Annotated in this window: 54 protein-coding genes, 1 tRNA gene and 4 pseudogenes (1 of these 59 only partly in view); 18 read left to right on the forward strand and 41 right to left on the reverse strand. The window is 35.2% G+C overall.

Features of this window, described 5'->3' with window-relative positions; all coding sequences use genetic code 11:
* Positions 1-153: 153 nt before the first annotated feature.
* Both GKR88_17735 and GKR88_17740 read right to left on the reverse strand, forming a co-directional pair.
* Positions 154-432, reverse strand: a complete 279-nt coding sequence (locus GKR88_17735) for a hypothetical protein (GenBank protein QMU65936.1) — start codon at positions 430-432, stop codon at positions 154-156.
* A 24-nt stretch (positions 433-456) separates the two neighbouring features.
* Positions 457-597 carry a hypothetical protein gene (locus tag GKR88_17740; protein QMU65937.1) on the reverse strand — a complete coding sequence of 47 codons (141 nt, stop codon included), beginning with the start codon at positions 595-597 and terminating at the stop codon, positions 457-459.
* A 609-nt stretch (positions 598-1,206) separates the two neighbouring features.
* Here GKR88_17740 and GKR88_17745 point away from each other — a divergent pair.
* Both GKR88_17745 and GKR88_17750 read left to right on the forward strand, forming a co-directional pair.
* Positions 1,207-1,578, forward strand: a complete 372-nt coding sequence (locus GKR88_17745; GenBank protein QMU65938.1) for a transposase — start codon at positions 1,207-1,209, stop codon at positions 1,576-1,578.
* Entirely contained in the window at positions 1,578-2,435 is an 858-nt protein-coding gene (locus tag GKR88_17750) for an IS3 family transposase (GenBank protein QMU65939.1), read from the forward strand. Before GKR88_17745 ends, GKR88_17750 begins: the two co-directional genes overlap by 1 nt.
* A 301-nt stretch (positions 2,436-2,736) precedes the next feature.
* Here GKR88_17750 and GKR88_17755 read toward each other — a convergent pair whose 3' ends face one another.
* Positions 2,737-3,552 (reverse strand): DUF2911 domain-containing protein, encoded by an 816-nt coding sequence (locus GKR88_17755; protein ID QMU65940.1) that lies wholly within the window; start codon positions 3,550-3,552, stop codon positions 2,737-2,739.
* 120 nt (positions 3,553-3,672) lie between these two features.
* Entirely contained in the window at positions 3,673-4,347 is a 675-nt protein-coding gene (locus tag GKR88_17760; GenBank protein QMU65941.1) for a DUF2911 domain-containing protein, read from the reverse strand.
* Between the two features lie 69 nt (positions 4,348-4,416).
* On the opposite strand from GKR88_17760, the gene GKR88_17765 reads away from it, so the two are divergent.
* Together GKR88_17765 and GKR88_17770 are read left to right on the forward strand one after the other, a co-directional pair.
* Positions 4,417-4,770, forward strand: a complete 354-nt coding sequence (locus tag GKR88_17765; protein QMU65942.1) for a transposase — start codon at positions 4,417-4,419, stop codon at positions 4,768-4,770.
* 19 nt (positions 4,771-4,789) lie between these two features.
* A complete protein-coding gene (locus GKR88_17770) occupies positions 4,790-5,743 on the forward strand; it encodes a DDE transposase (protein ID QMU65943.1) in 954 nt (317 codons plus the stop codon).
* On the opposite strand, the gene GKR88_17775 is transcribed toward GKR88_17770, so the two are convergent.
* The 23 genes and pseudogenes from GKR88_17775 to GKR88_17885 form a co-directional block, all read right to left on the reverse strand.
* Complete coding sequence (locus tag GKR88_17775) at positions 5,716-6,009, reverse strand: DUF2911 domain-containing protein (GenBank protein ID QMU65944.1); 294 nt, start codon at positions 6,007-6,009, stop codon at positions 5,716-5,718. The two genes, GKR88_17770 and GKR88_17775, sit on opposite strands and share 28 nt — an antisense overlap.
* 350 nt (positions 6,010-6,359) lie before the next feature.
* Positions 6,360-6,563 (reverse strand): hypothetical protein, encoded by a 204-nt coding sequence (locus tag GKR88_17780; GenBank protein QMU65945.1) that lies wholly within the window; start codon positions 6,561-6,563, stop codon positions 6,360-6,362.
* Positions 6,475-7,221, reverse strand: a complete 747-nt coding sequence (locus GKR88_17785; GenBank protein QMU65946.1) for a SidA/IucD/PvdA family monooxygenase — start codon at positions 7,219-7,221, stop codon at positions 6,475-6,477. The genes GKR88_17780 and GKR88_17785 overlap by 89 nt, the downstream gene beginning before the upstream one ends.
* Positions 7,222-7,359: 138 nt before the next feature.
* On the reverse strand, positions 7,360-7,590 hold the full coding sequence (locus GKR88_17790; GenBank protein ID QMU65947.1) for a hypothetical protein: 231 nt from the start codon (positions 7,588-7,590) through the stop codon (positions 7,360-7,362).
* A gap of 36 nt (positions 7,591-7,626) precedes the next feature.
* On the reverse strand, positions 7,627-8,583 hold the full coding sequence (locus GKR88_17795) for an NAD-dependent epimerase/dehydratase family protein (protein ID QMU65948.1): 957 nt from the start codon (positions 8,581-8,583) through the stop codon (positions 7,627-7,629).
* The gene (locus tag GKR88_17800; GenBank protein ID QMU65949.1) at positions 8,571-15,497 is read right to left on the reverse strand and encodes an SDR family NAD(P)-dependent oxidoreductase; all 6,927 of its coding nucleotides are present in this window, start codon (positions 15,495-15,497) and stop codon (positions 8,571-8,573) included. The genes GKR88_17795 and GKR88_17800 overlap by 13 nt, the downstream gene beginning before the upstream one ends.
* 6 nt (positions 15,498-15,503) lie before the next feature.
* Positions 15,504-17,534, reverse strand: coding sequence for an asparagine synthase (glutamine-hydrolyzing) (asnB, locus tag GKR88_17805; GenBank protein QMU65950.1), 2,031 nt, complete (start codon positions 17,532-17,534; stop codon positions 15,504-15,506).
* A 39-nt stretch (positions 17,535-17,573) separates the two neighbouring features.
* Positions 17,574-18,602 carry a hypothetical protein gene (locus GKR88_17810; protein QMU65951.1) on the reverse strand — a complete coding sequence of 343 codons (1,029 nt, stop codon included), beginning with the start codon at positions 18,600-18,602 and terminating at the stop codon, positions 17,574-17,576.
* A 5-nt stretch (positions 18,603-18,607) separates the two neighbouring features.
* Positions 18,608-18,883 (reverse strand): acyl carrier protein, encoded by a 276-nt coding sequence (locus tag GKR88_17815; GenBank protein ID QMU65952.1) that lies wholly within the window; start codon positions 18,881-18,883, stop codon positions 18,608-18,610.
* Positions 18,884-19,464: 581 nt separating this feature from the next.
* Entirely contained in the window at positions 19,465-19,908 is a 444-nt protein-coding gene (locus GKR88_17820; protein QMU65953.1) for a hypothetical protein, read from the reverse strand.
* Between the two features lie 76 nt (positions 19,909-19,984).
* Positions 19,985-20,596 (reverse strand): IS630 family transposase, encoded by a 612-nt coding sequence (locus GKR88_17825; protein QMU65954.1) that lies wholly within the window; start codon positions 20,594-20,596, stop codon positions 19,985-19,987.
* Positions 20,550-21,017: a helix-turn-helix domain-containing protein gene (locus tag GKR88_17830; GenBank protein ID QMU65955.1), complete on the reverse strand. Its 468-nt coding sequence runs from the start codon at positions 21,015-21,017 to the stop codon at positions 20,550-20,552. The genes GKR88_17825 and GKR88_17830 overlap by 47 nt, the downstream gene beginning before the upstream one ends.
* Before the next feature lie 609 nt (positions 21,018-21,626).
* A tRNA-Pro gene (locus tag GKR88_17835) sits at positions 21,627-21,701 on the reverse strand.
* A gap of 47 nt (positions 21,702-21,748) precedes the next feature.
* On the reverse strand, positions 21,749-23,050 hold the full coding sequence (locus tag GKR88_17840; protein ID QMU65956.1) for a deoxyribodipyrimidine photo-lyase: 1,302 nt from the start codon (positions 23,048-23,050) through the stop codon (positions 21,749-21,751).
* A 3-nt stretch (positions 23,051-23,053) separates the two neighbouring features.
* Positions 23,054-23,518, reverse strand: coding sequence for a cell division inhibitor (locus GKR88_17845; protein ID QMU65957.1), 465 nt, complete (start codon positions 23,516-23,518; stop codon positions 23,054-23,056).
* A 1-nt stretch (position 23,519) separates the two neighbouring features.
* Positions 23,520-23,979 (reverse strand): annotated as a pseudogene (locus GKR88_17850) (tryptophan-rich sensory protein).
* The gene (locus GKR88_17855) at positions 23,979-24,149 is read right to left on the reverse strand and encodes a Lacal_2735 family protein (protein ID QMU65958.1); all 171 of its coding nucleotides are present in this window, start codon (positions 24,147-24,149) and stop codon (positions 23,979-23,981) included. Before GKR88_17855 ends, GKR88_17850 begins: the two are co-directional and overlap by 1 nt.
* A 3-nt stretch (positions 24,150-24,152) precedes the next feature.
* On the reverse strand, positions 24,153-24,626 hold the full coding sequence (locus GKR88_17860) for a glutathione peroxidase (protein ID QMU65959.1): 474 nt from the start codon (positions 24,624-24,626) through the stop codon (positions 24,153-24,155).
* Positions 24,627-24,779: 153 nt separating this feature from the next.
* Positions 24,780-25,466, reverse strand: a complete 687-nt coding sequence (locus GKR88_17865) for an SDR family oxidoreductase (GenBank protein QMU65960.1) — start codon at positions 25,464-25,466, stop codon at positions 24,780-24,782.
* Positions 25,467-25,470: 4 nt separating this feature from the next.
* On the reverse strand, positions 25,471-25,695 hold the full coding sequence (locus GKR88_17870; protein QMU65961.1) for a hypothetical protein: 225 nt from the start codon (positions 25,693-25,695) through the stop codon (positions 25,471-25,473).
* Positions 25,696-25,979: 284 nt separating this feature from the next.
* Complete coding sequence (locus GKR88_17875; GenBank protein QMU65962.1) at positions 25,980-26,123, reverse strand: hypothetical protein; 144 nt, start codon at positions 26,121-26,123, stop codon at positions 25,980-25,982.
* A gap of 307 nt (positions 26,124-26,430) precedes the next feature.
* Positions 26,431-27,747: an AarF/ABC1/UbiB kinase family protein gene (locus tag GKR88_17880; protein ID QMU65963.1), complete on the reverse strand. Its 1,317-nt coding sequence runs from the start codon at positions 27,745-27,747 to the stop codon at positions 26,431-26,433.
* A gap of 5 nt (positions 27,748-27,752) precedes the next feature.
* Positions 27,753-28,409 carry a TetR/AcrR family transcriptional regulator gene (locus tag GKR88_17885; GenBank protein QMU65964.1) on the reverse strand — a complete coding sequence of 219 codons (657 nt, stop codon included), beginning with the start codon at positions 28,407-28,409 and terminating at the stop codon, positions 27,753-27,755.
* A 206-nt stretch (positions 28,410-28,615) separates the two neighbouring features.
* Between GKR88_17885 and GKR88_17890 the strand changes: the two are divergent.
* Positions 28,616-29,796 (forward strand): annotated as a pseudogene (locus GKR88_17890) (IS3 family transposase).
* On the opposite strand, the gene GKR88_17895 reads toward GKR88_17890, so the two are convergent.
* Positions 29,785-30,063: a hypothetical protein gene (locus GKR88_17895; protein ID QMU65965.1), complete on the reverse strand. Its 279-nt coding sequence runs from the start codon at positions 30,061-30,063 to the stop codon at positions 29,785-29,787. The pseudogene GKR88_17890 and the gene GKR88_17895 sit on opposite strands and share 12 nt — an antisense overlap.
* Before the next feature lie 378 nt (positions 30,064-30,441).
* Between GKR88_17895 and GKR88_17900 the strand changes: the two genes are divergently transcribed.
* A complete protein-coding gene (locus tag GKR88_17900) occupies positions 30,442-31,050 on the forward strand; it encodes an alpha/beta hydrolase (protein ID QMU65966.1) in 609 nt (202 codons plus the stop codon).
* A 212-nt stretch (positions 31,051-31,262) separates the two neighbouring features.
* The gene (gene trxB, locus GKR88_17905) at positions 31,263-32,210 is read left to right on the forward strand and encodes a thioredoxin-disulfide reductase (GenBank protein ID QMU65967.1); all 948 of its coding nucleotides are present in this window, start codon (positions 31,263-31,265) and stop codon (positions 32,208-32,210) included.
* 137 nt (positions 32,211-32,347) lie between these two features.
* On the opposite strand, the gene GKR88_17910 is transcribed toward trxB, so the two are convergent.
* The 9 genes and pseudogenes from GKR88_17910 to gldB form a co-directional block, all read right to left on the reverse strand.
* Positions 32,348-34,150, reverse strand: coding sequence for an acyl-CoA dehydrogenase (locus tag GKR88_17910; protein QMU65968.1), 1,803 nt, complete (start codon positions 34,148-34,150; stop codon positions 32,348-32,350).
* Positions 34,151-34,219: 69 nt separating this feature from the next.
* Positions 34,220-34,567, reverse strand: a pseudogene (locus GKR88_17915) (four helix bundle protein).
* A gap of 67 nt (positions 34,568-34,634) precedes the next feature.
* The gene (locus tag GKR88_17920; protein QMU65969.1) at positions 34,635-35,828 is read right to left on the reverse strand and encodes an acetyl-CoA C-acyltransferase; all 1,194 of its coding nucleotides are present in this window, start codon (positions 35,826-35,828) and stop codon (positions 34,635-34,637) included.
* 40 nt (positions 35,829-35,868) lie between these two features.
* Entirely contained in the window at positions 35,869-36,225 is a 357-nt protein-coding gene (locus GKR88_17925) for a four helix bundle protein (GenBank protein ID QMU66771.1), read from the reverse strand.
* 111 nt (positions 36,226-36,336) lie between these two features.
* Positions 36,337-38,742 (reverse strand): 3-hydroxyacyl-CoA dehydrogenase, encoded by a 2,406-nt coding sequence (locus tag GKR88_17930; GenBank protein QMU65970.1) that lies wholly within the window; start codon positions 38,740-38,742, stop codon positions 36,337-36,339.
* A gap of 15 nt (positions 38,743-38,757) precedes the next feature.
* The gene (locus GKR88_17935; GenBank protein QMU65971.1) at positions 38,758-39,222 is read right to left on the reverse strand and encodes a MarR family transcriptional regulator; all 465 of its coding nucleotides are present in this window, start codon (positions 39,220-39,222) and stop codon (positions 38,758-38,760) included.
* Between the two features lie 233 nt (positions 39,223-39,455).
* Complete coding sequence (locus GKR88_17940; GenBank protein QMU65972.1) at positions 39,456-39,842, reverse strand: hypothetical protein; 387 nt, start codon at positions 39,840-39,842, stop codon at positions 39,456-39,458.
* 87 nt (positions 39,843-39,929) lie between these two features.
* Positions 39,930-40,268, reverse strand: coding sequence for a gliding motility protein GldC (gene gldC / locus GKR88_17945; GenBank protein ID QMU65973.1), 339 nt, complete (start codon positions 40,266-40,268; stop codon positions 39,930-39,932).
* Complete coding sequence (gene gldB / locus GKR88_17950) at positions 40,268-41,224, reverse strand: gliding motility lipoprotein GldB (GenBank protein ID QMU66772.1); 957 nt, start codon at positions 41,222-41,224, stop codon at positions 40,268-40,270. The genes gldC and gldB overlap by 1 nt, the downstream gene beginning before the upstream one ends.
* Positions 41,225-41,284: 60 nt before the next feature.
* Here gldB and nadE point away from each other — a divergent pair, with 60 nt between their 5' ends.
* A complete protein-coding gene (nadE, locus tag GKR88_17955; protein ID QMU65974.1) occupies positions 41,285-42,073 on the forward strand; it encodes an NAD(+) synthase in 789 nt (262 codons plus the stop codon).
* A 432-nt stretch (positions 42,074-42,505) separates the two neighbouring features.
* Positions 42,506-43,735 carry a tyrosine-type recombinase/integrase gene (locus GKR88_17960; GenBank protein ID QMU65975.1) on the forward strand — a complete coding sequence of 410 codons (1,230 nt, stop codon included), beginning with the start codon at positions 42,506-42,508 and terminating at the stop codon, positions 43,733-43,735.
* A 94-nt stretch (positions 43,736-43,829) separates the two neighbouring features.
* On the opposite strand, the gene GKR88_17965 is transcribed toward GKR88_17960, so the two are convergent.
* Both GKR88_17965 and GKR88_17970 read right to left on the reverse strand, forming a co-directional pair.
* Positions 43,830-44,258 carry a hypothetical protein gene (locus GKR88_17965; GenBank protein QMU65976.1) on the reverse strand — a complete coding sequence of 143 codons (429 nt, stop codon included), beginning with the start codon at positions 44,256-44,258 and terminating at the stop codon, positions 43,830-43,832.
* 41 nt (positions 44,259-44,299) lie between these two features.
* Positions 44,300-45,088 carry a DNA adenine methylase gene (locus GKR88_17970; protein QMU65977.1) on the reverse strand — a complete coding sequence of 263 codons (789 nt, stop codon included), beginning with the start codon at positions 45,086-45,088 and terminating at the stop codon, positions 44,300-44,302.
* A gap of 430 nt (positions 45,089-45,518) precedes the next feature.
* Between GKR88_17970 and GKR88_17975 the strand changes: the two genes are divergently transcribed.
* The 3 genes from GKR88_17975 to GKR88_17985 all read left to right on the forward strand — a co-directional run bounded on the left by GKR88_17975 (position 45,519) and on the right by GKR88_17985 (position 49,230).
* Positions 45,519-46,514, forward strand: coding sequence for a transposase (locus GKR88_17975; protein QMU65978.1), 996 nt, complete (start codon positions 45,519-45,521; stop codon positions 46,512-46,514).
* 491 nt (positions 46,515-47,005) lie between these two features.
* Complete coding sequence (locus tag GKR88_17980; protein QMU65979.1) at positions 47,006-48,646, forward strand: hypothetical protein; 1,641 nt, start codon at positions 47,006-47,008, stop codon at positions 48,644-48,646.
* A 26-nt stretch (positions 48,647-48,672) separates the two neighbouring features.
* A complete protein-coding gene (locus GKR88_17985) occupies positions 48,673-49,230 on the forward strand; it encodes a hypothetical protein (GenBank protein QMU65980.1) in 558 nt (185 codons plus the stop codon).
* 201 nt (positions 49,231-49,431) lie between these two features.
* Here the strand turns inward: GKR88_17985 and GKR88_17990 are convergent, their stop codons facing one another.
* Entirely contained in the window at positions 49,432-50,160 is a 729-nt protein-coding gene (locus GKR88_17990; GenBank protein ID QMU65981.1) for a DNA adenine methylase, read from the reverse strand.
* A 429-nt stretch (positions 50,161-50,589) separates the two neighbouring features.
* Between GKR88_17990 and GKR88_17995 the strand changes: the two are divergent.
* The 5 genes and pseudogenes from GKR88_17995 to GKR88_18015 all read left to right on the forward strand — a co-directional run bounded on the left by GKR88_17995 (position 50,590) and on the right by GKR88_18015 (position 56,055).
* Positions 50,590-51,583, forward strand: a pseudogene (locus GKR88_17995) (transposase).
* 491 nt (positions 51,584-52,074) lie between these two features.
* Positions 52,075-53,676, forward strand: a complete 1,602-nt coding sequence (locus GKR88_18000; GenBank protein ID QMU65982.1) for a hypothetical protein — start codon at positions 52,075-52,077, stop codon at positions 53,674-53,676.
* Between the two features lie 160 nt (positions 53,677-53,836).
* On the forward strand, positions 53,837-54,247 hold the full coding sequence (locus GKR88_18005) for a hypothetical protein (protein ID QMU65983.1): 411 nt from the start codon (positions 53,837-53,839) through the stop codon (positions 54,245-54,247).
* 51 nt (positions 54,248-54,298) lie between these two features.
* A complete protein-coding gene (locus GKR88_18010; GenBank protein QMU65984.1) occupies positions 54,299-54,706 on the forward strand; it encodes a hypothetical protein in 408 nt (135 codons plus the stop codon).
* Positions 54,707-55,167: 461 nt separating this feature from the next.
* Positions 55,168-56,055 carry a tyrosine-type recombinase/integrase gene (locus GKR88_18015; GenBank protein ID QMU65985.1) on the forward strand — a complete coding sequence of 296 codons (888 nt, stop codon included), beginning with the start codon at positions 55,168-55,170 and terminating at the stop codon, positions 56,053-56,055.
* Here the strand turns inward: GKR88_18015 and GKR88_18020 are convergent.
* Positions 56,047-56,940: a tyrosine-type recombinase/integrase gene (locus GKR88_18020; GenBank protein QMU65986.1), complete on the reverse strand. Its 894-nt coding sequence runs from the start codon at positions 56,938-56,940 to the stop codon at positions 56,047-56,049. The genes GKR88_18015 and GKR88_18020 overlap by 9 nt on opposite strands.
* A gap of 503 nt (positions 56,941-57,443) precedes the next feature.
* On the opposite strand from GKR88_18020, the gene GKR88_18025 reads away from it, so the two are divergent.
* Positions 57,444-57,671: the 5' portion of a hypothetical protein gene (locus tag GKR88_18025; GenBank protein ID QMU65987.1), read on the forward strand. The gene runs 195 nt beyond the window's last position; only the first 228 of its 423 coding nucleotides appear in the window; its start codon is at positions 57,444-57,446; the stop codon falls past the right edge of the window.

Here is a 57,671-nt window from a genome sequence, read left to right on the forward strand (position 1 = left end):
AGTAAACAGGAGAATAAATAAGGCAAGTAATAGATATACTAAACTATCCATTGAATTCATTTAAAAAAAAGAATAGCGCAAATAAAAGAGCATGTCTAAAACTTTATTTTTTAAACATGTTCTTGGATTTAGTTCTCATAAAAACCCCTGTTATTAATTTGAAAAGCGTTTTGGCTTTTCGCATATTAATATGCCTATTCCTCCTTCTTCAATAGAACTCCAACGCCTTGTTCCCGGTTTTGAAATGATCAGATCCCCTTTGTCTTGGAAGATTACCTGTTTGTCGGTACAGGTTTTAGTTACTTTTCCGGATAACATGACGATATGCTCATAACCGGTATATAAGTGTTCAAGCAATTCTCCGCCTGCCTCTACTTTGAACAAATGAGCAGAAACTTCACCCTTATTTTCATACAAGAGGTGCATGCTCACACCTTTGGATCCGGGATAAGGAGTCTATTCCACCTGATCAGGATTTTGTACCAAATTAAACAGATCTTTTACTTCAATACTGTTTTCAGTTTCTGTTCCCCGGATAATGCTGTTTGCACTTTCAAGGATACTGTTTTCCGCTTCAATAATTTCCATGTTTTCCATAATAGATTAGATTTATGTGGGTTAATAATTAATAATACTCATAACTAGAGTGCAGTGCTTCACTCAATCTGGAGTTAAACAACAATTTTAAAGGCAGCTACCTACTAACTATTGTTACACCAGAATGGCAGGCTTTAACTTTTACCATAACAATTTTATCTCTTTTTGATCCGGATTTTTACCAAACCAGACGAACCTAAACCCAGTACTGTTTCCTGAATTTATAATACTTCCATTAAAACATGAATATTTTGGGGGTCAGTGACCTTCAAATATAGTCATTTTTTTTGAGATCCGGACTTTTATTCGTTTAAATTTTAAAAATTATTTGTTCATACTTTGTTATTTTTCTTATAAATGCTGCCATGCCTTTCAAAAAGCGTACCCATTTGGACTCATTTCAATTTATTTCCGGTTAAAAATCACTAGTGTCCGAAACTTTTGAAACAAGACCGTTTCTTTGTTAGTATGTAAATGAGCTCATTTGAAAATTTGATAATGGATTCATTTTTCATTTAAAACTTAACATTTCTTGTACATTGTATATAATAACCCGTTGTGCATTTTGATGACCCGTCCTGAAATATGTATACAAAAAACAACAAGTATATGTATAAAAATGATGGATATGTAAGACGTTATAGTGAGAGTTTTAAACTCAAAGTATTAGCAGAACTTACCAAAGGAAACCATTCCAAAAGACAAATTGCCTTAACTTACGGCATACAATCTAGTACGATAAACGTATGGATTAAAAAATATGACCGTAAAGATTTAATGAACACCCGTGTAACCGTGCAAACAGACGACGAATTATCCCGTATTAAAGCCCTTCAAAAAGAGCTAAAACAACTCAAAGATCTTCTTATTAAAAAGGATCTAGATAAACTTGTGAATGATAGTTATCTTGAAGTAGCTGCTGAAAATCTTGGCTATAAAAATGTTGAAGAATTAAAAAAAAACTTAAACATAAAGCCTTAATGAAAATAGCACCGATTAATAGAAAAAAAAGAAGGTACGCCATCGCTACTATTTGTAATGCTTTCGAGTTAAAAAGAGATGCTTATTACAAATATCAAAAAAGGTTTGTTCTTAAAAAACAAATAGAACAAAATGTAATAATGCTTGTTAAAAAAAGCAGGAAAACATTACCCAGAGAAGGTACTAGAAAGCTAATGAAATCCTTACATAATGATTTTAGGAAACAGAATATAAATATAGGTAGAGACCAGTTATTTAGAATCTTAAAAGAAAATAATTTGTTAATTAGAAGGAAAAAATATTCTTCTAAAACAACCAACTCTTACCATCGTTTTTATAAATATAAAAATATCATAAAAGACCTGATCATTAATAGACCTAACCAAGTTTGGGCTTCGGATATTACCTATATAAGAACTATAAATGGATTTTGTTATTTAGCACTTATTACTGATATGTATTCAAGAAAAATAGTAGGCTATGATATTAGTGATAGTTTAGAACTTAAAGGCTGTGTTAGAGCTTTAAATAAAGCTATTTATCAAACTAAAAATACCGAAGAAATCATACATCATTCTGATAGAGGAATACAATATTGTAGCAATGTTTATACTCAAATTTTGAAAAGAAAAAAGATACAAATCAGTATGACCCAAGAAAATCATTGCTACGAAAACGCAATGGCCGAAAGAGTTAACGGAATTTTAAAAGATGAATTCTTCCTCGACCAAACATTTACAAATATCAATCACGCCAAAAAAGCAACAAAAAATGCAATCAAATTATATAATAATAAAAGATTACATTTATCTTTAGATTATAAAACACCTAATTACGTGCACAAAAATGTAGCATAAATTTTAATAATTAACTGTAGCCCTATTTTAGGACGAGACATGAACTAAAAAGTAAATTTAAACGTCAGTTCGAGTGATTTTGAGCTGCGAAAAATCGTATCGAGAACATATTTAAAGCAAAAATCCTATTCTCGATACAAATTTTTCTCATTTTCAATCGAAAAATTTACTCGAATTGACGAATTTTATCAAAATGCACAACGGGTTATAATACTTTGTATTCACTACTAAAAACCTAGCGATCTTACCTCAAACTTTCTGATGCCAATAATTGATTAAATAAAAAGTCATAATAAGTTCGTTATATAGCTCCCCATTCTTTTAGTGAAGCCATATTCAGGTTAATAAACTCTTCATCCTTGGCAACTTTAGCATCTTCTAAAGATCTTCTTGCTACTTCTACAGCCTTCTCTTTCATTCCTATTTTGGCATAGATGATTGATTGTTGCCTTAACTGCCGGAATGAAGGCCTTTCCATCATAGACATCGCTTTTTCCATCCATTCACCGGCTTGTTTAATGTCTTTATTGTTCCGGCTATAATACACGGCAGCAAAATAATAATCCATGGCTTTTGGATTTTCAGCCAAAGTATTTTTGATATTTGGGATCACAATATCATCGGTCGGAACCTCAAATTTAATACCTGCATAGGTATTGTCCCATAACAACCCCAAAACGGCACTGGAATCAGTAATATCATCTATTGCTATAGTAAAAGTGTCAATCTTCATAGGTAAAACCTGAGGAGTTATTTTTAGTTGAGCAGCAATTTTTGCATAATGCCATACGTTAGGAGCTCCCCAGTTTTCGGTATCGGAATAAAAGATCATTTCCCAGGATTTTTCATCAGGAATGGCAAATAGTGCATAGGTGCCTTTTTTCAGAAAGTGCCCGTCAAAAGAAATGTCCGTACTAAAAGTTATTTTGGTATTCGCATTGGCAGCTGTTCTCCAAATTTTTCCGTACGGAACTAAATTTCCAAAAATAGCTCTCCCTTTGCTCCTGGGTCTGAAATACTCTACAGAAATATCCGTTAGCCCTACTTTTTGTTTTAAGATACTTTTTGGGCTGGGTAATGGAATAACTACCTGCGCTTCAGCAGTATTTTTTTTCATAATTAGGTGGGTTTAAAATTTTGTTAAAAAGATATGAATAATTGATTATAAGCAACTAAAAACTCAATAATTGCGAATTTAAAACTCGGAATAATATTTTTTAGATAACATATTTTATAATTATAAAGCCCCCCATTCTTTTAAGGAGGCTGTATTCAGGTTAATATATTCTTCTTTCCTAAAAATTTTAGCATCTTTTAAAGATCTTCTTGCCATTTCCACAGCCTTCTTTGTATTTCCCATTTTGGCATAGATAAGTGATAGTACCCTAAATTGCGGAAATAATGGCCTTTTCATCATAGACATTGCTTTTTCCATCCATTCATGCGCTTGCTTCATGTCTTTATTATTTTGGCTATAATACATTGCAGCATTGTAATAATCTGCCATTTTTGGATTTTTTGCCAGTATATTCTTGATATTTGGTATCACAATGTCATCGGTCGGAACCTCAAATTTAATACCTGCATAGGTATTTTCCCATAACAATCCCAAAACGGCACTGTCATTAGTAATACCATCTATTGTGATGGTAAAAGTCTCGATCTTCATAGGTAAAGCCTGAGGAGTTATTTTTAGTTGAGTAACTACTTTTGATTCATCCCATTTTTTAGGAAGCCCCCAGTTTTCAGTATAGGAATAAAAGATCATTTCCCAGGATTTTTCGTCGGGAATGGCATATAGCGCATAGGTTCCTTTTGGATCAGTCACAAAAGTTGTGTGTGAGTTCAGATGAAGATTAATTGTTAATTGAAGATTGAATGAAGTGTGTCTTTGCGAGTGAAACGAAGCAATTAGGGATCAGGGTCAAAAGTTTTGTGTGGATTGAATTAAAGTTTTGATCTTTGTAAAAAAAAACAGAGATTGGAATTATCCTTAGACCTTTTAAAATTCATCTTACCTGAGATGCTCGTAGAACATTTTGATTTGGTAAGACACACTCATCGAAATGAGGAACTTCATTTGTATTTTGAAGAGCGTAATGTTGTTCCTAAAGAAGTCATAAATCCTAATGTAATTGCTCATGGTTTCCACAAAGAGATTACTATTGAAGACTTTCCTTTGCGTGGAAACACTGTGTATCTTCACGTAAGGCGACGTAGATGGTTAGATAAAGAGACTAGGCAAATCATTCAAAGAGATTGGAATCTAGTAGCTCAGGGAACTCGCATGACAGGTGAGTTTGCTGCTTTTTTAAAAGAGATTAGTCGATACTGAGAAGAGTGATTGCAAAACCATTGCAAGAATCTATGGCGTGAATGGGAAGAAGTTCCAAAGGCAGTATCGAGATTATTTGAGTGAGTTTAAACAGTGGAAGGAAAAGTCTCATGCCAAAGAGTGGTTGATCTTCCCTGAGAATATAGGAACTCGATTATCTATCGACGAAGTAGCCTTATCAAAAGGAGAACTCTACACCATCGTTACCAATAAAAAAGCTAAAGGAAAGAAAGGAAGTATTGTGGCGATCATAGCTACTACCAAAGCAGAACCTATTATCAAACACCTATTTAAAATCTCATCTGCGAAAAGAAACAAGGTCAGAGAAATTACCCTAGATATGGCGAACTCCATGAAGCTGATTGCCAAACGGTGTTTCCCCAAAGCCATACAAGTAACCGATAGATTCCATGTACAGAAACTAGCTCTAGAAGCACTTCAAGAAATTAGGATCAAACATCGATGGGAAGCCATAGATACAGAAAATGAACGGATCAAACTTGCCAAAACCAATAACAAAGAATATTACCCTGAAATATTAGAAAATGGAGATACCATAAAGCAACTCTTGGCTAGAAGCAGATACTTACTCTACAAAGCACCAAGTAATTGGACAGAAGATCAAAGAGTAAGAGCTAACATCCTCTTTAAAAGATATCCTGATATCAAAACAGCTTTTAAGCTCGTACAAGGACTTAGAAATATCTTCAACACAGCAAACTCAATACAAGTCGCTTATACAAAACTAGCGCATTGGTATAAAGATGTAGAACAAACAGCATACAAGGCTTTTAATACCATAGCAAACTCTATCAGGCTTAACTATAGATCAATATTGAATTACTTCATTAATAGAAGTACTAATGCAGCGGCAGAATCTTTCAATGCCAAAATCAAAGCCTTTAGATTACAATTTAGAGGGGTCAAAAACACAGAATTCTTCCTCTATAGATTAACTACAATTTTTGCATAAACACAACAATTAGTCTTGATCCTTCCTTTTTTCAGAAAGTGCCCGTCAAAAGAAACGTCCGTACTAAAGGTAATTTTAGTATTTAAATCGCCACCTGTTCTCCATATTTTTCCGTACGGAACTACATTTCCGAAAATAACTCTCCCTTTGCTCCCGGGTCTGGAATAGTTTACGGAAACATCCGTTACCCCTACTTTTTGTTGCAAAATACTTCTTGAGCTGGCTGGTGGAATCATTACCCGTGCGCTATCAATATATTTGTTCATAATTATTAGGTAGTTTTTAATTTTAAGTGAGGAATGGCATTAAATATTTTATAGTTTAACAACTCATTTTTTTGAATTTTACTCACGAACCTATTCCTTAGCAATTTTATCTCTTTTTGATCCGGATTTTTACCAAACCAGACGAACCCAAACCCAGTATTGTTTCCTGAATTTATAATACTTCCATTAAAATATGAGTATTTTGAGGGTCAGTCACCTTCAAATATAGTCATTTTTTTGAGATTCGGACTTTTATTCGTTTAAATTTTAAAAATTATTTGTTCATACTTTGTTATTTTTCTTATAAATGCTGCCATGCCTTTCAAAAAGTGTACCCATTTGAACTCATTTCAATTTATTTCCGGTAAAAACGGAAATTCCAGCTTAAAACCCGTACACCATACAATGGTGTCGATCTCCTCCTCAACACCGTCATTAAAGATCACTTTGTTGCTCTCAAATTTTTTAATCCCGGAAACATTGGTTTGCAATTTCCCATCTACCATAGCAGCAAAAGGGTGGTCGTTTTTGGTGATCACCTGATCCGATACCATGCCGGCTTCCAGAGACTATTTTGCCATTAAATGTATGGCCGGGGTTTTCGAGATTGAAAAAATTATTGTATATCTTACTGTGGTATTTTTCATCGGCGTAGTGAGACATGGTGTTCGATGCTCTGATAGTATACATATCAATGGTTTTGGAGCCGTAAGGATGCCTGACCGCAACCGTACATTTTTCCGCCAAGTCGGCTATTTCGGTAGTCAGGTCGACAGAAGTTTCTCCCATTCCCACACACAGTACCTTACAACTTATAAAAAGTTCGCTGTTCTTATATTCTCGGGAGCGATAAACACTGCCCTTAAACTTATCAATACCCGGAATATCGGGTATATAAGGTTTCTGGAAGGATCCTCTACTGACGACCACGTGGTCAAAAAGCAACTCCTTTTTGGTATCTCCACTCTTAGTATGCACCTGCCATTTTTTATCCTTCTTAACCACTTTTTCAACTTCGGTATTGAGTTGGATATCAGTGCCCAGGTCAAATTTCTCTATGTATCGTTCCAAATAGCGGAAATAATCATTCCAGGTCCAGAAGTGCAGCTTTTCTTCTTTGGGCATAAAATCGGAATAGGCCATAAAATGGTTCGAAACCGTTAACAGACAGGAGTCATAGGTGCCTCTTGAGGCAAATACGCCCCCGATGATTTCTCCTTTCTCAAAACATTGTACATCATGACCTTCATCTTTTTAACTGTTTGACGGCCGTTATCCCGGAAGGGCCGGCCCCTATTACACATACTTTTTTCATGATTTATTGGTTTTATAAAAAATTCATATCATATTTTATTTAGTCTTACTGTATTTCTTTCGTGGTTTATCAATAAAACCTTGTTTAATTAATACATCAAAATAGGTTTTCATTAAATGACTATTGACCGGGGGGCATGCAATATCTTCTTTGGTAAGAATTTCACGGGTTAGCTGACTATCTACATAAGGCAGCCATGCTTTTGTATATAGTTCCGGAACAGTCAGTTGCTCTTTACCATGACGCGCTGAAAAAAACGGAAGCAAATAATGCAGGGGATCATCCGGTATTTGCTGTACCTGTTACATCTTGTCGAGCCAATCCGCATAGGGAATGAGTTTTACATCATAATTGAGAGACCGTAACCATTGTACCACCTCAACCCAATCCCAAGGTTTTGGATTCGTTAGATGAAACACGTTTCCGTAACTTTCAGGTCGTACAGACAGATTAATAATGGCCTTGCTGACATAATCGACCGGGGAAAGATCAAATACTGCATCCAAATCATACATATACCCTGTTTGAATGGCTGCCTTGAGGAGTCGGCAGATAAAATCATTCGTATTCCAAGCACCGGTTTCACTGTGGCCGGAGATATACGGCGGGCGGTAGATGCTGATGGAAACACTGCGTTTCCCGGCTTCCAAAACCAATTGCTCTGATACCCATTTACTCTGAGCATATACCAACTCCATACCTTCGACATGATCTAGCGAAGTATTCTCATCAATGGTTTTTTGAGCATAATAGGAAGAAGAGACTACAACGATGGAAGAGACATAATGAACCGGTTTTAGTTTGGCAGTCACAGCAAGGCGCAAAATATCCCGTGTACTGTCTACATTAACAGCCTTCAGTCCTTTATATGGGTAGATGTAGTTCAGGTGAGCTCCATTGTGGTAAATAACATCCATTTTTTCAGCAAGTTGTTGAAACTCACTATCAGATAAATTCAATTGAGGCTTGGAGAGATCGCCTAACAATACACTGATTCGTTTTTTATAATTTTCCTGCCATACACCGTATTTTTTCAAGTTATTGTAAAGGCGTTCCTCGCCTGCTTTCAGGTCAGCAGCACGGACAAGACAGTGTACATCGCTTTTAGTCTGTTTCAGTAGTTCTTCAATCAAAAAAGCCCCTAAAAAGCCTGTTCCTCCGGTGAGCAAAACATTAGGTGATGGAGGGAGTTCTTTAAAAACAAGCTGGTCGGGATCGATAGCCTCATCCAATATCGCTTCTGCTTTTAATTCGGCAATCCTGCTAACTCTCTTTCATTCTCAACCGCTGCCTTTCCATTAGTAAGCACTTTGTGGGTAGATCCACTATTATTTTTATAAAAGTCAAGTAGTATATCTAGATATTCTTTATATAGGAAATTCCCTATTTCATCAATCGTCGGATAATCAAAAAACAAGGAAGGTGTGATCTCCAGTTGATATTTTTTATTGATAGCATTGGACAATTCAACAAAACTTATCGAATTAAAACCATAGTCAATAAGATTCTCGGATAGATCAATTTCTTTTGCATCTATTTTTAGAATGCCTGCAGAGATCGCCAGTATATCTTTCTGCAATTTTTCTAATACCATGCCTTCATCAGTTATGTTTAACAGCTCTGAGTTTTGAGCTAAAGATGTGAAAGGCTGATCAGTATTGACAGAGCTTTTATCTAACCCGGTTTCAGAATACATGATGGGCCTAGCTGCAACATCAATCGTTTTGGATTCCATAATATCTATCCAATACCTCTGTTTGGCAAAAGGATATGTGGGTACGGCAATGCGTTGAGGCTTTTGATCTATATGAAGTAATTTCCAATCTATCTCTATTCCAACCGTCCAAAGTTGTGCTATTCTGGCAAGTTCTTTTTTATCCATTACTATTTTTAGAAAGGCTTCTCCTGCCTCTCCTTCGATTAGTAATGCAGATGCTGTCTTATTTTTTTTGGTATTGCCCAGATAAAGACCATCTGTACTTTTTTGGTTTTCTATATATCCGTTCAACTTTTCTTTTAATTCATAAATGTCTTTTGCAAGTAGTGCTAATCTTTCAGGCATGGATTCACGGCCTACTTGTAGCGTATAGGTCAGATCCGCTAATTGAATTTTTGGATTTTTATCAATAAAATCTAAAATCTGTTCAGCATACGCTTTCAACCGTTCTTCATTTTGAGCTGACAAAACCACTATTTGTTCAGAAGACACACTATTAGCAGTGTTGTATTGCATTTCATATTCTTCCAGAACTACGTGGGCATTAGCACCACCGAACCCAAAAGAACTTACACCTGCTCTACGTGGTATTTTGTTTCCTGAATGATCAGTTAAAGCTTCCCACTGCTTATTTTCAGAAACAACATAGAAAGGACTACCCTCTAATTGAACGTATGGGTTTAACGTTTCAAAATGTAAATTACCAGGAAGCATTTTATGTTTCATGGAAAGTAACACCTTAAAGATACCAGCTATTCCGGCAGCCGATTCTAGGTGACCAATGTGAGTTTTTACCGAACCTATTCCGCAATGTGGTACTTCGGGTAAAGATTTTCTAGATTGCTCGTATAATTTGGTAAAGGCATTTTTAAGCCCATTAATTTCTATTGGGTCGCCAAGACTGGTACCAGTACCATGCGCTTCTATATAGCCGATAGTAGCAGGATCAAAACCTGTCTTTTGATAGGCATCAACCAATAGCTCTGCTTGGGCATTGGGATTAGGTGCTGTTAATGAATTGGCTCGACCACCATGATTTTCGGCAGTACTTTTTATCACGGCATGGATGATATCGCCATCATTTTGTGCTTTCTCCAGAGGTTTTAACCAGACAGCACCAACTCCCTCACCTCTCACATAACCATCAGCCCTTTCATCAAATGTTTTACAACGTCCGTCTTTGCTTAGCATACCTGCTTTACTGAAAGAAATGGTTAAGGAGGGAGTCAACGTCAGGTTAACACCTCCAGCAATCGCCGTATCGCAAGTACCACTACTGATAGCCTCTACGGCCCGGTGGACGGCGATTAAAGAACTTGAGCATGCGGTATCAATCGGTTCACTCGGACCATGTAAGTTGAGTAGATAGGAAACACGGTTTGCTGTAATAGAGTGTGCCCAGCCCGTTGAATTAAAAGCCTCTATTTCATAGCGATGTTTCTTAACCAACTCGTCATAATCATGTGTGCTTATTCCAACAAATACACCTGTTTTGGTACCGGATAGGTCAGAAGCTTTGTACCCTGCATTTTCAATTGTTTTCCAAACGGTTTCCAAGAATAACCTCTGCTGAGGATCCATCAACTCTGCTTCTCTGGGAGAAATCCCAAAGAACAAGGAATCAAACTTATCCACATCAGGAATAAAGCCTCCCCATTTGGCTTCGGTTTTATTGATCCCTTGTGAAGAACCATAATACATCTTCCAATTCCAGCGATTAATAGGAACTTCGCTAATTAGATCATCTCCAGATTCCAAATGCTGCCAGAAATCTTCCAGATTTTTAGATTGCGGCATTATGCCACTCATACCTATAATAGCAATATCTGTATGGGTATTATTTGAAGTCGTAGCTATTGGTGTTGAGCTAGGAATGCTTTGCTGAGTGGTTGGCAGTGGAATAAAACGACTTTTGAGTTTTATTTCAGTTTCTTCAACCAGAGTAGAAACTTCTTCTCGTATTATTGTGGTATCTTCTGATGTTGCTGAAGTTGTTTCAATATTGCTACCATAATAATTGGCTAATTGATTTTCATGTTCGAGGCATAAAAAATCAGAGAACTCACTTATTGATGGGTATTCGAAAAATATCGTTGGTGTTAATTCAAGTTCGTATTGATTGTTAAGTTTGTTGGCCAATTGAGTAAAATCCATGGAGTCAAAACCATACTCGCTTATATCATCATTAAGATCAATATCCTCAACATCAATTTTGAGAATTTCACTAATCATAGTTAGTATATCCGGTTGAAATTTCTTTACCAATTGATCTGTCTGAGGAATATCGGAAGAGGGTATTTTTGCTGTAGGCTTTGACACTTTAACCTCAAATCCCATCCATTTTTTAAGCTTTGAATAATTGCCCGAAATCATGATAAATTGATTCTTATCATGCTTTAAAGCCTGGTTGAAAACCTTCCATCCCAGATCATTTGAAATGGCTCGCATTCCCGTAGTGCCAGCAAGTATTTTTTCTGTTTCTTCATCAATTTGCATCCCGCCACTTTCCCATAAGGGCCAGTTGATGGAAATTATTTTCCCGAAGCGTTTTTTATTTATACACAATATTTCACGTTTTTCGGCAAAATGATCCATGAAGGCGTTGGCGTAGGCATAATCACATTGACCTGTGTTTCCGAATGACGCAGCAATGGAGGAGAAGAATACCATAAAATCAAGAGGCTCATTTTTGGTGAATTCATCCAACCAAACAGCACCATACAATTTAGGTGCTAAAACTGAGGTAATTTCTTCAGTCTTTTTCTTGAAAAACAGCGCATCTTTGATGACTCCAGCAGCATGAATGATTCCATTGATTTTTCCAAAATCAGCTTTAGTATTGGCAATAAGGTCTTTTACATCGCTGGCTTTGGAAATATCCGTTTGTCGATAGATTATTTTAGCATCGGATTGATTGAGTTGTTTTATTGTATTGGCTTTTTCATGACTGAGTTTGGAACGTCCTGTTAAAACCAATCTGGCATTGTACTGTTTTGCCAAATATTTGGCAAAAATTAACCCTAAGCCTCCAGCTCCCCCAGTGATGATATATACGCCCTCTGTTTTTAACTCGGTTATTTTAGAGCTCTGTTGTGTACCGTCAAATTCCTGTAGTTGTTTAACGAAGCGCTGGTTACTTTGATACTTGATTTCTGTACCACCATTGAGCAGGGATTCTTTTACTGCAATATCGGTTTGTCTTTCTGAATCAGATACAGTAATTATTTTAAATTTTAACTTGGAAAATTCTAAATGGATAGATTTTGTAAACGCACTTAAAGCAGCATATTGAGGTTGTATTTCCCCAAAGTCCAAATACAGATAAAGAAACTGAATTGGTTTTAAAGGTCTTTGATCAAAAAAAGCCTGACTGAGATAAAAAACGGAAAAAAGGCTTTGGGAAAGCTGCATATTCAATGCTACTTTTTTAGCGCTATATGCATCCTGAGACCATAAGTGAATTACGCGATCAGGAAGTTGATTGTAATGTGTTTTTATATCAACCAATAACTTTACATAGTGATTTGATTTATCTGGGTGGATGATATACGTTTGAGAATCTACTTTTTTATAACTTTTCCCAGGAGTAACCAAAATAAAGGTCTCATCCAATTTCTCCTTAAAAGAATCATAGCTGCTATTGTCTTTATCAAACAATAAGGTTAGATCGAAAGGTTCTTTTTTATTACTTATACTTTCATCTAATTCTGATTTTTTCCATATGTGTTTACAATAGAGATTTTCCTGTTTGGCTTTGTCGGATTTCAAAGTTCGAATCGCAAAATCGGATAGGCGAACCTTTTCTATACCTTTATCATCAAGAATAGAGATATTGAATTTTTTGACAAGAGAGTCAACCTCATTGATACGACGAACATACACATAGCACTTGTCGGGCAGTGACCCCAGTAGCTCCACTTCGCTCAGAGAAAAAGGAAGAGAAGGATCGGGAGAATTACTTTGGTCAAGTCCTACTACGGTTTGTAAGGCACCGTCCATAATGGAAGGGTGTAAAGTAAAATCTTCGAAACAGTCATTCAAAGTCTGAGGCAATTCCAGTACAGATAAAGCCTCTTTTTCACTGTAGTACAAATCCCGGATGGTTTGAAAAGTTGGGCCATAGCTAAGACCATTATCCTGAAATTTACGATAGCATTTTTGCGCATCCCAGTAGTTTGGACAACGATTTTTAAGGACTTCAATATCAATGAAATTTATATTTTCGGTAACTTTATTTGAGAACAGCAGTTTTCCCTGCGTATGGACTCTCCGTTCCTGATCTTCTTTGAGTGTACTTACTTCAAATTCAACTTGATCTTGTTGTGCAGGATAGAGACTAATATGAACTGGCGTATTGGGTTCGGTAATGGGAATTGCCCATACAATATGACTTAGTTTGGTGATCGGCTGTTCTGTTGCCAGTTCACCAGCAGCACGAGCCATTTCCAAATAAGCGACCCCAGGTAATGTTTTTAGGTCTGCAACAACATGATCGGTCAGGTAAAACTCTTCTCCTGTAAATACAGTAGTGAATTTTTGTTCACTCAACGTTGAGGTATTGCTCCCTATCAAAGGATGAATTTTTTTCTTTGCCGATCCATTAAGAGTATCCTGTTTATGTTGTAACCAATGACGTTTTTTTACAAAAGGGTAGGTAGGCAAAGCGATACGTTTTGGTTTTTGTTTTGAATAGAGAAGTTCCCAGTTCGGCTTCTGACCTTTGATCCATAATTTTGCCAAATTATGAAGATCACGCTTTTTAATAGCCTCTTTTACGAGTGCTTTTTGGCTATCTGGCAATTCGGATTTGTTATTTTTAAACTTGCCATAATAGACAGTTTCTGTCTCTTCCTCATTGAGGTATCGGGTTAGCTTTTCTTTCAGATCATTGAGGTTTTGTGTTACAATTGCAAGTCTTTCAGCCATAGATTCGCGGCCTGTTTGTAAGGTATAGGCGATATCCTGCAATTGTGTTTCAGGTTGTCTCTCCAGAAAATCAAGTAGTTGCCTAACGACTATTTTTAGCTGGTCTTTCCCTTTGGTAGATAGTAAAATAAGTAACTGTTGATCGCTTTCAGGTATGGGATGTGATAGTTTCGGCACATATTCTTCTAAAGCTATATGTGCATTGGCGCCTCCATAACCAAAAGAACTCACACCTGCTCTGCGTGGAATTTCTTTTCCTGAATCATCCATAAAAGTGTTCCAGTTTTGAGTTTTGGTAACGATAGAGAATGGTGTGTCGTTCAACTCTATGTATCTGTTGATTTCCTTTATATGCAGATTCCCTGGCAGTATCTTATGCTTCATAGCAAGAAGTACCTTAAACACACCTGCTATTCCGGCTGCTGATTCTAAATGACCAATGTTTGACTTTACGGAGCCTAATTTGCAATGCGGTTCTTTCGGATCGTCATAATCCCATTTTTCATAGAGCTGTTGAAACGTTCTCTTAAGTCCATTAATTTCGATGGGATCTCCTACACGAGTACCGGTGCCATGTGTTTCAATATAACTGATCGTTTTGGGGTCAATACCAGATTTTTCCCAGGCACTTACTAATAGTCTGGCATGTGCATTGGGATTAGGTGTGGTAAGGAAATTGGTTTGCCCGTCGTGATTGACAGCACTGCCTTTGATAACAGCATAAATATGATCATTATCCTTAACGGCTCCTTCAAGAGATTTTAGTAAAAGTACGGCTACACCTTCAGATCGAACATAACCATTACCACTTTCATCAAAAGTTTTACACCGACCATCAGAAGATAGAAAGGGTGCTAGAGTACAATATCGCTTTGGTGTAAGGCAAAGGTTCACCCCACCAGAAACAGCCATATCACAGCCGTCAACTTCAATAGATTTAACGGCCTGATGCAAGGCGACCAATGAGCTGGAGCAGGCAGTATCTATGGCAATACTAGGACCATTAAAATCAAAAAAATGTGAAATACGATTAGAGATCACTGAAAAATCACCTCCAGTTGAAGCATGAACGGATAATTCGTCATGTTCCATTAAGAGGGTTTTGTAGTCGTTGTTGCAGACGCCTATAAAAACACCAATGTTTTTACCTGCCAGATCGGATTGCTTGTATCCGGCATCTTCAATGGCACGCCATGTCTCTTCCATGACCAAACGCTGTTGGGGATCCATGAGAGCAGCTTCTTTTGGAGAGTTACGAAAAAAAGCGGCATCATACTTGTCGATGTCGGTTAAAAAACCTCCCCATTTGGAATTGGTTTTATTTTTCTCTGTACGATGATCTCCAAAATAATCTTTCCAATTCCAACGTTCTTTGGGAATTTCGGTAATAACATCTATTTGATCAATTAGGTTCTCCCACAGTTCAGTACTATTCTTTGATCCAGGAAAGCGACCAGACATCCCTATGATAGCGACTCCTGAACTATTATAGTTACCTGATTTTTTTTGATTTGTTGACTTTTTTTGCATACTTCTCTAAAATTGTCTTTCACTAAGTATTTGGTGGTCTAATTCTTTTGGTTTGCCAAGATTTCTTCCATCAATGACCCGTAGATATTTTCCATACCTGTTTTCTTTTGTAATGGTATTTGATACAATAAATAAACGATGGAGCGATATAGTTGATAATAACAGTATGAAAGCTTGATCTTCGCGTGGACTGATGTTTTCATTGGATGTGTTTAACAATTTTTTTACAAACTGACCGACTCTTTTTTCATCAAAAATTCCACAATTTAATATGCTCTCAGAAGAGAGTAAATCATTCATAAAGTCAGAATAACGGCGATCTAAAAACACAGCACTGTCTGGTGCCCTATATGGTTGTTTGTGACGGTTGATGATACTTTCTGGTAGTTGATTGCGAAAAATTTCTTTCAAAATATATTTTTCCTGGCCCTTTTCTGATAAGCGAAACTTATGGGGTAATCTCCAAGCTGTTTCTACTACATTTTTATCGAGAAACGGACAGCGACTTTCTAAGCTATGGGCAGAAGACATTCTATCCCCTTGTGAAGACAAAAGGTAACCCCCTAAGAGTGTCCAAAATTCTAGTACCTGTGCTTTGGTTAAAGGGTGTTTGTTATTGAGATCAGGATAGACAGATAGCATGGTATCAGCTAAAGTGTTATTTATATGATTTGACATGCCATTGATATCCAGCAATTTTTGGGAAAAGCCCCCGTTGGAAAAACGAGGTTCATGAGAAAATAATGGTGGTGTTTGTTCTTTTGTGAATCTGCGATAAAAATTTACCAGAGTCAACCTGCGCTCTTCGTTGAAATGATCCAGATAAGGATACAATCCGGAGGTGTGTTTCAGGATTTCATGATCACTAAGACCTTTGCTCATTTGATGGCGTAATAAGGTCTCTTTAAAAATATTGTAACCTAAAAAACTTTCATCGGCTCCCTCTCCAGTCAATACTACTTTAATTCCATTTTTGTTGACCAACTCAGACAATAGTAACATAGGCACAGGTGCTGTTCTGAACAGTGCTGTTTCCGCATGCCAGATGGCTTTTTCAAAATTTGAAACAATATCTTTATTGTGAATGCGAATGCTATGGTGCTGTGTTCCCAAATATGTTGCCAGTTCTTGTTGATAACTGGTTTCATCATAGGTCGAATCTGCGAATTCAATAGAAAAAGTGTGTAAAGGTTTTGTAGTTGCTTGTTTGGCGAGTAATGTGGTAATTGAGGAATCGATACCTCCACTCAAATAGGCCCCCACTTCAACATCGCTACGCAAACGGATTTGCACACTTCTTTTCAGGCTCTTATACACTATTTTTTTTGCTTCTTCAAAATTTTCGGTTGACCGGCTGTCATTAATCGGTAAATAATAATAAGGTGAGATTTTTAGTGAACCATTATAATAGACTCCGTAATGCCCCGGAGGCAATGATCTGACGCCTTGAAAGCAACTTTTGTCGTAGGGAAGAGCCCAATGCTGAAACAAGTGACTAATGGCATCGGTGTCAAAATCTCGTTTAATGAAAGGTAACCTGAAAAGAGATTTAATTTCAGATGTACAATAAATACCATTTTCATCATTCAGATAAAATAACGGGCGTTCACCAAAAGGATCTCTGGCAAAGGTAAGGCATTTTTCATAACTGTCATAAAACAAAAAACTGAACTGCCCGTTTAAGTGAGATAGGCAGTTAATTCCCCATTTTATTAAAGCATTTAAAAGTACCTCTGTATCCGAATTTGTCCTGAAAGTACATCCTTGGCGTAATAGCTTGTCACGTAATTCAATATAATTGAAAATTTCTCCGTTGTATACCAGCCAATATCTTTTATTCTCATCACTCATGGGCTGAAGGCCATGGTCTATATCAATAATGGCCAAGCGTGCTGAGCCTAATCCTGCAATATGATCAAAAAAAATTCCACCTTGATCGGGGCCGCGGTGATGTATTGCAGAGATCATGGAAGTAAGCCACTCAACAAATTGAGAAGAGTTTCTTTTTGGAGCCAAAAAACCTGCGATACCGCACATTGTATTTAGAGGGTTAGGGGTCAAACTATTTTATCTTAATCAATCAAATGATACCGATACTTCTTTTTTATCTATCTCAAGCTTTTGCATAATATTGCTAAACTGCTCCATTTCAGGCGATTCGTCAACTTTAATCAATCCCTCTTCTCTGCTCATCAATCCTTTTCGGACTTGGTCCGCTATATCCCATGTATAAGGGTGAAATTTGTGCTTGTTCAAATGCCAGTAGACACCAAAGTCATTCAGTAAGCAATTGCTTGAGTTTTTACCAGTATCTTTAGGCATCGTCCAACCAAACGTACTGATCTTTTTTATGATCTCCTTTTCTTTGTAGCGAATAGAAATAAGCGGGTTGATAACATACAATGGTGTTTGGTTTTCTGAAAGTTCTGCTGCTTTTACCGAAAAGAAACGTTCTGCATCTTTCCCCAGTCTTTTTAAGTATTGATTGGGCATATTAACATGGTTTCTAATATCAATTTCCATGATGGCAGTACCAGCTGGAACCTGACCGCCAATATAACCTCCTGCAATCAAATGGCATTTATGTTGCAGTGCTGTCTTAATCATATGCTTATTGATTAGATTTATACAGGAATTACAAACCGAACTTGCTCTTTTAATACTTGCTTTTACATGCAATTCACCGCTCAAGCTTTTCTTGTATAAATCTTTCATAAACTCAAAAGCGGGCTTAAAAAAAACATGGTCAACATTTAGCCGATCTGTTAAAATCCGGCAATTTTCTAAGGCTTTTTCCGAGAGAAAACCATTATCAATGGTAACAGCAAGACAATTCAGTCCATAATGCTCAGACAATAGCCAGAGTGTGTAACTTGAGTCTTTACCACCGCTAAAGGCGACTATACAATCGTATTCGGATTTGGGAAGATCTGCTATTTTTTTAAACAACTCTTCCATCTCTTCCCTTATTTTTGACACACTATGGTTGGGTGGCTCGAAAAGGCAGTGATTACAAATACCGTCTTTATTGAAGCTAATGTTCGGAAAGGTACTCGGGAGAACACATTTTTTGCATCTAATTATTTTAGTAAATTTCTGTACCATGAAGATTATTTTTCAATTAATGATATCATACCTGTAATACTGGATAGGGAAGGCGATATTAATTCCTCACTACTAAATTTTTTTGAGAAATTACGTTCTATGAATGTAATTAACTCTACCAAACCAAATGAATCTATAATGCCTGTTTCGAAAAGATTGGTTTCATCATCAAGACCCTCTTCCTCAAAAGAGACAAGGAAGTTCTCTTCAATAAAAGACCTTAGAGAGGCAGAAATAGCTTTTCCATTGTAATGTGTCGTATTTTTTGTGATATTTTCCATTATTGATTAGTTAATTTTCAACTTTTACCATTTCTCTTTCAATTGTATTTATTTTCATTTTTCAAACCTATTTGCCACAGATAAAAGTATTGTATTTACATTAACTACAGTTTCATTGACCAAGTGTGAAACACATTATTGACCTAGAAAATCAAAATAAGCAATGACCTGAATTAATTAAATAAAATAGCGACCCTCATTATAGGAAATCAAAAGTGTATCCTATGTTCCATCTCGTAGTGGGAATACGGTTGGAATTCTTGCTACTCCAATAGTTTTTCGGAGTATCGTTAATTGCTTCTGAAATGTTTTGCAGGGAGAATTTCACCATTATAACTTTATTTTTAAAGGAGTTGACTTACTTATGATTTTTAGCGGTAATAGGATATGAAAATAATTGTTATAAATTTCATTAAAATTTCTTGACTGATCAAAAGAAATCATTGAATGGTACTTATATATCATTCAATGGTTTTAAATGATGATTTAATGATATATTCATTTCGGCATTGATCAACCTAAAATTGAAATATTTCTACTTATAACAATGAATTAAAAGACTTTAGATAAGTTCAATTAGATTAGCTTGACAAAACAAGATTAGCGAAGTGCTTTTTGTATTTTCTTGCGAATACAAGGGTAAAACCATCAATAGTTAATTGGTTTTTATTGAGACAAAATTTTTCCAGGTGATAAAGATTTATCAAATGACTCCTGTGTATTCTTATGAAATATTGAGGTAATTGTTCCAATAACCTACTTAGTGTAATTTTATAAAGGTATTTTTTTGATTGGGTATAAAACTCACAATAGTTGCTTTCCATCTTAACAAAGATGATGTCTTTATAATTCACTTTGTGGTAGCAGTCATTCTTTTTCAGAAAGATCGCATCCTTAAGTAAAAGTAACTGCCAAGATGTTGTCTCAATAGCTGTCTCAGCTCTGCTTGGAAGGGTTGGTGATTTTTTGGACTGATTGATTTTTTTTAAGATTGATAAAATAGCAGCAAATTCATCCATGCTCAATTGAATACTAATTTGATTTTCATTGGTTTCTATATATTAGGGTTTAAGAGGTTATTATCAAATATAGTTATACCTATTAGACTTTAAAATTACTCAAAAAAGTTTGAGTGTATAACTCATAACTTGTTATTGATTTGATAAGTTTTGGTGTTAATTGTTTGACCATCTGTGTAATTTTCTCCTGTAAGGTTTCAACATCTTTGAATAGTTTCATTACCACTTTACTTTTCATCCATTGCCATATTTTTTCAGCAGGGTTTAACTCAGGTGCGTATGGCGGTATTCTTATGAGTTTTATGTTGTCTGGGATTGTAATGTTTTGACAAGCATGGAATCCAGCATTGTCCATAATAACGATTTTGAGTTCTCTAGGGTTTTGTTTACTAAAATCTTCAAGAAAGTTTTCAAAAATGTCATTAGATACTAACGGGGTTTCCCAATAGAAACTATCTCCTGTAATGGGAGAGAAACATCCCCATAGCCATAACCATTGATAACTGTGTTGATATTGCCCTATAGGTTTAATTCCTTTGGAGACTAATACTCTTTTCTGTTTGGTCATCAATCCAAAACGAGATTCGTCTTGAAAGTAAAGATTGAAACTATCATACTTATCTTTATTTAGACTGTCTCTAATCTCACTAAGTCGATGGGGTAGTTTTTTTAAAGGCTTCCACAGCCTGCTCATCTTTTTTGTGATGTGATTTCCTTGCTACTTTCAAAACACTATGGTGGTGTACACGACAGTGCTTATAGAGTGTGGCATAGTTAATATTGGATTGGTAATGCTCCTGTACCCAGTCAAGCAGTTCTGTATAACTAGTAATCTGTGCCAGTGGGTCTGAAAGTTTCTCTGCCAATGCTTCTTTTGTACCCTGTTCTATTAAAGGAGTATTGTTACCCCCTTTATTACTGGACAATAATAACTCTAAGCCTCCATCTCTATATACCTTTATCCAGGTATAAATAGTTTTACGACAGTGCTTAAGCTTTGGAACCATATCTTTGCTGTAAATCACTTTTTTCTGATGTATCAAAAGCAACATTTTGATACGGCTTCTTTTGGTAATACTTGTTTGCTTGGGTAAGAGTTTTTTTAGTGTACTCAAACTCTATACTATGTCTATATCTATTTGCTTTGCCATGACAACAAGATATAACTTTATTGAGTAAGATCAAAGTTAAAACAGTATTATTCTAATAGCTATTGCAAATAAAATGGGGGATTTTGAAAATTAATTTGGCTTTGATTTTTGATTTTACATACTTGTTTTTATTATAGAGATTGAAAATAGAGGAATCCTTTCTTGTCTTTTCATTTTTTAGCAAGTTTGTGTACCAATTACCAAAGATTCCTTAAAATGAAAGTCACAAATATGACAAAACAAGATGGAAAAAACTAATCAAGTATAGAAAATAGTTTGGATTCTCTAAAGAATAAAGAAGGCTCTCTATCAAACATAATGAATGAACTTACGGATTACATCATAATTATAGTCACTGTTTTTTGTTGAGTCATTAGAGGGCTAAAAAAAATTTTAATTCCAACCGGTGTGTAGTCCACAAAAGCTGAATTTTTTGTGTTTTGAATTATGGATATTTTTTTCTTCTGAAAATGAATCCAGTTGCAAAAAAGGTTAAACATCCGTGCCACAAATTTGACACACTTATTTTTTGAAGTCTTCCGAACACCTTATAAACAAAGGATTTAAAAGTTGTCGGGATGAGAGGATTCGAACCTCCGATCTCTGGTCCCCCAGACCAGCACTTTAACCGGACTAAGCTACATCCCGATTTTGCACAGCAAATATAGATGTACATTTATAAATCTGCAAAAATTTTAGTCTAAAGCTTTTTTATATGTTCTGATAAACCTTTCTCTTGCCTGTTTATGGTCAACGATTTGAGCAGGATATGTCAGCTCCTGAAAATCCGGCACCCATTTTTTTATGTATGCGAATTGTGCATCAAACTTTTGGATTTGGGTAGTCGGATTAAAAATTCTAAAATACGGAGCGGCATCTACGCCGCAGCCGGCAACCCACTGCCAATTGCCTACATTGCTTGCCATTTCATAGTCGTGTAGTTTTTCTGCAAAATAGGCTTCGCCCCAACGCCAGTCTATCAACAAATGCTTGCATAAAAAGCTGCCTGCAACCATTCTAACCCGGTTATGCATAAATCCTGTTTGATTTAATTGCCGCATTCCGGCATCTACTAAGGGATAGCCGGTTTTTCCCTCACACCATTTTTTAAATTCTTCCTCATTATTTCGCCATTCAATACGTTCGTATTTTTGTTTAAAACATTTTTTTGATGTATGCGGGAAATGCCATAATATTTGCATGAAAAACTCTCTCCAAATCAATTCTTTTAAAAATACATCGTGGTATTGCTTTGCTCCTTTTGCAGTTATTTTTCGGATACTTACCGTGCCAAATCGCAGGTGTGGCCCCAGTCTTGAAGTTTGATCCAGAGCAGGATAATTTCTGGTAGCTTCATATTCGTCAATGAGCAGCGTATCAATATGAGCATCTTTTACTTTTATTTTGGACGGGTAAAACCCCATATCCTTGATACTTACTGAGGGGATTTTTTGATTTTTTAAAAATTGACCGATTAAATTTTCCGAAGGATAAAACCCGGTTTTTTGTAATTCGTATTTTTCCAGCCATTTTTTTGAATAGGGTGTGTATACAACATACGGTGTATGATCCGGTTTCAGGATTTCCTCTTTTTCAAAAATCACCTGATCTTTAAAACTGTGAAAGGAGATACTTTTTAATTGCAGGTATTCTTTTATTTTCTGATCTCTCTGTAAGGCATAAGGCTCATAATCGTGATTTGTATATACGGATGCTATTTCAAATTCTTTCAACAAACTTTGAAAAATCTCCAAAGGTTTGCCAAAATAGGTAGCGATTCCTGTTTGATATTTTTCTAATTTTTTGTTTAATTTTTTTAACTCATCATATATAAAGCTTACTCTGGCATCATTTTCAGGTAATTTTTCCAGGATATGTATGTCAAAAATAAAAATGGGGAGTACCGGTACTTTTGAATGTAAGGCATGAAATAGCCCTGTATTATCCGCTAGTCTCAGATCTCTTCTAAACCAAAAAACAGAAATCTTTTTCACGATAGATTATTTATATTCTCCAAATAAAGCTATGAGTTTTTGCTGCCTGTATGCAAAGATTTCTTCCAGCTTTGGTTTTATTAAAAAAGGATGAAATATTTGGCCGAATATTCCAAAAGGAAGTTTATAATCAACAATATCTTCCATTTCAACGCCGCCTTTTATCGCTCTGATAAAATGCTTATGGTGCCACAAAGAATAGGGGCCAAAACGTTGCTCATCAACAAAATACTTTTTATCCGTAACCTGTGTTATTTCTGTAACCCATGTTGTTTTAATACCGAAGACAGGAGTTACGGTATATTGAATGATCTGTCCGGCGAACATGGGTCTGTCTGCTCCGGAGAGCACCTCAAAATTCATATCATCCGGAGTAATGATTTTTAGATTTGCCGGGTTTGATAAAAATTCCCATGCTTCATCCGCAGAAACAGGCAGGTTTTGTTTTTTATGGAGTGTATATATTTTCATATTAATTATGAATAAGAATATACATATTTAACGATGTAGCTATGCATAGCCATATGATATAGGGTAGCAGCAAAAAAGTATAATTATGAACTTTCTTCTTGAAAAAAAAAAAAGAAAATCAACGAAGTTAGAAGTACAAGAATAATTAATCCGATTAAAACCTGGTGTTGATTGAAAAAAATATAATTCCAACTCACATTTAAGATAACCTGTATGATAAACAAGAAAAGTAGGTTTTTTGAATAATGCTTTTTAAATAATTCGGCCAGATAGATTGAAAAACAAATCATTATAGTTGTCCATGCCACCCCAAAAACCCATCCCGGCGGTGTCCAGGGAGCTTTATTTAATCCCTGATACCACGATGTCATCGGGCCATTATTCATTAACCAACTACCAACAGCTAATCCACCGAAGTTGATGAATAGAAATACTATCAAATATTTTATTTTTGTCTTCATTAACCTTTTTTCAGTACATCAATTTTATTGAGAATATGTTGTGCTTCTCCATATTTTTGGTCACTGGCACGTCTGTTTACAGACTGTAAATGATAAGCTTCTTTGGTTAGCTTCTGGTATTTTTTCCGTAGTTTTTCCAGTTCGGTTTTCTTTTTAAATAACCCAAACATAATCTATTGTAAATATTTTTTGATTTTTGAACTTGTAGGCGATGTTATGGAATAAAAATAATCGATTAACCGACCATTTTCATTTACTAAATATTTTTGAAAATTCCATTTTACAGAAGAATTCTTTTTCCCGTTATGTATTTTCTTTGTGAGCCAAGTATATAAAGAATGCTGATTTTTCCCTTTGACGTCAATTTTTTCGGTAATCAAAAAAGAAACCCCATAGTTTATTTTACAGAACTTTTGGATTTCTTCGGAAGTTCCCGGTTCTTGTTTCCCAAATTGATTGCATGGTATTCCTATTACTACTAAAATATTTTGATACGTTTCATATAATTCTTGTAAAGCTTTATACTGAGGTGTAAATCCACATTCGGAGGCTACATTTACAAATAAGATTTTTTTGCCTTTAAAATCCGAAAAATGTATCGTTTCGCCTTGTAGCGATTTTATTGATATGTTGTAAATAGAATCCATATTTTAGGTGTTATATCCGTAGTAATACAGTTTAAAGTTGAAAAGTTAGAAAGCTGAAAAGAGTAAAAGTCATTTGAGAATGCTCAACTTTCAAACTGTGTTTTTTAAGGAAAGTAAAAGTTAAAATAGTATGAATCATACGCTAGTTACTTTTTATATTTTAAAACTAACGATACCACAATCCATTTCAAAAATTTGACCTGACATGGAACCGGCTTTTTCCGATAGTAAAAAAGTTGCCATATCTGCCACTTCTTCGGGATGTAAGAATTTTTTTAACGGATGTCGTTGTTGAATGGTCTCAATCGCTTTGTCATTTCTTAAGATTTTGGCAGCCATAGTTGTATCTGTAATCGTAGGAGCTATGGCATTTATTCTAATAGTAGGAGCCAGTTCTGCTCCTAACGATTTTACAAGGCCTTCAACTCCGGATTTTGATGTAGCAATACTTGCGTGAAAAGGCATCCCTAATTTTGAAGCTACTGTGCTAAATAGCAAAATAGAAGGATGTTTTCCTTTTTTTAAAACCGGAAGATATTTTTGAATTGCTTTAACGGCTCCAAGTACATTAATTTCAAAATCGTTTCTAAAATCGTCAATGCTTAAACGGGAAATAGGTTTTAGATTGATATTGCCCGGACAGTAAATTAATTTATCTGCGGAGGTTACATCGGGCAAGATATCCTCCAGTACATCACAGAAATAATGCGTTGCATTAACATGACTTACATCAGGAAAGGTTCTACTAATACTGATAACTTTTTGGTCATTTTCCAGCAACTTTTTTAAAATAGCGTTGCCTATCCCTTTACTGCCACCAACAATAATAGTTTCGCTCATTTTATTATGCTGCCGTGGGTCTGCCTTTTAGCCTTTTTTCTATTTTTTGCTTGATAACTGTCAACCTTTTCATAATATCCATAAGATTCGCATCTTTTGTTTCTTTATATATCTCATTGATAGATAATATTAAGCCTTTCACTTCTCTGGATGCTAAAATACGATCGCTTGTAGTTACAAATTTGTGTTTTCTGTTTTCAAACTCCAGGGCTTTTTCAACGATATCCATAAATTGATTATTTGTAAATGTTACTTATATTTTCAGAACTACCTAGTTATAATCTATATAAAGATACTATAACCTGTATAGGTCTGAATTTTGGAAGATACGTATAAATATTTAGTCTTTATAATTAAAAATGTATTTTTTGTAATTAAACTACATATCTTACTCACCTCAAAGATAAAAAATGTTTAAACAAATAAAAAATAAGTTAAACAAAAATTAACAAAATATTATCATTTTTTTATAATTTAATTTCACAGATTGATAAAGAACTCATTTAAACTTTTTCAATTTGCTAAAAAATTACTGTTTTCCGCTCTGTTTTTGTCTTTTTTTCCTTCCGTAGTGCTGCTATGCAACTCAAAAAATCCTTCAACAGCCCTAAAAACTTCTAATTTTCGCTTAAATCCAAAAAGTTTAAATGAGTTCAAAGTTATTGAATGTTTGTTTAGGTACTTACGAAGAATCATTAGAACATTTTTTTCAATCCTTTGAATCCTTCAATCTTTGAATCCATTGAATATAAAAAACCAAAAACCTCCAATATGCAGTTAAAAAAGATTATTAGGAGGCTTTTGCAAAATAGTGATATATTCCGTATTGAAATTGATTTGGCTTCAAATTTCTTCCTTCTCGAAAATTTTAAATCCTCAAAACCAATGAGTTATTCCGTTTGAAAATTTTCTTCGGGTGTCAAACTTTTTTACCAAATCAATTTTGCGAAGGTCTCATTAGGTGTCATAACGGAAGATTAATAAAATTATGAACTTTTATATTTTTTGCTTTTAGGTCAAACATCAGGTTATATAAACCAAAAAAAGTTCTGTTCATATAGATAAAATGCTTTGAGCCTCTATTTCCATTCATTTTTCGTAATTCGGTATTTTTACCGTATCGTTCGCCAAGGTCTGCAATTTTATTAAAAAAAGTAGCATCGGAGAAGTCAAAAACGGCTGTATTAAAAGGTTGCGTAAATAAACTTAACAGTTCATGGAACATCTCTGTAAAAAATGAAATTTCTTCGGGAGAGTCGTCTGCTCTTAAAATTTCCAGCTCGTATAACTTTTTGGTAAAGAATTCGGTATCTGTTAAGTTATCCTTTGAGGCCAGTTCAAAATAGGGGGTATAAAAATGATTGGGAATTGCTTTCATACAACCAAAATCGAGGGCAATTAGCGTTTTTTCTTTAGATACCAGAAAATTACCCGGATGCGGATCAGCATGAACTTTTCTTATATGGTGAATTTGATACATATAGAAATCCCAGAGTGCTTGTCCTAATTTGTTTGATAATTCCTGGTCTTTGTTATGCTTGGTAAATTCGGAAAGGTGTTCACCTTTCATCCAATCCATTGTAATGATTCTATCTGATGATAATTCCGGATAATAATTTGGAAATATAAGATTAGGTATGTGTTTGCATTTGTCTGCGATTTCCTGACTTTGCTGAACTTCCAATATATAGTTGGTTTCTTCCGTTAATTTGTTTTCAATCTCTTTAAAGTATTTTTCGGAACCTTTTCCTCTGATATTAAACATTTTTGTGGCGATGGGTTTTACCAAAGCCAGATCTGACGCAATGCTTTCTGCCACTCCCGGGTATTGGATTTTAACGGCTAATTTCTTCCCGTATTTTTCCGCAGCATGCACCTGCCCTATGCTGGCAGCATTCACAGATGTTGCATTGAATTTATCATAGATGTCATCAGGATGTTTTCCAAAATATTTTTTAAATGTTTTGATAACCAGAGCAGGAGATAACGGAGGGACAGAAAATTGTGCCAGTGAGAATTTCTCCACATAAGCTTGCGGCAAGATACTCTTTTCCATACTTAGCATTTGTGCAACTTTCAAGGCGCTTCCTTTTAATTTTTTTAGGCCGTCATAAATATCTTCTGCATTGTTTTGATTTAATCGATTTTTGGCTTCTTCTTCGGATTTGGTAATCTTATCACCGTAATATTTTATATAGTTCACACCAACTTTTGCTCCGGTTTGCACCAAATTTGTGGCACGTTGGATTTTAGAAGTAGGTATTTTATCAATGGTTTTCATACAAATTAATTCATATGAATTTTTTCTTTGAACAAGAATTTCCCCAGATCGATTACGCTTTTGAAGGGAGTTATATTCATCAAATCAAAACTGGCATTTATTGATTTTTCTATGAAAATATCTGTCTTTTCAAAAGCAGGCGAAGAGTCTTCTAACCAAAATTTAATAGTAGCCAGCAATTGAATCCAGGCAGATTCTTTAATTCCTCGATGTTGTAATTTCTCTAAGCGTTCTTCTTTCAAATCAATGATTTCTATATCCAAACTTTCTATAAATTCGGAAAAAGATCTTTTTAATTCCGATAAAGTTTTGAGCGTTTTTAATTGATCTTTTTTATTTTTTAGTGCATAAACCACATAGCTTCTATTGGCTGTTAAATTCTCAAAAAAAGTGTAATAAAAACTGAGTAATTTATTGCGAGCATCAAAATTCTTATCATCATTATTTTTTTGCAACAGGTTAGCGGTGTTGTCAAAAAAAGCTTTGAAAATTTCTTTTTCAAGAGCTTCAAAAGATCCGAAATATCGGTAGAACACAGCTTCATCAAAATGGTTCACTTTGGCAAAATGGAATACAGAGTCGGGTTGTTTATTATACTCTAATACGTATTCCATGTACCATGAAATCATATTGTCTTTTGTGATATTTTTCTTTTTTGCCATGATATGATAATTATATTTACAAAAATATAAAATGTTCAATCAAATAACAAAATAATTAAACAAAATTTTGTTAAAATTTAAACGCCTCGAGAAAGAAGTCAAACTTAAATGTGCATCACTATTTGTAGCATACCGGACTTGAACTTACTACATTAGCCTGGACATAAAGGAGCGAGATTTAGAGTTAACGTAATTAACTTTGAATTATGAAAAAACAAAAACGTAATTACAGTCCCACATTTAAACAAAAAGCTGTAGAATTAAGTTATGCCCGCGGCAATGTAAAACAGGTTTGCCAGGAATTAGATATTCCTTATTTGGTTCTATTTCGTTGGCGTAGAGAAGAAAAAAAGTATGGCAAAAATAGTTTTCCGGGAAAGGGTAATCCCAAGCAAACAGACGAGGAAAAAGAAATAGCTCGTTTAAAGAAACAATTACCAGATATGGAATTAGAGTGTGATATTCTAAAAAAGGCGATCAGCATCTTTTCAACGAGCGACAGGAAAAATTTAGATTTATAAAAAAGCATAAAATGAAATTTCCTGTTGAAAAGATGTGTCAAATCTTAGGTGTAAGTAAAAGCGGTTATTATAATTGGTTAAGCTCAGGTACTAGTAAATTATGGTTAGAGAACCAAAAGCTGTCCATCGAAATACATGCTATATTTGAAATGAGTCATCACAGTTATCGGTCTCCAAGAATAAAAACAGAATTAGAAGCTTTAGACTATAACGTATCAAAACCACCTGTAGCCCATATTATGAAAGCAAATCATTTGCATGCTGTAAGGACACGTAAATTTAAGGCTACCTCAGATTCAAAACACAATTACCTCATATCGCCTAATTTACTAAATCAAAATTTTAAAGTTAAACGCAAAAATCAAGTATGGGTAAGTGATATTACTTATATCCATACCAAACAGGGCTGGTTGTACTTAACCGTTATTATTGATTTATACCGTCGTAAAATAGTAGGATGGTCTTTAAGCGATAACGTAATCAAAGAAGACACCTTTGTAAAAGCTTGGAATATGGCTGTAGCCAATAATCCTATAACTAAAAAACTCATATTTCACTTTGACAGAGGTAGTCAGTAACCCAGTGAATGTTTTAGAAATATTCTAAAAAACTATAATGGATGAGTTCAGCAATCTATGAGCAGAAAAGGAAATTGCCGGGATAATGCAGGAACAGAATCTTTCTTTAAGTCTTTAAAAGTAGAATGGGTATACAAGCACAATTATCAACAAAAATCTCAAACAGAACTCTCCATTTTTGAATGGATAGAAACTTGGTACAACAAAAAAAGAAGACATTCCTATTTAAACTATAAAACTATTAACGAATTTGAATTAAATATGTATAACCAAAAGTTAGCAGCATAGTCTCTTAAATAATTGCCCTCTTTTTTGTTGCAAGTTCACCCATAAATTAAAGAGTTGCAGTAAGGCTTCGCCATAGGTAGACCTATTTTTAAGAGGAGTATTTTCTTGATTTAATGCTTCTACTTTTTCTGAGATAATCGTATTAAAATATGCTAATGAATCCTCATCCAATACATGCTTTAGTTTGATGTAACGGTAGGTATTGTAAAATTGAATTTGTTCTTCTTTTAGCACATAAGGTTCGTCAATATGAGTTCTTGTTTCCATAATAATTGAATAGTTACTTGAACAAACGTATTTATTTGATAAGCTAATTGTTTTCCATTTTAGCTGGTACTGAAACCATATATTTAAACACCCTAAGATATAAAATAATAATTTCCGAATATGATTTGAACAATTAGTAATACTAAAATTTTTAGATTTTACTGTAAGAAAAGTCAAAAAATAGCGTCTGCATAATCGTAACATAATAAAATATGAATTCTTAGGTTTGCAAAGTGATATTTCTAACCTAAAGAGGAAATGAGATATCATTTTTAAGAGTTTTATGCATTATTAGGATACATACTTTGGTTTTGTATATGGATGTATAAGATAAGAAGTATGTGCTTTTTTAGTTTAATAATTAATTAACACCATTTTATGATGAAAAAATTTGTTTTAAAAAGGTTCTCTCTTCTATTATTTGCTATGATCGTGATCAGTTGTAGTAGTGATAATACCAATACATCGACAACACAAACCCAGTTTGGAATTTTTAGAGCTGTAGATCAGACTACAGTGGAGATGAATGGTGAAATATCCAGTTCAACGTTGACTAATTTTAATAGCCTGATTCAAAATTATCCCAATATCAACAGAATAAATATGATAAATGTACCGGGGTCTTCGGATGATGATACGAATCTGCAAGTTTCTGCTTTAGTATATCAGAGAAACATAGATACTCATCTGGCTGATAATGGAGAAATTGCTTCCGGAGGTACCGACTTTTTTTTGGCCGGAAGGACAAGAACTATGGGGCAAAATGCAAGAATAGGTGTCCATTCCTGGAGTAATGGTACTCAGGAGGCAACAGATTTTCCCGTAGGACATTCCGAACATCAAAGATATATTAACTATTATGTAAGTGTTGGATTTACCCAGGCCAACGCAGAGGCATTTTACTACTATACGATTAATGCTGCTCCTGCAAGCAGTATTCATTGGATGACTGCCGCCGAAATACAACAATATGGAATTTTAAGGTAGAGCTATAGTAGTACAGCAGTAATCATAAATGTAATGCATGCTCCAAATATTGGGGCATGTTTTTTATACTGTCGAATGGAGTTGTAGGTTTAACTTTAGGTACTTGTTGATCCTCTGATTGCGAAAGTTATTATTACTAAAAATATAGTTGATTTCAATCTGGAAAAAAGTCAAAAAAAAGTACATTTGTACTCTTATAAAAATGAAAGATAATGTATGAGAACACAGAAAAAATTGAATGTTTGATTATTGGTTCGGGGCCTGCAGGTTATACCGCGGCTATTTATGCTTCCAGAGCAGATATGAATCCTGTAATGTATACAGGTTTGCAAATGGGAGGACAACTTACTACTACTACTGAAGTTGATAATTTTCCGGGTTATGCAAATGGTACTGACGGTACGACCATGATGGAAGATATTAAAAAGCAGGCAGAACGTTTTGGGACGGATGTGCGTTTTGGGATAGTAACCAAAGTTGAATTGTCAGATAAGGCGGGCGGAATTCATAAGGTGGTTGTCGACGGCACTAAGGAGATAGTGGCCGAATCTGTTATTATTTCTACAGGAGCCTCTGCAAAATATTTGGGACTGGAAAATGAACAACGTCTAATCGGCGGAGGAGTTTCTGCCTGTGCCACTTGTGACGGCTTTTTCTATAAAGCACAAGACGTTGTTGTTGTTGGTGGAGGAGATACTGCTGCCGAAGAAGCAACCTATTTGGCAAAATTATGTAATAAGGTTACCATGTTAGTACGCAGAGATGTGATGAGGGCTTCAAAAGCAATGCAGCATCGCGTAAATAAAACGGAGAATCTGGAAGTTTTATACCATACGGAATTGGATGATGTATTAGGAGAAAACACTGTTGATGGAGTGCGGGTGGTACATAATCTTACCGGGGAAAAATATGAGATTCCGGTAATGGGAGTTTTTATTGCTATCGGGCACAAACCTAATACGGATTTGTTTAAGGGTGCTATCGATATGGATGATGCAGGATATATCATTACAAAGGGAAAAAGTACGAAAACCAATATTCCCGGAGTATTTGCAGCCGGTGATGTACAGGATAAAGAGTACAGACAGGCAGTGACCGCAGCAGGAACCGGTTGTATGGCGGCACTGGATGCAGAGCGTTATTTGGCAAGTTTGAACTAGAAATCGGCCTCGAATGCTTTAATTCTGAAATTTCTTATATAAATTACAAATTTTAAATGAGTTCCTCTTCAATATCAACTGATTAAATTTAATTTTTGTGAAATTAATTTTTAGACTCAATATAATATAAAGCACGTTTAAAAACAATAGTTGTTTTCGGTTTTCATTTTTTCGGCAATCGTATTCCTCAAATCAACCACATTTGGGTAGTTTATATATTTTGTAAAACGCTTTAGACCCATTAACATCATACGTTGCTCATCGCCTTCAACAAAAGAAACAATTCCTTCTTTTCCATTTTTATTGACAATATCTACCGCATTGTACAAGTATAATTTTGCCATGGCAATTTGTCCGCTTTGAGTATTTTCTCCAAGATGTTTTGCGTTTTTTTCAGCTCTTAAAATAGCGGATTCTGCCATGTAAATTTCAATTAAGATATTAGAAGCAGCCATCAATAATTGTTGGCGTTGCTCTAAATCAGGTCCGAACTTTTGTACGGCAGCACCTGCAACCATTAGGAATACCTTTTTTAATTTGATGATCATTTCTTTTTCCTCGGAGAATAACTCCGAATAGTCCGGTGTATCAAAAGAGGGGATTCCCATCAATTCATCTGCTACCTTCGTTGCGGGATTTAACAAATCGACATGGCTTTTCATCGCTTTTTTTACTAACATTCCTACCGATAACATTCTGTTAATCTCATTAGTGCCTTCATAAATTCTGGCAATACGGGCATCTCTCCAGGCAGCTTCCATAGGAGTTTCTTCTGAGAATCCCATACCGCCAAAGATTTGGATACCTTCATCAGAGCAATTCTGAATGTCTTCGGAAACAGCTACTTTTAAAATAGAGCATTCAATAGCATATTCTTCAACTCCTTTCAATTCGGCTTCTTGGTGTGTATTTCCGTCTGCTATCCGCAGTGCAATCCTGTCTTCAATATTTTTAGCAGCTCTGTAACATGCAGATTCACCGGCATAGCAACTAGCAGCCATCTCGGCTAATTTGGTTTTTATCGCTCCAAAATCTGCAAGTGGAGTTTTGAACTGTTTACGTTCCGTAGCATATTGAACTGAATGACTGATGACTCGTCTTTGGGAATCTAAACAGGCGGCAGCTAATTTGATGCGTCCGATATTCAAGGCATTCATGGCGATTTTAAATCCACCTCCTCTCACGGATAACATATTTTCAACAGACACCATGGTATCATTAAAGAATACTTGACGGGTAGAAGAGGCGCGAATTCCTAATTTGTGCTCTTCTTCTCCCATAGTGATTCCATTATTAGGATCATTTTCTACAATAAATCCGGTGATATTTTTATCATTTTCAATTCTTGCAAAAACAATCATAACATTACAGAATCCGGCATTGGAAATCCACATTTTTTGTCCATTAATTTTGTAGAACTTTCCATCTTCCGTAAGTTCTGCTGTTGTTTTTCCGGAGTTTGCGTCAGAACCTGCAGTTGGCTCGGTCAAGCAATAGGCACCCATCCACTCGCCCGAAGCTAATTTTGGAATGTATTTTTTCTTTTGTTCTTCATTTCCGTATAAGGTAATCGGCATGGTTCCGATTCCCGTATGTGCTCCGAAAGCGGTGCTAAAAGAACCGGTTCCGCTGGAAATATATTCACAAACTAACATGGTAGAAACAAATCCCATTCCCAATCCACCGTATTCTTCAGGGACTGATACACTTAAGAAACCAAGCTCTCCTGCTTTTTTCATACAAGATGCTGTGAATTCATAATCTTTTTTCTCAAAGCGTGCTCGATGAGGAATGATTTCACGATTGTTAAATTCCATTACAGCTTCTTTCATCATTAACTGCTCTTCTGAAAAATCCTCCGGTGTGAATACGTTTTCACAATTTGTTTCTTTTATCAGGAATTGTCCTCCGCGTAAAATTTCTTTATTTGTTGTTTTCATTGTGTTATTAGGTTTTAGTAGTGTAGATATGAGTATTAAGTATTGAGATATGAGTATTAAGTACTGAGATCATAATCTTTTTTGAAAAGAATAATTCATTTTTTGTATTTCAATACACAATTTAATTACCGGTTGTGTTCTATTCTTAGTTATTAAATTTAATTCTGTTAATAAAATTAATTGTGCTTGTAATTCATATGACTAGCCATTTGCGATGCTTAGAAAATATTTAAATTCTTTTTGAGAATTTCTACCGGCCCCCTCAGCAATATTTGAAGAAATAGAAACGGCACTTCTTTTTATTTGAGATTTCAGACCAAATTTTTCATCAGAAGGTAATTCCGAAGCTAAGAAATATACAGCTTTGGTCAATTCAATTGATTTTTGACATATTTTTAAATCTTTAACCTTATGCATACTTTAAATAATTTAATATCTTATTCTCAATACTCACGCCTCAATACTAACATCTCAGTACTCAATACTAATTAAGAAACTCAAAAATCCCGGCAGCTCCCTGTCCGGTTCCTACACACATGGTTACCATACCGTATTTATTTTTCATTTCTCTTTTGCGCATTTCATCAAACAGTTGAACAGATAATTTTGCTCCCGTACAGCCCAAAGGGTGCCCTAAAGCAATGGCCCCACCGTTGACATTTATAATTTCCCGGTCTAAATCCAATGCTCTTATCACAGCCAGTGATTGAGAAGCAAAGGCCTCGTTCAGTTCAATCAGTTCGATGTTGTTTTGTTTCATTCCTGCTTGCTTTAGTGCTTTTGGAATGGCAGCAACAGGTCCAATTCCCATGATTCTGGGTTCAACACCCGCTGCGGCATAACTCACCAATCTTGCAACAGGTTCAAGGTTTAATTCTTTTACCATATCTTCACTCATTACCATTACAAATGCAGCACCGTCACTCATTTGAGATGAGTTTCCGGCAGTGACACTTCCACCGGCGGCAAATACGGGACGTAATTTAGCCAAAGCTTCTTTGTTGGTTCCTTTTCTTGGGCCCTCATCTTTCGTTACGGTATAACTTTTGGTTGTTTTTTTACCATTTTCATCTAAATAAGTTTGATTTACCATAATGGGAACGATTTGATCTTGAAAGAGATCTTCTGCCTGCGCACGTAGTGCTTTCATATGAGAATTATAAGCAAACTCATCTTGATCTTCTCTGGATACGTTAAACTGGTTTGCAACGGCTTCGGCAGTGTTTCCCATTCCCCAATAATAATCTTCATGACCGGAATTTACCAAATCGTAGTTCAACTCGGTTTTGTATCCCGTCATAGGCACGGCACTCATACTTTCCGCACCTCCGGCAATGATACAATCTGCCATTCCGGCTTGAATTTTAGCGGTTGCCATAGCAATAGTTTCTAAACCCGACGAGCAAAAACGGTTTACTGTTACTCCCGGAACATCTACACTATTCAATCCCATTAATGAAATCAAACGTGCCATGTTGAGTCCTTGAGAGCCTTCTGGCATTGCATTTCCAACGATGACATCATCAATGCGTTTTACATCCAGTTGAGGAAGTGCTTTCATCATATACTGAATAGTTTCTGCGGCCAGTTCATCTGTTCTTTTGAATCTGAACAATCCTCTTGGCGCCTTTCCGACGGCTGTTCTGTGAGCTTTTACGATATATGTTTGTTTGTTCATGTTTGTTAGGTATTGAGTATTAGGTACAAAGTATAGAGTATTAAGATGGTTTTAATGATTTTTGAAGAGAGTAATTCATTTTAGTAATGGCTACTACTTTGTTAATAATTGGGTTTACTTTTTCTTCTTTAATTAAATTTAATTTTTTTGATAGATATAATTGAGTTAATAATTCAAAAGAAGAACCGTTAGCAATTCCTAAAAACTGTCTAAATTCTCCGTTGGTATTTCTTCCGGCTCCTTCAGCAATATTTGAGGGAATTGAGGTTGCACTTCTTCTAATTTGAGATGTTAAGTTGAATTTTTCCTCTTTGGGAAAATTTTCAGAAACTTTATAACAACTCTCCACAATGGCCATTGCCTTTTGCCATATTTTTAATTGTTCAAATTTGTGCATCATACATGTTTTTCATTAGTTAATTTTTTATACTTGACTCCTCATATTTAATACGCTATACCTTGTACTTAATACGCTATACTTAATACTTTGTCCCTACATACCTAATACTTAATTCCTCAACGGCTTTCCGGTTTTCAACATATGCTGAATACGCTCTAATGTCTTACGCTCTGTGGTCAAACTTAAAAATGCTTCACGTTCGATATCCAAAAGATACTGTTCTGTAACCCTGGTAGGTTCGGATAAATTTCCCCCAGCCATTACATAGGCCAATTTATTTGCAATCTTTTTATCGTGTTCGGAAATGTAATTCGCTGCTTCCATAGAATCGGTTCCTACTAAGAACATTCCCAAAGCTTGTTTTCCTAAAACTTTAATATCTTTTCTTTTAGGAGGTTGTGTATAACCTGCTTCGGCTAATAGTAAGGCATGTTTTTTAGCTTCGGCAATCTGACGGTCTTTGTTTACGATTATAACGTCTTTTCCTTTTTGTAAGATTCCCAGATCGTAAGCTTCGTATGCGGAAGTGGCCACTTTTGCCATTCCGATGGTTAAGAAATATTCTTGTAATACGTTCAATTCCACATCTCCTTTTTTGAAAAAGTCAGCAGCTCTCAATGCAAATTCCTTTGAGCCTCCTCCTCCGGGAACGACTCCGACTCCAAACTCTACCAAACCGATATACGTTTCGGCAGCAGCAACCACTTTATCGGCGTGCATAGACAGTTCACACCCGCCACCTAAAGTCATTCCATGTGGAGCAGCAATCGTTGGGATGGACGAATAACGCATACGCATCACGGTATCCTGGAAATATTTGACAGCAAAATTCAGCTCATCATATTCTTGCTCTACTGCCATCATAAAAATCATTCCAATGTTGGCTCCTACGGAAAAATTAGCGGCCTGATTACCCACTACAAGCCCTTGATATTCTTTTTCAGCTATATCCAAAGCTTTGTTTAATCCGGCTAAGATATCCCCTCCGATGGTATTCATTTTCGATTGGAATTCTACATTTAAGATCCCATCTCCCAAATCTTGAACAACGACTCCTGAGTTTTTGAAAACTGTTTTTGATTCCCGAATGTTATCTAAGATGATAAACGCATCCTGCCTCGGTTTTTTAGTGTGCGTTTTTGAAGGAATATCATAATAGCAGGTAGCCCCGTCTTTTACCGAATAGAAAGATTTTGAGCCGGAGGCTAGCATTTCCGATATCCAGGCAGCAGGCTCTTTTCCTTCGGCTTTTATTAATTCCATTCCTCTTTCCACTCCGATAGCATCCCAGATTTCAAAAGGACCGTGTTCCCATCCGAATCCGGCTTTCAGAGCATCATCAATTCTATACAATTCATCTGAGATTTCAGGGATTCTGTTTTGAACATAGGCAAACAAAGCGACAAAACTTTTTCTGTAAAATTCTCCGGCGTTGTCTTTTCCTCCTACCAACACTTTAAACCTGTCTGCGACATTGTCAATGGTTTTGGTGAGTTCCAGTGTTGCAAACTTTGACCGTTGCTTTGGGCGGTATTCTAACGTGTTTAAATCCAGAGAGAGAATTTCTTTTTTACCATCTTCACCCACAACTTTTTTGTAAAATCCCTGTTTGGTTTTACTTCCCAGCCATTTGTTTTTCATCATGGTATTTACAAAATCGGGAATTACAAATTGATCTTTCATTTCATCATCCGGGCAATTGTCTTTGACACCGTTTGCCGTATGCACCAGCGTATCTAAACCAACAACGTCAATAGTTCTGAAAGTAGCAGATTTTGGGCGGCCAATTACAGGCCCGGTCAATTTATCCACTTCCTCAATAGTCAACCCCATTTCTTTTACAATATGAAACAAACTCATGATTCCGAAGACTCCGATTCTGTTTCCAATAAAAGCAGGGGTATCTTTTGCCAAAACCGATGTTTTTCCCAGGAATTTATCACCATACATGATCAGGAAATCTACAATTTCCGGTTTACATTGTGGCCCCGGAACAACTTCGAATAATTTTAAATATCTGGGTGGATTAAAGAAATGGGTTACGGCAAAATGTTGTTGAAAATCTTCACTTCTTCCCTCGTTCATAAATTTGATAGGGATTCCGGAAGTATTTGATGTGATGAGTGTTCCGGGCGTTCTGTATCGCTCTATTTGTTCAAAAACCTGTTTTTTGATATCCAAACGCTCCACTACCACTTCCATGACCCAATCTGCATCTTTGATTTTGCGCATATCATCTTCTATGTTTCCCGTGGTAATGCTATCCGCAAATTTCGAATGGTAAATAGGAGACGGTTTTGATTTTAGAGATGTAGCCAGTGCGTTATTTACCAAGCGGTTTCTGACTGTTGTATCTTCCAAAGTCAACGCTTTTGCTTTTTCTTTATCGTTGAGTTCTTTTGGAACAATGTCCAATAACAGTACTTCAACGCCAATATTAGCAAAATGACAGGCAATACCACTGCCCATAATTCCGGAACCGATAATAGCCACTTTTTTAATTCTTCTGGTCATTCGTTTTAAATTGATTTAAACAGCCGTTTTATTAATACTATCTTCCTGATAGATCATTTTATCGGCTATTAATTTGTTTATAGTGGATGTTACTTTAAAGAAAATTTCCAATTCTTCTTCCGTGATAAATTCTCTGATTCTGTTATTGAAAGTAATGACGTATGCTTTGGAAATTTCTCTCATTTTTTTACCAAAATCTGTCAGTTTTATAATAATACTTCTCCCATCTTCGGGATTTTTTCCCCGAATAATAGCTCCTTTCTCTTCCATGGTTTTTAGAATTCTGGAAAGACTCGTAGGTTCCATCCCCATCTGGGGACCCAAAGCAGTGGAAGGTGTTCCGTTTTCATAATCTATATTGAGCAATACGAAAGCCGTTGCCATGGTACTATCATGTTTTGCAGCTTGCTCATTATAGAGTTTGGCAACTGCTTGCCAGGTAGCTCTTAATTGATGATCGATTGATTTGGTTTTGTTCATGACCTTCAAATATATAAAAAATTATTATGCATGCATAATAATTTTTTATATATTCTTCGGGGGTTTTCTAAAATTAAGATTATATTTATGCAAAATTTTATGAGAATGCGAAGAATTATTTTTAATGACTACCCGATAGTTTACACATTTTTTTCCACTTATCAAATCCGCTTACTTGTTTCTTATAATGGCGTTGTAAAGTCCGTAGATAAATACCATAATAACATGCTATATTACTTATCGTATCTTCGCGGGTCTCTACCTGTAGCTTTTAAAAAAGCAGAAAGGTCTGACGTTAATTTGGAACCCTCTGCAATGAATGAATAATCATTTTTAACCTCTACCTTTTTGGTATTCTTATCTCGCCATCGTCTTGTTTTTATGTGTAAGTAAACAGCTTTACCTCGTATAGGAAAGTCTTGAATTTGTTTACTACTAATAAAACCTTTAGACTCATAATCAATCCTTGAACAACCCTCTGGCAATTTATTCTTCTCTTCCAGGTAAATGTGAAAGGCATCCTTTTTTACTGAAATATCACCTAATTCTTCAAATGATACAATATCAAAATAAACTAACAAATCTTTTGGTAATATAGCTCCTAATAACTCTAAATGCATTCATCCATTTTTAAGCATCTAAAATATAAAATCCCCATAAATTGTCGTTGAGCCGTTTAAAGTTTCAAAAAACAACGAGAAATTTCATTATTTTTTTACAATTTCCAATTTTTCAGCAAAATAATCACAAAAGTCCCGCATGGTTGCACTCATTTTATGATCATTTGTGGCTCGCTCAAAAGTAGCTGCCATAGACATCAATGTCTGATGAAAAAATTGCTTCATTTCATCAACAGGCATATCTTTAGTCCATAAGTCCATGCGTAAAGTATCTTTCCGGAGATGATCCCAAACAGAAATTAAAATTGCTTTGGAAGCACTATTTTTAATACCTCCATCTTCAGCCGACCAGAAAATGTCTTCGGGAATTTTGTTTTCATCCAGTCCTATGGTAAATTTAATTTCGGAAGTATGTTGTATGGCCATTATCTCTTCGGTTTATATTTTGATTTTAAGAATAAATCCTGAGGTTTTATTTTTAGTAATTCTTGAAAAGTTCCCTTATTCGTATCCATATATGATTTTACAATTTGCCATCCGATAAACACCCCTATCCTGCCGGGAGACAGGTTGTCTTGTGATACGTAAAATTTTGAAAACGGAGCATTATCCAGGAAACGTTTATTTAGTTTGGGATCGGTGCTATACAGTATGTCTTTATCTAAAAAATATTTCCAGACGTTTTCTTGATTGGCAACTGCCCAATCGAACTTTGCTTTGGAGTATCCTATCTTTTCCCTGTCAGATACATTGGGCAAATACATATCTAACAAATACATCTTCTTACCTTCATATACCATCTTTCCTAAAAAACTCCGGTCATTTACAAGAGGTATTTGCTTAGCAATTATCTGATTTGCAACATCGACAATCATATGGTTTTCCGTATTATTTTCTTTAATATAATCAGGGTAATCATGATAAAACGGATGTTCTTTCCCCAAGTAACAATCCAAAGAAATAATTAAGGACGTATTATTGTAAATAACCCTATAGTCATAATCTATATTACTGATAATCGTAGTTACATCAGGAACATTAAAAGACGTATAATATTTAATGTGCTTAAATAATGAAGTTAGCTGATTTTTTAAAAGTTCAGTATGTTGGTATTTTTTAATGGTTTCGGCATATAATTTTCTTTCATCCGGATCAGATATCTTTTCCAGCCAGACAGTGTCCGGTACATTTACGGGAAAGAACAAAGGATATGTTTCTTTGGTTTTTTCTAATGTTTCTTTTGTCGTATTGTAAAAATCGATTTCGAATCTTTGCAATACAAAATCCGCCGAAATATTAGAAACATCTACCGTGTGTTTTGATTTATCTTTACAGGAAAAAAACACAAAGATCATTAAAAAAAACAGTGTTACATTTCGCATCTGCTTTTGTACCTTAGCATTCATTTTAATGAACGTCAAAAATACTAAAATAGTTTGTTAATGAACACCGAAAAAGTTACAGATCACATGGTGGGTTGGTTGAAAGATTATATCACAAATGCAAATGCCGGCGGTTTTGTTGTTGGAATATCCGGTGGAATAGATTCTGCTGTTACCTCTACCTTATGTGCAAAAACAGGATTTCCCGTTTTATGCCTGGAGATGCCTATTCATCAAGCAAAAAACCAGATAGACAGAGCCTCATATCATATTTCCTGGCTAAAAAAAAATTATGACAATGTTACTTCCGAACAAGTAGATTTAACTCCTGTTTTTGATTCCTTATTGCAATCCTTACCTAAAGTAGATGACGAAGAAAGTCGTTTCATGGCATTAGCAAATACCCGTGCCAGATTAAGGATGACTTCTTTGTATTACTTTGCCGGTTTACAGGGGTTATTAGTGGCCGGAACAGGTAATAAAGTAGAAGATTTCGGAGTCGGTTTTTATACAAAATATGGCGACGGAGGGGTGGATTTAAGCCCAATTGCCAATCTAATGAAGTCGGAAGTATATAAAATTGCTGCATCGCTGGGGATTCATGATGGCATACAAAACGCGGCTCCAACGGATGGCTTATGGGGAGATAACAGAACAGACGAAGATCAAATAGGAGCTTCTTACGACGAGTTGGAATGGGCTATGCGAATGCGGGAACAAGGAAGATCCGTAACTGATTTTTCCGGAAGGAAAAAAGAGGTTTACCGTATTTATACACACCTTCATAAAATAAATCAACATAAAATGCAGCCTATTCCCGTATGTAAAATTCCTAAAAACTTAAAATAATTTTAAGCTGTTACGGATCATTTTTTTAACTCTGTTCTTTGCTCTTTGTTGCTGACCTTTAGATATTTCTACAGAGGCACATAAAAAAAGTATGCATGCTTTTAACAGGAGGATCATTTTACTCATAACTTATTTTTTGATATAGCTAATCAGGTACCAAATATACTACATTTTCCTATAAAAGAAAATCATATTAAAAAAGTACATCTTTTGAGACATGAATTGTGTGCAAATAAAAAACCCTTGGCGTTTATAATTTACTCTAAAACTTTATAATTAGGCATATGAGCATATGTCCTCCATAATGGCATCTCATAAAACTCTAAACAACTGTAAATAAGAACATTGCAAAAATATTTCTCACAAAAACCTTTGAAAAACCTTTTGTGAACTGTAGGTTCGTTTCCTAATAGTTTCCTAATCTTATTTTTTATGGGTTTTACGACAAAATTGACATTACACAAAGCGAGAATCAAAAACGACGGAACTTATCCGCTCATTCTTCGAGTAACCTATTATCGAAAAGTAATCAGAATTCATCTCGGACATTGTTTCAAAGAGAGCGACTGGGATTCAAAAAATCAACAGGTCAAAACGACTTGCAAAGTTTCTTCTAATATCACTCGATTAAATAATCTTATCAGAAAACAAGAGTCGTATTATTACGATAAAATCTCCGCTTTAGAATTATCAGGCAAACTAGCAACAATGAAACAAGGAGCTTTAAAAACGGTATTAACAGCAGAATTCAAAGAGATTAGGGACAAACCCACCGTTTTTGAATTTATTGATACGTTAATCGCTGAAAAACTCCAACTCGGAAAAAAAGGCAGTGCTTTATCCTACCGAGGTTCAAAACGAAAATTAACCTATGTATTTGGAAATAGCCTAATCTCTTTTGAACAACTCGACTATCAAGCCCTGAAGAAAATAGAAATCAGTCATATCGCAGAGGGAGGCAATTATGGTGGTCTAGGAGTATATATGCGAACAATTCGGGCAATATACAACCGAGCTATCAAAGAAAACCTAGTCAGTGCAGATTGTTATCCATTTAAGCATTATCGAATAAAAACAATCGAAACCCAACGAAGAGCCTTATCAGAAAGCGATTTTGAGCGGTTTAAAACGCTCGATTTACAATTTCCACTTGTTCGAGGTCGAGATTATTTTCTAGCCTCATTTTATATGCGAGGCATGAATTATATTGACATGGCGTATTTACAAGTAAAAAACATTGTGGGAGATTGGGAGCGGATTCGGTATCAAAGAAATAAAACAGGGAAATATTTCAGTATAAAAATTTCTGACCCGCTCAAAATATTGCTTCAAAAATTTCTTGGAGATTCCTCCATGCAAGACAGTTATATTTTCCCGATTTTGAACCCTCAAATGGATACTGAACATCATTACGAAGCGATTAATAACAAACGAAAACGCCTGAATCAAAAACTCCGAAAAATTTGTGCTTTGCATGACCTGGAACCCTTTACGATTTATGCAGCTCGCCATACCTATGCCACGATGGGAAAACGTAGAGGAGTGCCAACGGCGGTGATTCAAGAAAGCCTTGGGCATAAAACCGAAGCCATCACCCAAACCTACCTGAATTCTTTTGAAAATAAGGTAGTGGATCAATACGATGCGTTGATTATGGGTTGAAATCTTTCAGAAAACTTCATGGGGTCGGATATTTTTTGAATAAGATGTTATTGCTTTTTCAAGAAGCCAGAAAAGAAAATTTTTTCCAGTTTTTTTACCTCAACCAAATCTTTTTAGCTTTTTCAAAACCGATCCAATGATTGTTTTCGTCATAGCCTCTATTAGCAAGCTCTGAGGCTATGATTTTTTCGAGAGGCACTTGGTATTTGAGAATAAAACGTAGTATTTCTGCGTCAGTTACCGAGAACATTCCAAGAATTTGTTCCCAATGCCACAAAGGGTCTCTGTCTAATTTTATGGTGGAAATGGCTTCAAAAGTCATTTGGGAATAATCTTTTGATTTTCCACTTACTACCATATTACGTCTTGGAATTGATTCAGTTGGCATGACCAAATAATGCTCTTGGGGAATATGAACCACCGAAAATATTTTTTGTTTGATTCGATGTACAAAGTCTAACCAAAGTGCATTATCAAGGGCTTTTTGTTTGTCGGTATGTTTTGCAAATTCAGGAAATTCCATTTTAAAAAAGGGTAAAAAGAGTAAGTAATAATTCAATGTATTTAGAGAGGGTAATTTGCCGTTAGCACCTCGGTTTTTCTTTTTCGGGTTTGTCCGCTTTTTGCCAAGCTGGCTACCAGTGGCTTTTCAACCCACTTGCTATGCCACTCATTTTTGATAGTATATTCTGTTAACAAATCAGAAGCATACGAGCTCAACAGAAATTTTCCTTGGAGATTAGAAAGCGTTTCCAACAAATTTCTGTAATCGGCTCGGGTGTAGCCGGAATAATGCCCTTGGTCGGTGTCAATATAAGGTGGGTCGACATAGTGAAACGCTTGTTTGCTATCTCGACTGGTTATCACTTTACAAGCATCATTACATTCGATTTCGGTAAATTGGAGGCGGTCAAAAACAGTATCATCAAAGCTCATTTTTTTGTTTTGAAATACTTTGCAACGCTTTCCATACTTATCATAGCCCCAACTTCCAATTGCGGTAGAAAATCCCATATTGGTCGCTACATAAAACGCCCATGCCTGAGCCAATTTAGAAAATAAATGCGGCATTCGGTAGATGGTATGGGCGACCGCATAAGTAGTTCTGGAAAACGGCGTTTGTTCAATTTTTTGTTTTAAGGCTTCAAAATCTGTTTGTACCACTTCATAAAAATTCACCACCATATTGTTCGTATCATTGATAATCTCTGATTTAACAGGCTTTTTAGCAAAAAAGACGGCACCACCGCCAAAGAAAGGCTCGGTATAGACTTTGTGTTTTGGAATAAGGGGTAAAATATGATTCAAAAGGCTTTGTTTGCCTCCGTAGTATGCGATTGGGGTTTTGGTCATGGGAAAATTAAGATGAGAAAAAAAAGGATAAAAACTATAAAAAGGCTTGGTTTTTAGCTGTAGGGGTTGAGTCGAAAAAAAAGCTGTTTTTTAACTCGTTTTGGTTTGGGTCTTTGTTTTTGCGATATTTTTGGTCGGACAGCCTTTAGATTAGCAAATAGAAATAATTACTTAAAATAAAAACATAATAGTTATGATGAAATTTCTTTTTTTGCTTCTTTTTTTCTTTGTTAATAACTCTTATTTTGTTGATAACCAAAAACACAAAAGAACGGAGTGAACTTTAGCGGCCAGCTAGCTTTTTAGAGCCATCCCCCGTATTAGTCTCCGTTCTTTTTAAAAGTTACTTAGAACCATATAGAATTTCAGTTTCTGCCCTTATTAAAGGTCTTAGTTTAAGTAACTATTATTAATATCTAATTACAAAATTATGAAAACAAATGAAATTATCGGAATCGATGTCAGTAAATTATTAATTGATGTTTGTATCTATTCTAAACAAATTGTTCAACAGTTTGAGAACAGTAAATCTGGATTTAAATTAATGCTAAAGTGGAGTTTTAAAAATTCGTCTTTCTCTAAAGAAGAAACCATGTTTGTATTTGAACATACAGGAATGTACTCTCATTTATTATCTGTGTCTTTAACTGAACAAAAATTATCTTTTTTCATAGCTTCTGGTTTAGAAATTAAAAGATCTATTGGTATTGCTCGTGGAAAGGATGACCAAATTGATGCCAAACGCATTGCTCTATATGGGTATCGATTAAAAGAAGAACTTAAACCCAGTAAGCTACCTAAAAGAAGTATATTACAACTAAAAAGTCTCTTATCTTTAAGGACAAAACTTAACAAACAAAGAGCTGGTTTTAAAGTTACTTTGAAAGAACAAAAAAGAATTTATAAAGCAAAAGAGTATAAAATAATCTTTGACGTTCAACAAAAAATGATTGCAGAACTAACCAAACAAATACACAAGATTAATACTCAAATGCAAGCTATTATTGACCAAAATATAATGTTAAAAGAAACCTATAAACTTGTTACTAGTGTTAAAGGTATAGGAATGCAAACTGCTATAATGATGATTGTGTTTACTGACAATTTTTCAAAATTTGAAAACTGGAGAAAGTTTGCCTCTTATTGTGGTGTTGCTCCTTTTCCTTACCAATCTGGAACTAGTATTAAAGGACGTACAAAAGTCTCTCATTTGGCTAATAAAAAATTGAAAGCAATTATTAATATGTGCGCTATTTCTGCTATACAACATAACCCAGAAATGAAATTATACTATCATAAAAGAATAAAACAAGGCAAAAGTAAAATGAGTACCGTTAACATTATTAGAAACAAATTAATAGCAAGAGTGTTTGCCGTTGTCAAACGACAAACACCCTATGTAGATACTTTTAAATTTGCTGCATAAATTAGTAAAAATAATATCTCAACTTTTACTTGTTTTTATCATAGAATACGGGGTGGCGAGTTTCAAACCATTGGCGATACCCTGCAAGCCCTGCGCAAGAAAAAATAAATATTTACCTGTGCATAACAGAAAACAATGATCTTAAGATTTCACTGTTTTCAGGGATTGATCCATGTTTTTCTATCTCATAGATTTGTTGTATTCAAAACTCGGTTGCTATGAGCACTTTTTTTCTCCTCATAAAAATTGCAACTGACCTGAATAAAAAATGAATTAATTTTACCCGTTGTGCATTTTGAACTAAAAAGTAAATTTAAACATCAGTTCGAGTGATTTTGAGCTACGAAAAATCGTATCGAGAACATATTTAGAGCAAAAATTCTATTCTCGATACAAATTTTTCTTATTTTCAATCGAAAAATTTACTCGAATTGACGAATTTTATCAAAATGCACAACGGGTTTAATTTTAAAACATGTCAAATCATGAAAATGAAAACAAAGCCATGTATCAAACTAGGAGTTTTACTCTTTGGCGTATCTTTGTTCTTATGGAACTGTATAGAAGAAGATTTTATGAATCCTCAAAACACTGTTGCGTCTAAAAAGTTTACCTACACTTTAGAGAAAATGACTTATCAGGAATTGCTTGCAGATAAAGAAATCAAACAATCATTACCTTTGATTGAGCGAAGATTCTCTAACACACAACAACAAAACACCTACAGTAGAACTTCTACTGAAGTTGCCGATGGTTTAACTATTTTTACCGATGAAATTAACAGGATTGTTATAGATGATGTCATTACCTGGACATTTCAAACACAAAGCCCTGTTTTGGAAACCTCTGATTTTGAGAATTTCTTAGTTAAAAAACACAATGGAGTGTTTACTTATTTTCTGGTATCCTATGAGTTAGCTGATCTTACGGATGCCGAAACGCTGTATGAGAAAGCCACTTCGTATGTGATTTCCGAAGAATACTTAAATCTGGACGGCCTCAACCTGTCTTCCAGAGATGCTTTTGATTGGGTTTTTCCGAATGACGGTGGTGGTACGGGTAGCGGCCCTTGTGATGGTATTTTGGTATATGACCAGTGTAATTTGGGAGGCAATGCAGACGGACACTTGCCGGCTTTGCAAAACGATGGTACCTATTGTAGTGGTAGTCCGCTGTTGTATATAGATTTTTCACACTGTGAAAACTACGGTGTTCCGGACAGTCCTGCGGGAGACCCGATAGGAGGTGATAATGGCTCGGGAGGAGATCAGCTTATTGGCGGAGGTGGAGGAGGAGGAAACTCCGATGGTGATGGAGATACGACGCTTACGGCTCCTATTGAGTTAGCAGACCCCAGATGTCCTCCAGGGAGTGGAAAGGTAATGATAGATGAAGTCTGTGTATGCCCTCCCGCTTCAAATAAAATTGAAGATGCAGACGGAAATTGTGTATGCCCAGAGGGCAAAGTAGAGAACTATCAAGGAGTATGTGTAGAAGATACTTGTAGATATATAAATCTTCAAATACAAAACCCTAATTATACTCAACAAGCCAATGAGTTAGAAGGAAAAACAGGGTTAAAAAAAGAAACTGGTTATAAACAGAATAAAGATGGTACACAAGTTGCACTTGTTGATACTAACAATGGTCATTCGTTAAAAATACCGATAGACGGAAATACCACTGGCTATATGCATACGCATCTTGATGATTTTTTAACTGGTAAGATTGACCCAAAAACTGGTGAAGAAGAATTATTAAAACCTATTAAAATCTTTTCACCAGCAGATTTACTTAAGTTTTTACAAATGGTAAAAAACACTAAGCACAATGGTGTTCCTATGCATTTAGTATATGCTACTATGATTTCTAGTTCTCGCACTTATACATTAAGATTTACAGGTAATGTAGATGATATTGTTGGGCTTGGTTCTGCAAATAGTTATAGAGCAGATTATAAAGAATATTTCACGAAAAAATTTAAGAGTAATAAAGAAAAAGCCTTTTTACATTTTATTAAAGATAAAATAGGAATAAACGGTATCAATTTATATCGAATAAGAGATAATGGAGATGTAGAAAAGAAAACATTAAAAGATAATGGTAATATAGATACTAACGATTGCGAATAAAAATAAACTTTAAAAATACTAAAAAAATGAAAAAAATAATATTTATACTAACAAGTGTTTTTATAACCTATAGTTGTAAAGCACAAATAATAGCAGTAGAAGATTTTGAAAACTATAATCAAGAACTACCTGATAATGCATATATAAAAGATATTAATAATATTTTAGATAAATATGTAGGTACCTGGAAAGGAATTTATGATAGTAAAAGCTATGAGTTTAAGGTTATAAAAGTTACAGAAAATAATACAGATTTAAAATATAAAGAGGATTTATTATTAATGCGTTATAAGATTACTGATAGTTCAAACAATGTAATTGAAAGCACGCTAAATTTATCTGATACAAGTAACTTTATTATTAGAGGTAATTATTTATCTAATAGAGGTAGTTATGTATTAAATTATATAGGATTGAATGATGAATGCGGACAAAATGGTACTATTTTTATTTCTATATATGATACTAATAATACTAAAATGAAATTATATTTAGAAGTCGATGGAGAAATGGGACTTGATTGCACTTCTGGTGGAGTAGAACAAGTTTTACCAACTGATTGGATTGATTTAACTAAACAATAAATACGAAACCACAACACAGTATATAAAAAATAGCAGTTAAGTGCAAACTATAAAGGTTTGCACTTTTATTGTTAGGTTGAAAATGAAGTATGTACCTACTGCTTTACATAAAACATTATAAATGTGAAACGACCAAAGAAGACCTAAAAAAAGTATTTACAGATACCGATGAAGATATTTTAGAAGAAATAGCCGATGCCATTAACACACACGGAAAAGATTATGGTATTGACACTGATGAAAAACTACAACACTTTTTGGCACAAGCTGGGCATGAGAGTAGTTTTGCTCCTGCAGGAAAAGATGAATTTGAAGCTTTTGAAGAAAACCTGAATTACATCTGTAATCGGCTCGGGTGTAGCCGGAATAATGCCCTTGGTCGGTGTCAATATAAGGTGGGTCGACATAGTGAAACGCTTGTTTGCTATCTCGACTGGTTATCACTTTACAAGCATCATTACATTCGATTTCGGTAAATTGGAGGCGGTCAAAAACAGTATCATCAAAGCTCATTTTTTTGTTTTGAAATACTTTGCAACGCTTTCCATACTTATCATAGCCCCAACTTCCAATTGCGGTAGAAAATCCCATATTGGTCGCTACATAAAACGCCCATGCCTGAGCCAATTTAGAAAATAAATGCGGCATTCGGTAGATGGTATGGGCGACCGCATAAGTAGTTCTGGAAAACGGCGTTTGTTCAATTTTTTGTTTTAAGGCTTCAAAATATGTTTGTACCACTTCATAAAAATTCACCACCATATTGTTCGTATCATTGATAATCTCTGATTTAACAGGCTTTTTAGCAAAAAAGACGGCACCACCGCCAAAGAAAGGCTCGGTATAGACTTTGTGTTTTGGAATAAGGGGTAAAATATGATTCAAAAGGCTTTGTTTGCCTCCGTAGTATGCGATTGGGGTTTTGGTCATGGGAAAATTAAGATGAGAAAAAAAAGGATAAAAACTATAAAAAGGCTTGGTTTTTAGCTGTAGGGGTTGAGTCGAAAAAAAAGCTGTTTTTTAACTCGTTTTGGTTTGGGTCTTTGTTTTTGCGATATTTTTGGTCGGCAGCCTTTAGATTAGCAAATAGAAATAATTACTTAAAATAAAAACATAATAGTTATGATGAAATTTCTTTTTTTGCTTCTTTTTTTCTTTGTTAATAACTCTTATTTTGTTGATAACCAAAAACACAAAAGAACGGAGTGAACTTTAGCGGCCAGCTAGCTTTTTAGAGCCATCCCCCGTATTAGTCTCCGTTCTTTTTAAAAGTTACTTAGAACCATATAGAATTTCAGTTTCTGCCCTTATTAAAGGTCTTAGTTTAAGTAACTATTATTAATATCTAATTACAAAATTATGAAAACAAATGAAATTATCGGAATCGATGTCAGTAAATTATTAATTGATGTTTGTATCTATTCTAAACAAATTGTTCAACAGTTTGAGAACAGTAAATCTGGATTTAAATTAATGCTAAAGTGGAGTTTTAAAAATTCGTCTTTCTCTAAAGAAGAAACCATGTTTGTATTTGAACATACAGGAATGTACTCTCATTTATTATCTGTGTCTTTAACTGAACAAAAATTATCTTTTTTCATAGCTTCTGGTTTAGAAATTAAAAGATCTATTGGTATTGCTCGTGGAAAGGATGACCAAATTGATGCCAAACGCATTGCTCTATGGGTATCGATTAAAAGAAGAACTTAAACCCAGTAAGCTACCTAAAAGAAGTATATTACAACTAAAAAGTCTCTTATCTTTAAGGACAAAACTTAACAAACAAAGAGCTGGTTTTAAAGTTACTTTGAAAGAACAAAAAAGAATTTATAAAGCAAAAGAGTATAAAATAATCTTTGACGTTCAACAAAAAATGATTGCAGAACTAACCAAACAAATACACAAGATTAATACTCAAATGCAAGCTATTATTGACCAAAATATAATGTTAAAAGAAACCTATAAACTTGTTACTAGTGTTAAAGGTATAGGAATGCAAACTGCTATAATGATGATTGTGTTTACTGACAATTTTTCAAAATTTGAAAACTGGAGAAAGTTTGCCTCTTATTGTGGTGTTGCTCCTTTTCCTTACCAATCTGGAACTAGTATTAAAGGACGTACAAAAGTCTCTCATTTGGCTAATAAAAAATTGAAAGCAATTATTAATATGTGCGCTATTTCTGCTATACAACATAACCCAGAAATGAAATTATACTATCATAAAAGAATAAAACAAGGCAAAAGTAAAATGAGTACCGTTAACATTATTAGAAACAAATTAATAGCAAGAGTGTTTGCCGTTGTCAAACGACAAACACCCTATGTAGATACTTTTAAATTTGCTGCATAAATTAGTAAAAATAATATCTCAACTTTTACTTGTTTTTATCATAGAATACGGGGTGGCGAGTTTCAAACCATTGGCGATACCCTGCAAGCCCTGCGCAAGAAAAAATAAATATTTACCTGTGCATAACAGAAAACAATGATCTTAAGATTTCACTGTTTTCAGGGATTGATCCATGTTTTTCTATCTCATAGATTTGTTGTATTCAAAACTCGGTTGCTATGAGCACTTTTTTTCTCCTCATAAAAATTGCAACTGACCTGAATAAAAAATGAATTAATTTTACCCGTTGTGCATTTTGAACTAAAAAGTAAATTTAAACATCAGTTCGAGTGATTTTGAGCTACGAAAAATCGTATCGAGAACATATTTAGAGCAAAAATTCTATTCTCGATACAAATTTTTCTTATTTTCAATCGAAAAATTTACTCGAATTGACGAATTTTATCAAAATGCACAACGGGTTTAATTTTAAAACATGTCAAATCATGAAAATGAAAACAAAGCCATGTATCAAACTAGGAGTTTTACTCTTTGGCGTATCTTTGTTCTTATGGAACTGTATAGAAGAAGATTTTATGAATCCTCAAAACACTGTTGCGTCTAAAAAGTTTACCTACACTTTAGAGAAAATGACTTATCAGGAATTGCTTGCAGATAAAGAAATCAAACAATCATTACCTTTGATTGAGCGAAGATTCTCTAACACACAACAACAAAACACCTACAGTAGAACTTTTACTGAAGTTGCCGATGGTTTAACTATTTTTACCGATGAAATTAACAGGATTGTTATAGATGATGTCATTACCTGGACATTTCAAACACAAAGCCCTGTTTTGGAAACCTCTGATTTTGAGAATTTCTTAGTCAAAAAACACAATGGCGTGTTTACCTATTTTTTGGTCTCTTATGAGTTCACTGATCTTACCGATTCCGAAACGTTGTATGAGAAAGCCACTTCGTATGTGATTTCCGAAGAATACTTAAATCTGGACGGCCTTAACCTGTCTTCCAGAGATGCTTTTGACTGGGTTTTTCCGAATGACGGTGGTGGTACGGGTAGCGGTCCTTGTGAAGGTATTTTGGTATATGACCAGTGTAATTTGGGAGGCAATGCAGACGGACACTTGCCAGCTTTACAAGATGATCGCATTTCTTACTGTAGCGGCAGTCCGCTGTTGTATATAGATTTTTCACACTGTGAAAACTACGGTGTTCCAGACAGCCCTGTGGGAGACCCACTGGGAGGGGATGATGGCTCGGGAGGAGATCAGCTTATTGGCGGAGGTGGAGGAGGAGGAAACTCCGATGGTGATGGAGATACGACGCTTACGGCTCCTGTTGAGTTAGCAGACCCCAGATGTACTCCAGGGAGTGGAAAGGTAATGATAGATGAAGTCTGTGTATGCCCTCCCGCTTCAAATAAAATTGAAGATGCAGACGGAAATTGTGTATGCCCAGAGGGCAAGGTAGAGAACCACCAGGGAATCTGTGTAGACAAATGCGAAACGACCAAAGAAGACCTAAAAAAAGTATTTACAGATACCGATGAAGATATTTTAGAAGACATAGCCGATGCCATTAACACACACGGAAAAGATTATGGCATTGACACTGATGAAAAACTACAGCACTTTTTGGCACAAGCTGGGCATGAAAGTAGTTTTGCTCCTGCTAATAAAGACGAATTTGAAGCTTTTGAAGAAAACCTGAATTACAGATGGGCCAAGTTAGGAACTAAGAATTATTGGGATGAATACTTTAATACTATCGCCAGCCCTACGGCAGACTCTACAAAAGCAAACCCTAACGATTATAAACGAGATTCTACATCTGTATATGTAAACAAACAAAAATTTGCGAATAGGGTCTATGACGATGCTTACAGAGGTGCTAAGAATAAATTAGGAAATACAGATACTGGAGATGGTTATAAATTTAGAGGGAGAGGAATTATACAATTAACAGGAGAATATAATTACCAACAGTTCACTACGCATTATCAAAACAGGTATAGCAGTACAAAAGATTTTACTACCAATCCAGGTTTGGTTGCTTCTGATAAAGAAATTGCAGTAGTTAGTGCCTTGTGATTTTATCAGAATAAAGTAGATTCTAATAGTATAACTGCAACCACTACAGTAAAAAAAGTAACCCGACTAATTAACGGAGGTGAAAAAGGTCTACCGCATAGAAAATCACTTTTTAATAAAGTAAAAGATTCCATAAAATGTAACTAAAAATTAATATATCATGAAAAAAACAATCAATAAAGCAGTATTAAAAATTGTAGGGATAACAATAATAATTGTAATAGCAGGGTTCACCATATATCAATCCCAGTGGTTACAAGATAGAAAACAAAATATTATTGGTACTTGGGCTTGTGATAGCGCACCTAATTGGAAACTTGAATTTACCGATAGCGGAATTTGTTTTTGGCATTCTTCAGATGGGACAATAGAAGAATTCACTTACTCTATTAGTAGTGAATTTGCGCCTAATGGTTCTGAACATACTTTTCTCAAATTAATTGCCGTAAGTAGTGATGTATATGATCCAGGAGAGGTTGTAGAATACGCTATAAACAGTCTGGGAGATGATAAAATGACTTTAGAAACTATACAGCCAAAACTCAGTTATATCTATTTTACAAGAGAATAAAATTTATGGGTAGTATATAAATTATGCTACCCTTTCTTTAATGATTTAAAAATGGTGAAAAAACAAATTTTAAAAATAGCGGCAATAGGATTGCTTTTTATGAGTACTGCGGGATTTTTATTTTTTCAACAATCCACTTTAGTGCAAGAAGAAAAACAACTAATTATAGGTACTTGGGTTGTAGATGATGATGCCAATTACAAAATTAAATTCGAAAGTAATGGTACTTGCTATAAATATTACACTGGAGAACCTACTCAGGAATTCACTTACTCTATTAATAGTGAATTTGCGCCTAATGGTTCTGAACATACTTTTCTCAAATTAATTGCCGTAAGTAGTGATGTATATGACCCAGGAAAGGCTGTAGAATACGCTATAAACAGTCTGGGAGATGATAAAATGACTTTAGAAACTATACATCCAAAAGTTGGCTATACTCATTTTACCAAACAATAAAATTTTAAAGGCAGTTCAATTATACTAGCAGCAAGGCAAGGAAAAGGCCACGTATGGCACGGGAACGCTCAAAGAATTAAGTTCTAAACCCGCAGGCGAGTTTGGGAGAGTGATTTCCGATACAGAATCTTGAAAGAATGCGGCTTTTTTATCTTAAATATTCAAAATCCCCGACAGTGTCGGGGATTTTCGATTTGGCTTGATCTCGCTAAGCATGACTGTTCATAATATTTACAAAGGTCAGAGGTTGTCTGACAAATTCAAATTTTCTCAACCTCATGAAGAAAAACATTGAGCCAATAGGTATAAAAATTAGTCTTTTTGAATAAGACGCTGTGAAGATGTTTGTTTTTTAACAATCGCACCCCAAACCAAAAAATTTGGGTTTCATCTATAAAAAATGTTCTGAAATTTTTGTTCCGTGATTTATAAAAAGCTCCTGTTGTTTACTTTTTTTCCCTATGCAATTATCTGATTTTGTGACATCATTCAAACAGTTCGCTCTCTATGAAAAGAACCTGACCAAACCCTACATAAAGGATATTATCGCCATGGTCTATCTTTTGGAAGACCAAACCGACTGCGAAAATCTAAAAGATTATAATACGCAAACCATTGCTTATTTTATGCAGTCTATGACCGAAAAACGTCTTTGGTCTCCTAAAACCTTTCGAAACTATCGCCAAAACCTCAAAACCTTTTTTGATTTTCTGATTAGGCAGGAGTATTTCAAAACCAATCCTGTAAATGCTATCGCTAAACCACGACTCCCGAAGCATCTGCTTCGCTGTTTGACCAAAAATCAAATACAGAAACTCATTGCCGAAATTCATACCTTTAGTTGGACATACCCCTTGGAGCATTGGCGCAATATGGCTATTATATTTATGTTCTTCTATACTGGTATTCGTATGAGTGAACTCCTGAATTTAAAAAATCAGGATATTAATTTTGAAGAAAGCGAATTTTACGTCCGCCAGGGAAAAGGGAGCAAAGATCGCACGGTTCCACTGCATCCTAAACTCGTCCCCATCTTAAAATTCTATCTGGGCAAGCGTAATGAGCGCTTGCCTGTTTCTTCGTACTTATTTACTAGTGTACGTTCTTGCAAAGCTCTTACACCAAAAAATCTGTATGCGATTTTCAAAAAACTATCTATCAAATGCGGTTTCAAGATGACCCCACACATGCTCCGACATACTTTTGCCAAGTTGTCTTTAGAAGCCAATTTAAACCCTTATGACTTAAAAACAATTCTAGGACATTCCCATATTTCCACAACGGAAATTTATATGAGTATGGATAACGAAAATATCAAGCGTAATTTCAATAAAACCGAGCTATTTTAGTGGGTGTTTGTTTATTTCACTTTTGAGGTGTTCGACGGTAGCACCCAAATATAAAGCAGTTGTTTCAATGTTGCTATGACCCATCATTTCAGCCAAATCTCGAATATTGACTCCGCTCTGTAACATCAAAGTTGCAAACGTATGTCGGAGCATGTGTGGGTGGAAATAGATACCTGATTTTTGTTTGACTTTGGCAAAAAGACGTTTGATAACATTATAACCTAATGGGCTTTGTCCCCGTGTTCCCACAAAAAAATAAACACTGTATGGATTGATACATTCTCGCTGTTTAAGGTATGGCATAAGATATCCCGTAAGGCTCTCACAAATAGGAACCGTAAGATCCTTGTCTCCTTTACCAGAAAATACGCTTATTAAACCTGTTTTGAAATTAACATCGGAGAGTTTTAGATGCACCAATTCCTTAAAACGAAGACCAGCGTACATAAACATAGCAAAAATAGCCACGGCACGTTGGCGTTCGTGACTACAGGTATAAGAATACGTTTTGGCACAACTTAAAATGAGTTGAGCTTGCTCTAAGGTAAGGTGTTTTGGAATCCTGTTTTTAGACAATTTAGGCTTAGGGATTTGTTTAGCTGGGTTCTGAGCAATAATATTTTTCTCTACACACCAGTTCAAAAAAACACTTATTGCCATCAGTAAGCCGTGATGTGTCTTGATAGACCAATTTCTCTGAGTACGCCCCCAAATCAGCCAATTTTCAATGGTATCCACATCTATTTGAGAAATTTCAGAAACCGAAGAATATTTCAAAAATGAATTGAAACTATTTTTGTGCCACTGAATAGTGGCCAATGAAAGCCTTTGAATTTGAAGTTTATAATCACAAAAACGATTGTGTAGCATTTGAACAGAATACATAGCCTATTGAGGGTTAAAAGGTATAGATCAATAGGTCGTCAATGAATACTTTATTTGTTCAAATGCTTGTTTTTTGTTGTTGTAGTAAGGAAATGGTGGGTCGGGTGAGGATTGAACTCACGGCCAATTGGTTAAAAGCCGCTAATTCCTTGCCTAAAATCTCCTAAACATGCATTGCAATTGAGTATTCATAGGTTTTGACTTCGTTCTTTAGATAAAGCCAGCGACCCATTGGTATCATTCTATTGCCTGCTTGTGATATGTCAAAGAAAACCTGTTTTTACGGTAATAACAAAACTTTACAAAAAATCGACAATTAAAAATTTTTAACTTTGCAAAAGCACGAACAACAGTAGTGCTGTAAAATATTAAAGTTAAAGCGTTCGCTTTTACTCTGAATCCAAAAATCGCCAATTTTTAGAAATCCATGAGAGTAAAATGATTCGAATGCTTACGCTACGGCGTGGGCTTCGTCTATTCGTGGATGGGTGTTTGGCGATACCTTGGATACAGTAGGTGACTGTCTCACGCTTCTTTTTTGTAAAAATGTTAACTGCTCTTGGAGTGACAGCAAGGGTATAAAACATTTTTATCATGAAAAAAATCTTTTTTTCCTAGTCCTATTTATTTGTGGATTTTCAATTCAAGCCCAACAAAAGTCCAAATCAGCCTCAAAAACAATCATTCAAAAAGATTCTGTGCCATTGTTTTACGGATTAACTGCCAAAAAA

Source organism: Flavobacteriaceae bacterium, from assembly GCA_014075215.1.
In the GTDB taxonomy this organism is placed as follows: domain Bacteria; phylum Bacteroidota; class Bacteroidia; order Flavobacteriales; family Flavobacteriaceae; genus Polaribacter.

Bases quoted from the DNA above. Each gene is read 5' to 3' on its own strand.
- GKR88_18010 (QMU65984.1), top strand. From the start codon at position 54,299: ATGGTGAAAAAACAAATTTTAAAAATAGCGGCAATAGGATTGCTTTTT.
- GKR88_17815 (QMU65952.1), bottom strand. From the start codon at position 18,883: ATGGAAAATATCACAAAAAATACGACACATTACAATGGAAAAGCTATT.
- GKR88_17975 (QMU65978.1), top strand. From the start codon at position 45,519: ATGAAAACAAATGAAATTATCGGAATCGATGTCAGTAAATTATTAATT.
- GKR88_17990 (QMU65981.1), bottom strand. From the start codon at position 50,160: ATGACCAAAACCCCAATCGCATACTACGGAGGCAAACAAAGCCTTTTG.
- GKR88_18015 (QMU65985.1), top strand. From the start codon at position 55,168: ATGCAATTATCTGATTTTGTGACATCATTCAAACAGTTCGCTCTCTAT.
- GKR88_17930 (QMU65970.1), bottom strand. From the start codon at position 38,742: ATGACCAGAAGAATTAAAAAAGTGGCTATTATCGGTTCCGGAATTATG.
- gldB (QMU66772.1), bottom strand. From the start codon at position 41,224: ATGCGAAATGTAACACTGTTTTTTTTAATGATCTTTGTGTTTTTTTCC.
- asnB (QMU65950.1), bottom strand. From the start codon at position 17,534: ATGTGCGGTATCGCAGGTTTTTTGGCTCCAAAAAGAAACTCTTCTCAA.
- trxB (QMU65967.1), top strand. From the start codon at position 31,263: ATGTATGAGAACACAGAAAAAATTGAATGTTTGATTATTGGTTCGGGG.
- GKR88_17985 (QMU65980.1), top strand. From the start codon at position 48,673: ATGAAAAAAATAATATTTATACTAACAAGTGTTTTTATAACCTATAGT.
- GKR88_18020 (QMU65986.1), bottom strand. From the start codon at position 56,940: ATGTATTCTGTTCAAATGCTACACAATCGTTTTTGTGATTATAAACTT.
- GKR88_17895 (QMU65965.1), bottom strand. From the start codon at position 30,063: ATGGAAACAAGAACTCATATTGACGAACCTTATGTGCTAAAAGAAGAA.
- GKR88_17920 (QMU65969.1), bottom strand. From the start codon at position 35,828: ATGAACAAACAAACATATATCGTAAAAGCTCACAGAACAGCCGTCGGA.
- GKR88_17780 (QMU65945.1), bottom strand. From the start codon at position 6,563: ATGGTATCGGATCAGGTGATCACCAAAAACGACCACCCTTTTGCTGCT.
- GKR88_17810 (QMU65951.1), bottom strand. From the start codon at position 18,602: ATGGTACAGAAATTTACTAAAATAATTAGATGCAAAAAATGTGTTCTC.
- GKR88_17860 (QMU65959.1), bottom strand. From the start codon at position 24,626: ATGGATTCTATTTACAACATATCAATAAAATCGCTACAAGGCGAAACG.
- gldC (QMU65973.1), bottom strand. From the start codon at position 40,268: ATGGCCATACAACATACTTCCGAAATTAAATTTACCATAGGACTGGAT.
- GKR88_17900 (QMU65966.1), top strand. From the start codon at position 30,442: ATGATGAAAAAATTTGTTTTAAAAAGGTTCTCTCTTCTATTATTTGCT.
- GKR88_17865 (QMU65960.1), bottom strand. From the start codon at position 25,466: ATGAGCGAAACTATTATTGTTGGTGGCAGTAAAGGGATAGGCAACGCT.
- nadE (QMU65974.1), top strand. From the start codon at position 41,285: ATGAACACCGAAAAAGTTACAGATCACATGGTGGGTTGGTTGAAAGAT.
- GKR88_18000 (QMU65982.1), top strand. From the start codon at position 52,075: ATGAAAACAAAGCCATGTATCAAACTAGGAGTTTTACTCTTTGGCGTA.
- GKR88_18005 (QMU65983.1), top strand. From the start codon at position 53,837: ATGAAAAAAACAATCAATAAAGCAGTATTAAAAATTGTAGGGATAACA.
- GKR88_17910 (QMU65968.1), bottom strand. From the start codon at position 34,150: ATGAAAACAACAAATAAAGAAATTTTACGCGGAGGACAATTCCTGATA.
- GKR88_17965 (QMU65976.1), bottom strand. From the start codon at position 44,258: ATGGAATTTCCTGAATTTGCAAAACATACCGACAAACAAAAAGCCCTT.
- GKR88_17960 (QMU65975.1), top strand. From the start codon at position 42,506: ATGGGTTTTACGACAAAATTGACATTACACAAAGCGAGAATCAAAAAC.
- GKR88_17775 (QMU65944.1), bottom strand. From the start codon at position 6,009: ATGAACAAATATATTGATAGCGCACGGGTAATGATTCCACCAGCCAGC.
- GKR88_17970 (QMU65977.1), bottom strand. From the start codon at position 45,088: ATGACCAAAACCCCAATCGCATACTACGGAGGCAAACAAAGCCTTTTG.
- GKR88_17870 (QMU65961.1), bottom strand. From the start codon at position 25,695: ATGGATATCGTTGAAAAAGCCCTGGAGTTTGAAAACAGAAAACACAAA.
- GKR88_17925 (QMU66771.1), bottom strand. From the start codon at position 36,225: ATGCACAAATTTGAACAATTAAAAATATGGCAAAAGGCAATGGCCATT.
- GKR88_17935 (QMU65971.1), bottom strand. From the start codon at position 39,222: ATGAACAAAACCAAATCAATCGATCATCAATTAAGAGCTACCTGGCAA.
- GKR88_17880 (QMU65963.1), bottom strand. From the start codon at position 27,747: ATGAAAACCATTGATAAAATACCTACTTCTAAAATCCAACGTGCCACA.
- GKR88_17980 (QMU65979.1), top strand. From the start codon at position 47,006: ATGAAAACAAAGCCATGTATCAAACTAGGAGTTTTACTCTTTGGCGTA.
- GKR88_17740 (QMU65937.1), bottom strand. From the start codon at position 597: ATGGAAAACATGGAAATTATTGAAGCGGAAAACAGTATCCTTGAAAGT.
- GKR88_17825 (QMU65954.1), bottom strand. From the start codon at position 20,596: ATGAGCAGGCTGTGGAAGCCTTTAAAAAAACTACCCCATCGACTTAGT.
- GKR88_17940 (QMU65972.1), bottom strand. From the start codon at position 39,842: ATGCATTTAGAGTTATTAGGAGCTATATTACCAAAAGATTTGTTAGTT.
- GKR88_17745 (QMU65938.1), top strand. From the start codon at position 1,207: ATGTATAAAAATGATGGATATGTAAGACGTTATAGTGAGAGTTTTAAA.
- GKR88_17855 (QMU65958.1), bottom strand. From the start codon at position 24,149: ATGTTTGGGTTATTTAAAAAGAAAACCGAACTGGAAAAACTACGGAAA.
- GKR88_17750 (QMU65939.1), top strand. From the start codon at position 1,578: ATGAAAATAGCACCGATTAATAGAAAAAAAAGAAGGTACGCCATCGCT.
- GKR88_17885 (QMU65964.1), bottom strand. From the start codon at position 28,409: ATGGCAAAAAAGAAAAATATCACAAAAGACAATATGATTTCATGGTAC.
- GKR88_17800 (QMU65949.1), bottom strand. From the start codon at position 15,497: ATGCAAAAAAAGTCAACAAATCAAAAAAAATCAGGTAACTATAATAGT.
- GKR88_17845 (QMU65957.1), bottom strand. From the start codon at position 23,518: ATGAAAATATATACACTCCATAAAAAACAAAACCTGCCTGTTTCTGCG.
- GKR88_17755 (QMU65940.1), bottom strand. From the start codon at position 3,552: ATGAAAAAAAATACTGCTGAAGCGCAGGTAGTTATTCCATTACCCAGC.